General features: G+C 61.2%; 56 protein-coding genes, 2 tRNA genes and 1 other RNA gene (2 of these 59 only partly in view). 31 read left to right on the top strand and 28 right to left on the bottom strand.

Annotated elements, in window-relative coordinates; all coding sequences use genetic code 11:
* Positions 1-196: the 5' portion of a 50S ribosomal protein L28 gene (gene rpmB, locus GFJ39_RS00580; protein WP_146860249.1), read on the bottom strand. It extends 107 nt beyond the left edge of the window; only the first 196 of its 303 coding nucleotides appear in the window; the start codon lies at positions 194-196; its stop codon lies off the left edge, out of view.
* Positions 197-267: 71 nt separating this feature from the next.
* Positions 268-2,049 carry an ABCB family ABC transporter ATP-binding protein/permease gene (locus GFJ39_RS00575; RefSeq protein WP_228391720.1) on the bottom strand — a complete coding sequence of 594 codons (1,782 nt, stop codon included), beginning with the start codon at positions 2,047-2,049 and terminating at the stop codon, positions 268-270.
* A gap of 122 nt (positions 2,050-2,171) precedes the next feature.
* Here GFJ39_RS00575 and GFJ39_RS00570 point away from each other — a divergent pair, with 122 nt between their 5' ends.
* The 3 genes from GFJ39_RS00570 (at position 2,172) to GFJ39_RS00560 (ending at position 4,704) form a co-directional block, all read left to right on the top strand.
* A complete protein-coding gene (locus GFJ39_RS00570; RefSeq protein ID WP_325062755.1) occupies positions 2,172-3,014 on the top strand; it encodes an NUDIX hydrolase in 843 nt (280 codons plus the stop codon).
* On the top strand, positions 3,011-3,457 hold the full coding sequence (locus GFJ39_RS00565) for a DUF3574 domain-containing protein (RefSeq protein ID WP_153429095.1): 447 nt from the start codon (positions 3,011-3,013) through the stop codon (positions 3,455-3,457). Before GFJ39_RS00570 ends, GFJ39_RS00565 begins: the two co-directional genes overlap by 4 nt.
* Positions 3,458-3,579: 122 nt before the next feature.
* A complete protein-coding gene (locus GFJ39_RS00560; RefSeq protein WP_153429094.1) occupies positions 3,580-4,704 on the top strand; it encodes an AI-2E family transporter in 1,125 nt (374 codons plus the stop codon).
* Between the two features lie 22 nt (positions 4,705-4,726).
* Here the strand turns inward: GFJ39_RS00560 and GFJ39_RS00555 are convergent.
* The 7 genes from GFJ39_RS00555 to GFJ39_RS00525 form a co-directional block, all read right to left on the bottom strand.
* Positions 4,727-4,803 (bottom strand) — tRNA-Pro (locus GFJ39_RS00555).
* A gap of 60 nt (positions 4,804-4,863) precedes the next feature.
* A complete protein-coding gene (locus tag GFJ39_RS14160; protein ID WP_228391719.1) occupies positions 4,864-5,691 on the bottom strand; it encodes a MerR family transcriptional regulator in 828 nt (275 codons plus the stop codon).
* Positions 5,681-6,007 (bottom strand): integration host factor subunit alpha, encoded by a 327-nt coding sequence (locus tag GFJ39_RS00545; RefSeq protein ID WP_062456986.1) that lies wholly within the window; start codon positions 6,005-6,007, stop codon positions 5,681-5,683. The genes GFJ39_RS14160 and GFJ39_RS00545 overlap by 11 nt, the downstream gene beginning before the upstream one ends.
* A 74-nt stretch (positions 6,008-6,081) precedes the next feature.
* Positions 6,082-7,056, bottom strand: a complete 975-nt coding sequence (locus GFJ39_RS00540; protein ID WP_153429093.1) for a beta-ketoacyl-ACP synthase III — start codon at positions 7,054-7,056, stop codon at positions 6,082-6,084.
* A gap of 5 nt (positions 7,057-7,061) precedes the next feature.
* Positions 7,062-8,171 carry a phosphate acyltransferase PlsX gene (gene plsX / locus GFJ39_RS00535; RefSeq protein WP_153429092.1) on the bottom strand — a complete coding sequence of 370 codons (1,110 nt, stop codon included), beginning with the start codon at positions 8,169-8,171 and terminating at the stop codon, positions 7,062-7,064.
* Between the two features lie 73 nt (positions 8,172-8,244).
* Positions 8,245-8,457, bottom strand: coding sequence for a 50S ribosomal protein L32 (gene rpmF / locus GFJ39_RS00530; RefSeq protein ID WP_062510111.1), 213 nt, complete (start codon positions 8,455-8,457; stop codon positions 8,245-8,247).
* 153 nt (positions 8,458-8,610) lie between these two features.
* Entirely contained in the window at positions 8,611-9,192 is a 582-nt protein-coding gene (locus GFJ39_RS00525) for a DUF177 domain-containing protein (protein ID WP_153429091.1), read from the bottom strand.
* Positions 9,193-9,299: 107 nt separating this feature from the next.
* Between GFJ39_RS00525 and GFJ39_RS00520 the strand changes: the two genes are divergently transcribed.
* On the top strand, positions 9,300-9,872 hold the full coding sequence (locus tag GFJ39_RS00520; RefSeq protein WP_153429090.1) for an outer membrane protein assembly factor BamE: 573 nt from the start codon (positions 9,300-9,302) through the stop codon (positions 9,870-9,872).
* A 6-nt stretch (positions 9,873-9,878) separates the two neighbouring features.
* Here the strand turns inward: GFJ39_RS00520 and GFJ39_RS00515 are convergent, their stop codons facing one another.
* Genes GFJ39_RS00515 through def form a run of 4 tightly spaced genes read right to left on the bottom strand, consistent with a single transcriptional unit; the run spans position 9,879 to position 12,940 of the window.
* On the bottom strand, positions 9,879-11,270 hold the full coding sequence (locus tag GFJ39_RS00515; RefSeq protein ID WP_153429089.1) for an ATP-binding protein: 1,392 nt from the start codon (positions 11,268-11,270) through the stop codon (positions 9,879-9,881).
* Positions 11,248-11,946, bottom strand: a complete 699-nt coding sequence (locus tag GFJ39_RS00510; protein WP_153429088.1) for a response regulator — start codon at positions 11,944-11,946, stop codon at positions 11,248-11,250. Before GFJ39_RS00510 ends, GFJ39_RS00515 begins: the two co-directional genes overlap by 23 nt.
* Positions 11,943-12,431: a MarR family winged helix-turn-helix transcriptional regulator gene (locus GFJ39_RS00505; protein WP_325062754.1), complete on the bottom strand. Its 489-nt coding sequence runs from the start codon at positions 12,429-12,431 to the stop codon at positions 11,943-11,945. Before GFJ39_RS00505 ends, GFJ39_RS00510 begins: the two co-directional genes overlap by 4 nt.
* Positions 12,428-12,940, bottom strand: coding sequence for a peptide deformylase (def, locus tag GFJ39_RS00500; protein ID WP_153429087.1), 513 nt, complete (start codon positions 12,938-12,940; stop codon positions 12,428-12,430). Before def ends, GFJ39_RS00505 begins: the two co-directional genes overlap by 4 nt.
* 201 nt (positions 12,941-13,141) lie before the next feature.
* Here def and rpsU point away from each other — a divergent pair, with 201 nt between their 5' ends.
* Positions 13,142-13,345: a 30S ribosomal protein S21 gene (rpsU, locus tag GFJ39_RS00495; protein WP_011251722.1), complete on the top strand. Its 204-nt coding sequence runs from the start codon at positions 13,142-13,144 to the stop codon at positions 13,343-13,345.
* Between the two features lie 120 nt (positions 13,346-13,465).
* Here the strand turns inward: rpsU and GFJ39_RS00490 are convergent, their stop codons facing one another.
* The 6 genes from GFJ39_RS00490 to GFJ39_RS00465 are packed head-to-tail and all read right to left on the bottom strand — an operon-like array spanning position 13,466 to position 20,520.
* Positions 13,466-15,583 carry a prolyl oligopeptidase family serine peptidase gene (locus tag GFJ39_RS00490; RefSeq protein WP_153429086.1) on the bottom strand — a complete coding sequence of 706 codons (2,118 nt, stop codon included), beginning with the start codon at positions 15,581-15,583 and terminating at the stop codon, positions 13,466-13,468.
* Positions 15,584-15,635: 52 nt separating this feature from the next.
* The gene (gene motA / locus GFJ39_RS00485; protein WP_153429085.1) at positions 15,636-16,502 is read right to left on the bottom strand and encodes a flagellar motor stator protein MotA; all 867 of its coding nucleotides are present in this window, start codon (positions 16,500-16,502) and stop codon (positions 15,636-15,638) included.
* A 26-nt stretch (positions 16,503-16,528) separates the two neighbouring features.
* Positions 16,529-17,464 carry a flagellar motor protein MotB gene (locus GFJ39_RS00480; RefSeq protein WP_153429084.1) on the bottom strand — a complete coding sequence of 312 codons (936 nt, stop codon included), beginning with the start codon at positions 17,462-17,464 and terminating at the stop codon, positions 16,529-16,531.
* 50 nt (positions 17,465-17,514) lie between these two features.
* Positions 17,515-18,915 carry an ArnT family glycosyltransferase gene (locus GFJ39_RS00475; protein ID WP_228391718.1) on the bottom strand — a complete coding sequence of 467 codons (1,401 nt, stop codon included), beginning with the start codon at positions 18,913-18,915 and terminating at the stop codon, positions 17,515-17,517.
* Positions 18,916-18,919: 4 nt separating this feature from the next.
* Positions 18,920-20,026, bottom strand: coding sequence for a glycosyltransferase (locus GFJ39_RS00470; protein ID WP_153429083.1), 1,107 nt, complete (start codon positions 20,024-20,026; stop codon positions 18,920-18,922).
* An 11-nt stretch (positions 20,027-20,037) separates the two neighbouring features.
* Positions 20,038-20,520: an Lrp/AsnC family transcriptional regulator gene (locus tag GFJ39_RS00465; protein ID WP_153429082.1), complete on the bottom strand. Its 483-nt coding sequence runs from the start codon at positions 20,518-20,520 to the stop codon at positions 20,038-20,040.
* Positions 20,521-20,618: 98 nt separating this feature from the next.
* On the opposite strand from GFJ39_RS00465, the gene trxB reads away from it, so the two are divergent.
* Both trxB and GFJ39_RS00455 read left to right on the top strand, forming a co-directional pair.
* Positions 20,619-21,593 carry a thioredoxin-disulfide reductase gene (trxB, locus tag GFJ39_RS00460; protein ID WP_153429081.1) on the top strand — a complete coding sequence of 325 codons (975 nt, stop codon included), beginning with the start codon at positions 20,619-20,621 and terminating at the stop codon, positions 21,591-21,593.
* Positions 21,594-21,711: 118 nt separating this feature from the next.
* A complete protein-coding gene (locus GFJ39_RS00455) occupies positions 21,712-22,611 on the top strand; it encodes a LysR family transcriptional regulator (protein WP_153429185.1) in 900 nt (299 codons plus the stop codon).
* A gap of 453 nt (positions 22,612-23,064) precedes the next feature.
* Here the strand turns inward: GFJ39_RS00455 and GFJ39_RS00445 are convergent, their stop codons facing one another.
* From GFJ39_RS00445 to GFJ39_RS00435, 3 genes are all read right to left on the bottom strand, one after another.
* Positions 23,065-23,370, bottom strand: coding sequence for an integration host factor subunit beta (locus GFJ39_RS00445; RefSeq protein WP_011251731.1), 306 nt, complete (start codon positions 23,368-23,370; stop codon positions 23,065-23,067).
* 40 nt (positions 23,371-23,410) lie between these two features.
* On the bottom strand, positions 23,411-24,355 hold the full coding sequence (sppA, locus tag GFJ39_RS00440) for a signal peptide peptidase SppA (protein ID WP_407645847.1): 945 nt from the start codon (positions 24,353-24,355) through the stop codon (positions 23,411-23,413).
* 91 nt (positions 24,356-24,446) lie between these two features.
* Positions 24,447-24,914: a MucR family transcriptional regulator gene (locus GFJ39_RS00435; RefSeq protein ID WP_153429078.1), complete on the bottom strand. Its 468-nt coding sequence runs from the start codon at positions 24,912-24,914 to the stop codon at positions 24,447-24,449.
* 196 nt (positions 24,915-25,110) lie between these two features.
* On the opposite strand from GFJ39_RS00435, the gene GFJ39_RS00430 reads away from it, so the two are divergent.
* Together GFJ39_RS00430 and GFJ39_RS00425 are read left to right on the top strand one after the other, a co-directional pair.
* Positions 25,111-26,376: a UdgX family uracil-DNA binding protein gene (locus tag GFJ39_RS00430; protein WP_153429077.1), complete on the top strand. Its 1,266-nt coding sequence runs from the start codon at positions 25,111-25,113 to the stop codon at positions 26,374-26,376.
* A gap of 27 nt (positions 26,377-26,403) precedes the next feature.
* Positions 26,404-28,647, top strand: coding sequence for an FUSC family protein (locus GFJ39_RS00425; RefSeq protein ID WP_153429076.1), 2,244 nt, complete (start codon positions 26,404-26,406; stop codon positions 28,645-28,647).
* A gap of 255 nt (positions 28,648-28,902) precedes the next feature.
* Here the strand turns inward: GFJ39_RS00425 and GFJ39_RS00420 are convergent, their stop codons facing one another.
* Positions 28,903-29,580 (bottom strand): peroxiredoxin-like family protein, encoded by a 678-nt coding sequence (locus tag GFJ39_RS00420; RefSeq protein ID WP_153429075.1) that lies wholly within the window; start codon positions 29,578-29,580, stop codon positions 28,903-28,905.
* 456 nt (positions 29,581-30,036) lie between these two features.
* Between GFJ39_RS00420 and GFJ39_RS00415 the strand changes: the two genes are divergently transcribed.
* Positions 30,037-30,933: a LysR family transcriptional regulator gene (locus GFJ39_RS00415; RefSeq protein WP_153429074.1), complete on the top strand. Its 897-nt coding sequence runs from the start codon at positions 30,037-30,039 to the stop codon at positions 30,931-30,933.
* Between the two features lie 14 nt (positions 30,934-30,947).
* Here GFJ39_RS00415 and GFJ39_RS00410 read toward each other — a convergent pair whose 3' ends face one another.
* Positions 30,948-31,631 carry a YoaK family protein gene (locus tag GFJ39_RS00410; RefSeq protein ID WP_153429073.1) on the bottom strand — a complete coding sequence of 228 codons (684 nt, stop codon included), beginning with the start codon at positions 31,629-31,631 and terminating at the stop codon, positions 30,948-30,950.
* Positions 31,632-31,853: 222 nt separating this feature from the next.
* Between GFJ39_RS00410 and GFJ39_RS00405 the strand changes: the two genes are divergently transcribed.
* Positions 31,854-33,143: a chloride channel protein gene (locus tag GFJ39_RS00405; RefSeq protein WP_153429072.1), complete on the top strand. Its 1,290-nt coding sequence runs from the start codon at positions 31,854-31,856 to the stop codon at positions 33,141-33,143.
* A gap of 65 nt (positions 33,144-33,208) precedes the next feature.
* Here the strand turns inward: GFJ39_RS00405 and GFJ39_RS00400 are convergent.
* Positions 33,209-33,298 (bottom strand) — tRNA-Ser (locus GFJ39_RS00400).
* Between the two features lie 291 nt (positions 33,299-33,589).
* Between GFJ39_RS00400 and rplU the strand changes: the two genes are divergently transcribed.
* The 4 genes from rplU to proB all read left to right on the top strand — a co-directional run bounded on the left by rplU (position 33,590) and on the right by proB (position 36,448).
* The gene (gene rplU / locus GFJ39_RS00395; RefSeq protein WP_011251736.1) at positions 33,590-33,904 is read left to right on the top strand and encodes a 50S ribosomal protein L21; all 315 of its coding nucleotides are present in this window, start codon (positions 33,590-33,592) and stop codon (positions 33,902-33,904) included.
* Between the two features lie 33 nt (positions 33,905-33,937).
* Positions 33,938-34,204: a 50S ribosomal protein L27 gene (gene rpmA, locus GFJ39_RS00390; RefSeq protein ID WP_008851550.1), complete on the top strand. Its 267-nt coding sequence runs from the start codon at positions 33,938-33,940 to the stop codon at positions 34,202-34,204.
* Positions 34,205-34,304: 100 nt separating this feature from the next.
* The gene (gene obgE, locus GFJ39_RS00385) at positions 34,305-35,315 is read left to right on the top strand and encodes a GTPase ObgE (protein ID WP_153429071.1); all 1,011 of its coding nucleotides are present in this window, start codon (positions 34,305-34,307) and stop codon (positions 35,313-35,315) included.
* Positions 35,312-36,448, top strand: a complete 1,137-nt coding sequence (gene proB, locus GFJ39_RS00380; protein WP_153429070.1) for a glutamate 5-kinase — start codon at positions 35,312-35,314, stop codon at positions 36,446-36,448. The genes obgE and proB overlap by 4 nt, the downstream gene beginning before the upstream one ends.
* 24 nt (positions 36,449-36,472) lie before the next feature.
* Here proB and GFJ39_RS00375 read toward each other — a convergent pair whose 3' ends face one another.
* Complete coding sequence (locus tag GFJ39_RS00375) at positions 36,473-37,060, bottom strand: hypothetical protein (protein ID WP_153429069.1); 588 nt, start codon at positions 37,058-37,060, stop codon at positions 36,473-36,475.
* Between the two features lie 69 nt (positions 37,061-37,129).
* Positions 37,130-37,396, bottom strand: coding sequence for a DUF2312 domain-containing protein (locus tag GFJ39_RS00370; RefSeq protein ID WP_146863678.1), 267 nt, complete (start codon positions 37,394-37,396; stop codon positions 37,130-37,132).
* 281 nt (positions 37,397-37,677) lie between these two features.
* Here GFJ39_RS00370 and zwf point away from each other — a divergent pair, with 281 nt between their 5' ends.
* On the top strand, positions 37,678-39,147 hold the full coding sequence (zwf, locus tag GFJ39_RS00365; RefSeq protein ID WP_153429068.1) for a glucose-6-phosphate dehydrogenase: 1,470 nt from the start codon (positions 37,678-37,680) through the stop codon (positions 39,145-39,147).
* 6 nt (positions 39,148-39,153) lie between these two features.
* Positions 39,154-39,624: a hypothetical protein gene (locus GFJ39_RS00360; RefSeq protein ID WP_194285242.1), complete on the top strand. Its 471-nt coding sequence runs from the start codon at positions 39,154-39,156 to the stop codon at positions 39,622-39,624.
* Between the two features lie 6 nt (positions 39,625-39,630).
* On the opposite strand, the gene GFJ39_RS00355 is transcribed toward GFJ39_RS00360, so the two are convergent.
* Positions 39,631-40,644: an alpha/beta hydrolase gene (locus tag GFJ39_RS00355; RefSeq protein ID WP_153429067.1), complete on the bottom strand. Its 1,014-nt coding sequence runs from the start codon at positions 40,642-40,644 to the stop codon at positions 39,631-39,633.
* A 75-nt stretch (positions 40,645-40,719) separates the two neighbouring features.
* On the opposite strand from GFJ39_RS00355, the gene rnpB reads away from it, so the two are divergent.
* Positions 40,720-41,138: RNase P RNA component class A (gene rnpB, locus GFJ39_RS00350), an RNA gene on the top strand.
* Between the two features lie 290 nt (positions 41,139-41,428).
* Positions 41,429-41,923, top strand: coding sequence for a division/cell wall cluster transcriptional repressor MraZ (gene mraZ / locus GFJ39_RS00345; protein WP_011251745.1), 495 nt, complete (start codon positions 41,429-41,431; stop codon positions 41,921-41,923).
* Positions 41,920-42,891: a 16S rRNA (cytosine(1402)-N(4))-methyltransferase RsmH gene (rsmH, locus tag GFJ39_RS00340; RefSeq protein ID WP_153429066.1), complete on the top strand. Its 972-nt coding sequence runs from the start codon at positions 41,920-41,922 to the stop codon at positions 42,889-42,891. The genes mraZ and rsmH overlap by 4 nt, the downstream gene beginning before the upstream one ends.
* On the top strand, positions 42,888-43,679 hold the full coding sequence (ftsL, locus tag GFJ39_RS00335) for a cell division protein FtsL (protein ID WP_153429065.1): 792 nt from the start codon (positions 42,888-42,890) through the stop codon (positions 43,677-43,679). The genes rsmH and ftsL overlap by 4 nt, the downstream gene beginning before the upstream one ends.
* Before the next feature lie 81 nt (positions 43,680-43,760).
* On the top strand, positions 43,761-45,743 hold the full coding sequence (locus tag GFJ39_RS00330) for a peptidoglycan D,D-transpeptidase FtsI family protein (protein ID WP_153429064.1): 1,983 nt from the start codon (positions 43,761-43,763) through the stop codon (positions 45,741-45,743).
* Positions 45,744-45,751: 8 nt separating this feature from the next.
* Positions 45,752-47,212, top strand: a complete 1,461-nt coding sequence (locus tag GFJ39_RS00325; protein ID WP_153429063.1) for a UDP-N-acetylmuramoyl-L-alanyl-D-glutamate--2,6-diaminopimelate ligase — start codon at positions 45,752-45,754, stop codon at positions 47,210-47,212.
* Positions 47,209-48,582 (top strand): UDP-N-acetylmuramoyl-tripeptide--D-alanyl-D-alanine ligase, encoded by a 1,374-nt coding sequence (locus GFJ39_RS00320; protein ID WP_153429062.1) that lies wholly within the window; start codon positions 47,209-47,211, stop codon positions 48,580-48,582. The genes GFJ39_RS00325 and GFJ39_RS00320 overlap by 4 nt, the downstream gene beginning before the upstream one ends.
* Complete coding sequence (gene mraY / locus GFJ39_RS00315) at positions 48,582-49,673, top strand: phospho-N-acetylmuramoyl-pentapeptide-transferase (protein ID WP_153429061.1); 1,092 nt, start codon at positions 48,582-48,584, stop codon at positions 49,671-49,673. The genes GFJ39_RS00320 and mraY overlap by 1 nt, the downstream gene beginning before the upstream one ends.
* Complete coding sequence (gene murD / locus GFJ39_RS00310; protein ID WP_153429060.1) at positions 49,670-51,016, top strand: UDP-N-acetylmuramoyl-L-alanine--D-glutamate ligase; 1,347 nt, start codon at positions 49,670-49,672, stop codon at positions 51,014-51,016. The genes mraY and murD overlap by 4 nt, the downstream gene beginning before the upstream one ends.
* A 4-nt stretch (positions 51,017-51,020) precedes the next feature.
* The gene (locus GFJ39_RS00305; RefSeq protein ID WP_062456885.1) at positions 51,021-52,214 is read left to right on the top strand and encodes an FtsW/RodA/SpoVE family cell cycle protein; all 1,194 of its coding nucleotides are present in this window, start codon (positions 51,021-51,023) and stop codon (positions 52,212-52,214) included.
* A complete protein-coding gene (gene murG / locus GFJ39_RS00300) occupies positions 52,211-53,308 on the top strand; it encodes an undecaprenyldiphospho-muramoylpentapeptide beta-N-acetylglucosaminyltransferase (protein ID WP_062456882.1) in 1,098 nt (365 codons plus the stop codon). The genes GFJ39_RS00305 and murG overlap by 4 nt, the downstream gene beginning before the upstream one ends.
* A 39-nt stretch (positions 53,309-53,347) precedes the next feature.
* Positions 53,348-54,781, top strand: a complete 1,434-nt coding sequence (gene murC, locus GFJ39_RS00295; protein ID WP_153429059.1) for a UDP-N-acetylmuramate--L-alanine ligase — start codon at positions 53,348-53,350, stop codon at positions 54,779-54,781.
* Positions 54,778-55,698 carry a UDP-N-acetylmuramate dehydrogenase gene (gene murB, locus GFJ39_RS00290; protein ID WP_153429058.1) on the top strand — a complete coding sequence of 307 codons (921 nt, stop codon included), beginning with the start codon at positions 54,778-54,780 and terminating at the stop codon, positions 55,696-55,698. Before murC ends, murB begins: the two co-directional genes overlap by 4 nt.
* Positions 55,695-55,698, top strand: the 5' portion of a protein-coding gene (locus GFJ39_RS00285) for a D-alanine--D-alanine ligase (protein ID WP_153429057.1). 908 nt of this gene lie beyond the right edge of the window; 4 of the gene's 912 nt are visible here — the first part of the coding sequence; the start codon lies at positions 55,695-55,697; its stop codon lies beyond the right edge, outside the window. The genes murB and GFJ39_RS00285 overlap by 4 nt, the downstream gene beginning before the upstream one ends.

Raw genomic sequence — 55,698 nt, 5'->3', positions numbered from 1 at the left:
CCAGCCCACCGTTGTGCTCGACCGTGCGGATACCCTTGGTGGACAGGCGCATGCGCACCGAAGCACCGAGAATATCGGAGATCAGCGTGGTCTCCTGCAGGTTCGGGAGAAAACGACGGCGGGACTTGTTATTGGCGTGGCTGACGTTGTTGCCCGTCAGCACGCCCTTGCCCGTGATCTGGCAACGGCGAGACATGGTGGTACTTTCCTCGATGCTGGATGACGCAGGACAGCGAGGTCCGGCGTGTTCCGTAAATAAGGCGCGGCTTATGACGTATGCTTGGGGGCTTCGTCAACCCCCGAGAGCTGCCCAGCGATGTTTTCACCTGCCTGTGCGGCCCACATTGCGGCATAATGACCACCCGCGGACAGCAGTTCCGTATGGCTTCCCTGCTCCACCACGCGCCCCGCGTCAAGCACCACGATAAGATCGGCGTCCTGAACGGTGGATAGACGATGCGCGACAATGACCGTCGTGCGCGCCTGCGACAGGACGGCCAGTTCCTTCTGGATGGCGACTTCGGTGCGGGTATCGAGCGCGCTCGTGGCTTCGTCCAGCAGAAGGATGCGGGGGTCCTTGAGGATGACGCGCGCAATGGCCACGCGCTGCTTCTCCCCGCCCGAAAGCTTGAGCCCACGCTCACCGACAACAGTGTCATACCCATCGGGAAGTTCACGGATGAAGGTATCGATCTGCGCGCTCCGGGCCGCCTTCTCGATCTCGTCACGAGACGCTGACAGATCTCCATAGGCAATATTTTCGCCGATGCTGGAATTGAAGAGCACCGTATCCTGCGGAACCGTACCGATGATGTTCTGGATGTCGGTCGGAGCAATATCGCGCAGGTCATGACCGTCAATGCAGACCGAACCTTCAGTCGGATCATAAGCCCGGGTCAGCAGACGCCCCAGGGTGGATTTGCCTGATCCGGTATGCCCCACAATGGCCAGAGACGTACCTGCGGGAATATTGATGGAAACATCATGCAGGATCTGCCTCGCAGGGCTGTAGCCAAAGGAAACATGCCGGAACGCGACGGACGCCGGCCCCGCTTCCGACAGTTTTCCCGGCAGACGGACCGGCTGGATGGCATGGGTGATCTCGGAGCGGACGGCAAGCAGTTCGAGATAGTTCTCCAGATCAACGCGCGCATTGCGCCAGCCTGCACTGACATAATTCAGAGCACCCACGGACGAATACAGCCCGCTCAGATAACTGCCGATCAACACGAACTGCGCAACCGCCAGCCGGTGCGCCACGATATCATGAGCCGCCATGGCCAGCAGGGTCGTCGTCGTGACCGCAATCAGGATACTGCGGCTGATCTGGGAGAGACTGACATAACGCTGAAGACTGATTTCAGCCCGCCGGAGATCCTTCCGGGCCGCATCGTAACGGGCGATTTCATGCGGTTCATTGGCGAAGCTGCGGACCGTCTCGAAATTCAGGATGCTGTCCACCAACTGGTGCTGGGCCTCGTTACTCGCACGGTTGCGGGCCCGTCTCGCCGTCATTCTCAGACGGGTAAAGACATAAGAGACAGAAGAATACAGCCCGAGCGCCAGCAGAAGCAGCCCGACGTAACGCCAGTCGAAGATCTTCAGAATGACGGCCAGCGTCATGATGAGTTCGATAACGTTAGGCAACACGTTGAACAGCGCCAGGGACAGCAGCGTCCCGACCGCATCCGCCCCTCGATCAAGCGTGCGCGTCAGGGACCCTGTCTGACGGTCCAGATGGAAACGCACGCTCAGATCATGCAGGTGGCGCAGACCAAGGACAGCCACACGGCGCTGAAGATCCGTTTCGACAGGCTTGACCAGAAGCTCCCGCAGCGGGGTCGCCAGTCCCGAAATGATCCGGATGACCGCATACTGGGCGATCAGCCAGACCGGAACAGCCAGCAGGCTCCCGGGACGCGACAGACTGCTGACCATGCGGCTGAAGAGCCAGGGCGTGGCGACGGCCGTGCCACTTTCCACCAGAAGAATGATGAGTGCAAAACCGATACGTGTCGCGTCGGGCCAGAGTTTTTCGGGCCGGATCATGGGCCACAGCATCCGCAGGGAGAGCGCTTCAGATGTCGAATCGGTTTTCTTGAGCATCGGCAGACTATGGGAAGTGCAGGCGATGCTTTGCAAATGCCTGTCTGCATGCGACATATCGGTCTGTGTCTGACAAATCCTTCCCCCCTGCTCTCGAACCCTTTCTCCGGCATATTGCAGCCTGCAACGGTGCAGTCCTGCCAGGTGGCCGCCTTCCGTTTTTCTGCGGAGCAGAACAGATCGGCTGGGTCAGCCCCCCAACCGCACAGACGCTTCAATCACTTGGCCTTCAGAAGGACCAGGGTTTCGGAGTAAACGTCGGCACGGAGCTTCTGCCGCTCTCCCGGACCCTGTGCGACATGGGGCTCTACGCGTCCCATGAGGAAGCCTTCGATGTCCGTAATGACAGCGGCGTCGTTCTGGGACAGGTGGATCGCGGCGCCATACCGGTGCTGGGGCTGGCAGCCGAAGGCGTGCATCTGAACGGACTGGTCGAACGTGAGGACGGACTTTGCCTTTGGGTAGCCCGTCGCAGCATGAGCAAGCGTCTGGATCCGGGAAAGCTGGACCATCTGGTCGCAGGCGGCATGAGCGCAGGTCTCGATCCACAGACAACGGTCATCAAGGAAGCGCAGGAAGAAGCGGGCATCCCGGCGGAACTGGCGGCAACCGCCCGCGCCGTCAGCCGGATCGAATACGCACTTGAACGCCCCGAAGGGCTGCGACGCGACGTGCTGCACTGCTACGACCTGCTCCTTCCGCAGGATTTCACGCCCATAGCGGAGGATGGCGAGGTGGAGAGCTTTCACCTTCTGCCAATTCAGGAAGTCGTCGCGCTGGTCCGGGACACCGATGCGTTCAAGTTCAACGTCAATCTTGTCCTGATCGACCTGTTCATTCGCCGCGGCCTGTTCGCCCCTGCTGAAGCCGCGATCCTCCGAAACGCCCTGACGGGTCGGACTGCATGAAGAAAACGCTGCTTCTGCTGCCCCTGACAGCCCCGCTGCTCGGCGGATGCATCGTGCCCGTCAGCGTCACACCCAATCTGTGCCGCGAAATCCAGACCCGCGACGGTCTGCAGATCAGACTGATGTTTGGCCTGAGCCGCCCCGATGGCAGCATCATCGATGGCGATGACTGGCAGAATTTCGTGGACAGCGAAATCACGCCACGCTTTCCCGCAGGTTTCACCGTGATTGACGCGCAGGGACAGTGGTATGATGCAGCAGGCCACCGGATCACCCGCGAAGCATCGCGAATCGTCTGGATCGTGGCCCCGTCTTCGGATCGCAACCTGCAGCCTTATCTGAAAGCCATTCGTCAGGCGTATCAGAAACGTTTCAGTCAGCAGGCCGTCGGACTGGCCATCCAGTCCGGCTGCTCTTCATTCGAAAACGTGCCCGTGGAATAGTTCCATGATGCGGAACAGTGTTACTCAGGTTCCTGCATCTTTCTTCATCCGGACTTCTCTCGTCGGAGCAGGTCTCTCTGCACAGGACGACAGTTCAGACATATTTTCATTCCGGAATTCTCATGACCGATTTTTCTCCGCCCCCTTCTCCCGACACCATCACGGTCGAGGCCTCCGCCTCAACCGGAACGATCCAGCGGCGTGCACGGGGCTTTCTGGCGCTCTTCTTCGTGGCGATCGGCCTTTACACACTCAAGGGCTTCCTGCCCGCGCTGCTGTGGGGCTGCGTGTTCGCCATTTCGATCTGGCCCCTCTACCGCAGGGCCGAGCTGCGCTTGGGCCGCAGCGACTGGCTGCCGATGGTCTTTACACTGGCGGTGGCTCTGATCTTCCTGGTGCCGGTCTCGCTGGTGGGGGTGAAGGTCGCGGATGAAGCGCGGAGTGCGCTGGAATGGATTGATGACGTGCGGAACAACGGCATCCCGATGCCGGAATGGGTCCCGCACCTGCCGTTCCTGTCTGCCCAGGCCACAAACTGGTGGCAGAACCACATGACGAGCCCGCAGCGCCTGTCCCATCTGCTTCATTCGGTGGATGTGGGACATGGCATGCAGATGACCAAACAGGTCGGATCGCAGCTTGCACGCCGCGGCACGCTGTTCGCCTTCTCGCTCCTGACGCTGTTCTTCCTGCTCAAGGATGGAGACAGCGTGATCCGCAAATGCCTGCTCGGATCGCAGCGCCTGTTCGGCGAACAGGGTGAAAGCCTGGCCAAGCAGATGATCTCGTCCGTGCACGGCACGCTGGCAGGGCTTGTTCTGGTGGGTCTGGGCGAAGGGGCGATCATGGGCATCGTCTACATGGCAACGGGCGCGCCCCAGCCCCTGCTATTTGCGATGGTGACGGCCGTGGCGGCAATGATCCCGTTCCTGGCCTGGCCGACCGTCGGACTGGTGGCCCTGCTTCTGCTGGCAAAGAGCAGCATGATCGGTGCGATCGTCGTCTCGGCCATCGGCTCGGTCGTGATCTTCATCGCAGACCACTTCATCCGCCCCGCCCTGATTGGCGGCAGCACGAAAATGCCGTTCCTGTGGGTTCTGCTTGGAATTCTGGGAGGGGCCGAGACCTGGGGTCTGCTGGGCCTGTTCCTTGGACCGGCCATCATGGCCGCGCTGCATCTGCTGTGGACACTCTGGACGGAAGTCAATCCGCGCAAAGGCGTCTATGCAGAAGACAAAGGATCTTAAGAAAGGGAAATTACCGCAGGACTGGTCGGGCAGGCGGGATTCGAACCCACGACCCCCAGTCCCCCAGACTGGTGCGCTACCAGGCTGCGCTACTGCCCGTCGTCCTGCGGTGGCGGTGGTTTAGCAGTGTCCCGCCGTCACCGCAATGGGGCATTGTGACTAGACGGGCAGAAGATTTCGCAAATTGCGAAGCTCTTCGAGAATTTCGCGCAGTTCCGAACGCAGCAGGCTGTTTTCAGCCTCGGTCTTTTCCAGCGTATTGAAAAGAAGTTCGTTTTCGTCACGCAGGGTCACGAGCAGAGCAGAATCGGGCGCTTCGGCTTCGGCTTCGGCTTCGGCTTCGGCTTCGGCTTCGGCTTCGGCTTCGGCTTCGGGGCTCTCATTTTCCGCCGTGCTGTCAACCGTTTCCGTCACGATGACCTCATGGGCCGCGGCAGGAACTTCCGGAAAAACAATGTCGTCAACGCTAGCTTCTGTCGGCGTCACCGGAGTGTCTTCATTCTCGACAGGCTCGGCCACCGGCGTTGCGTTCACAACAGGCGCAGGACTTTCTTCAGTCGCCTCAACCGTGGCGACCGGAACATGAACCGCTTCCTCAGATGCTGCCGAAACCTCCTGCACCGTTGCAGGCACAGCCTCCGGAACAGCCTTCTGGGCCGCACGCGCCTTCTCGGCACGGCGCTCTCTCAGAACCCGCAGAACCCCCTGCCCCTTATAGCCCTGCACATAAAGCAGATCCGAAATCAGCCGTAGCGTCTCGATATGTTCGGGACTGTAATAGCGACGACCACTTTCCCCGCGAAAAGGTTTTACGCCCGGATAAATGGTTTCCCAGGACCGCAGACGGTGCTGGGGAATGTGCAGTTCTTCGGCGACTTCGCTGATGGTGCGGTACGCCTCGGGCGCCTTCCTGACCTTTTCCGGAGCGGAAGCAAGGTCATCGTTCGGCGAAACCACGACGGCCTGGGATATGGAATTATCTGTCATGGGAGGAAGCCTCGGCCGCAGCGCCATTGTCGGAACCGTTCATACGGTCCCTCAGCAGTTGGGAAGGTCTGAACACCAGCACGGCCCGCGGCAGGATGGGAACTTCCACACCTGTTTTGGGATTGCGGCCGATACGCTCGCCCTTCTGGCGGACAGAGAATGTTCCGAAGCCGCTCAGTTTCACGGACTCGCCTGCTTCAAGGCGGTCTGAAATCACACCCAGCAGGCTTTCAAGAATCATGGAGGAGTCATGCCGGGAAAGACCGACACGACTATAGAGATGCTCGACAAGATTCGCGCGCGTGACTGTGCTCATGTCACTTGCGTATCATGACGTTCAGAACAGTCAAAGGAATCAATCATTAACCTGCCCTTTGTCAGGGCACAGGTTCACATCCTGATAAGGGCGGACCCCCAGGTCAGACCACCACCCAGCGCTTCCATCAGCACCAGATCGCCCTTCCTGACCCGTCCATCGCGCACGGCTTCGTTCAGAGCCAGCGGAATCGATGCCGCGGACGTATTGGCATGACGGTCCACGGTCACCACGACCCGGTCCGCCGAAAGCGCCAGCTTCTTGGCCATCCCGTCAATGATGCGCAGATTCGCCTGATGGGGGACCATCCACTGGATGTCCTGTCCGGTCAGACCATTGGCCTCGAGAGCCTCATCCACGGCCTGCGAAAGCTTGACGACGGCATGACGGAAAACCTCTCGCCCCTGCATCCGCAGATGCTGCGATGTGGACGGGCAGCCCACCGCACCATCCACATACAGGAGATCGCCTGTCCGGCCATCCGAGTGCAGATGCGTGGACAGAACGCCCTCGCCTTCCCCGGCGCCCGTTTCCAGTAGAACCGCACCCGCACCATCGCCAAACAGGACGCAGGTGGAGCGGTCTGTCCAGTCGAGCAGGCGCGAGAAGACCTCGCTGCCGATCACCAGCACTTTTCTGGCCTGACCGGACCGCATCAGGGCCGTTGCCGTCGCAAGGGCATAGACAAAACCCGAACAGGCCGCGCTGATGTCAAAACCAAACCCCGCAGTCATGCCAAGATGCGCCTGCACCTGCACAGCCACGGCCGGAAAGACCTGGTCCGGCGTCGCCGTGGCGACCAGAACGGCATCGACCTGCGACGCATCCACGCCAGCATATTCCAGCGCCTGACGCGCAGCCTCGGCCGCCATGCTGGACGTCGTCTCGTCACCGGAGGCGATATGCCTCTGGCCGATGCCGGTCCGGGTCCTGATCCATTCGTCCGAAGTCTCGATACCGAATTTCCGGGCAAGATCGTCGTTGGTTACGACGTCACGCGGAAGATAGCCCCCGACACCCGTCAAGCGGACACGAATGGGATCGGACATGTTTTTCAGCTCACAGGTTCAGGGGCGGCCTTGGCAGCGGCGGGAGCGACAGGCTCGGGAGCCCCCATTCCCAGCTGCTCCAGGCGGGCGCGGATCTTGTCGTTCAGATGGTGCGTGACGGCATCCATGGCAACATCGACGGCCGCGGCAAAACTCTCGCCGTCCGCACCGCCATGCGACTTCACGACAATACCGTTCAGGCCGACAAACAGCGCGCCGTTATAGCGACGCGGATCGATCCATTCCCGCATCCGCTCCAGGCCCGGCTTGACAAGAAGATACCCCAGGCGGGTCAGAAGATTGGTCTCGAAAACGCGCCGAAGGAGGCCGAAAGCGAGCTTGAGCGCGCCTTCACCGGTCTTCAGGGCGATATTGCCGGTAAAGCCATCCGTCACGACGACATCGGTCGTACCAGCCGTGATGTCGTGCCCTTCGACAAAGCCATGGAACTGGGGCGCCAGAGGACTGGCCCGGAGACGCTCGGAAGCCTGCCGCAAACGGTCATCCCCCTTCAGCTCTTCCGAACCGACATTGAGAAGACCGATCGTGGGAGACGGAAGACCGAGCGCTGCCTGCGCGAAAGCCTCTCCCATGACCGCGAATTCAACCAGATTGCGGGCGTCGCAGGCGATGTTGGCTCCGAGATCCAGCATCACGACATCCCCGCGCGCCGAAGGCTGCACGGCTACCATGGCGGGACGGGAAATCCCCGGCAGGGCTTTCACGATTATTTTCGCAAGCGCCAGCATGGCGCCGCTATTGCCCGCGGAGACGACACCCCGCGCTTCTCCGGCCGCCACGGCCTCCATGGCCATGCGCATCGATGACCTGCGGACGCGAAGGGCCGTCGTGGGCTTCATATCCATGGGGATACTGGCTTCGGCGTGGCGGATGTCGCACAGACGGGCTGCTTTAGGGTGACTGAGCAGCGCGACCTTGAGAAGGGCTTCGTCTCCAATGAGGAGAATACGTGCCTTCGGGTGCCGGTCGGCGGCCAGATCGAGGCCTGCGAGGACGATATCCGGGGCCCTGTCACCACCCATTGCATCGACGGCGAGGGCATAAGGCCCGGAGGCCGCGATGTCACGTTCGGACGTGACAGGCGCTTTGGTCATTGAGACAGTTTCCCGGACAGCATCACAGATGCGGGCCGTGCTCTGTGAAAAGCGATGGACCCGCAGGTAGGGATCAGGCGCGGACGGCGGTCTTCAGCCCCTTGCCGCTGTTTCCAGCAGCGACCACTTCACGGCCGTCATAATGACCGCAGTGGCTGCAAACGTGATGCGGACGCTTCATCTCGCCACAGTTCGAGCACTCTGCATGAGCCTCGACACCCAGGGCGTGGTGGCTGCGACGCATGCCACGACGGGACGGCGTAGTCTTTCTTTTAGGGACGGCCATGGCTTTTATGCCTCTTTCTGCTTCAGTGTCGGCACCCCTGCTCCGCTCCCCGCGGCATCCGGTGCCCTGTTGTTCGTCGTCTCGTCATTACGTCGAGTTCAGGCGGGCGGCTCTAGCAGAGCCTGGGGCAACCCGCAAGTCAGACGTGGGATTTTATTCTTTCCTGTCCCCGTTTTTCAGCACGGAAAGCGCCGAAAACGGATTGGGACGGCGCGGACCATCCGGCCCCTCGCCAGACGGATGTATCCCTTCTTCCCCTTCCACAGGCGCCACGTCAACTGCATTTTCCAGCCCGGCACCGGGTTTGCGCGGATACGGGTCCAGCATCAGGGCCAGCTGTTCAGCCGCCGCCTCACCGATATCAACGGCCTTTCCATCATGCGGAACCTCGTCCGGTCCATCCAGATCAATGGAATCGATGTCGAATTCGTCTTCCGGCATGTCGGCCGCAGGAATGAACTTCAGGAAGAATGTCTCGGCCAGTACGTCCTCGAAAAGCTCGGACGTAATGACGCAGATCTGCGTAACCTTCGCCGAAAGATGCCCTTCCGCCAGAACGCTCCGGTTCTCCGAAGGCGTCAGGCGGAACCGGCAGACCAGGGTTTCGATCTCGGGGATTCCGAGCCGCGCGGCGAGAGCCTTGCGTTCGGCGGCCGAGGCCTCGATCGTTTCGTCCAGTCCCGATCCCAGCCGATTGAAGGGGATGCGTCGGGAAAATTCGGGTGAATGGGACATTCAGGCACTCCATCCCCCGGAAGATGGGGGAAATCGTTGACATGCAGGCGCCGTTCGGGCACGCGCTCATTTGAGCGGTTCTCTTGCACAGGATAGTTTCCGGATCCATGAATAACGCATCTTCCCCGACGCCCCAAAGCAGAACACGCCTCCTTCGCCGTTTCGCACAGGCCGGAGTGGCATGTGTCCCGCTGCTGCTCGGCGGATGCTCGTTCTTTGCCCCGATTCCCGAGCCGCGTGGCTCCCTGATCGAAAAGACCGACTACGCGCAGCTCGTTCCCGGAACGAGCACACGCACGGATGTCCTGGACCTGCTGGGCTCGCCGACCGCCCATGCGACCTTCGACGACAACACATGGATCTATGTATCCATGATCACGTCCCCGACACCTCTGACTTTCCCGAGCGTGAAGAAGCAGCAGGTCGTGGTCCTGAACTTCGATAACGGCGGCGTCCTGCGCAAGATGGACACGCTGAACAAGAAAAACGCGATATATGTCGGCATGGTGAGCGCAAAGACCCCGACGCCGGGCACCAGTTCATCCATCCTGCAGGAACTGCTGGGCAATGTCGGCCGTTACAACCCGATGAGCGGCATGAGCAGCCAGTTCGGTGGCAGCACCGGCCCGATGGGCGGACAGGGCACCGGCAATGGCGGCGCTGGTAATTCGCTGCCCTGAGCCTGACTATTTCGGGAGGCTGAGCACCACGCCCAGACCTCCCAGCGGGCTCTCCACCAGACGGATCGATCCGCCATGGGCATGAATGATGTCCCGCACGATCGTCAGCCCCAGCCCGCTGTTCCCATCCTGACTGGCCGTCGTGCCATTAAGCTCCGAAATTGCCGCCCGGCGACTGGCCGACAGACCCGGACCGTTGTCCTCAACCGTAATTTCAACGTTCCGCTCTCCCTCACGCAGGGAAAAGCGCATCGCCCCCCCGTGACGGCGGGCATTTTCCGCAAGATTTGTCAGCACACGCCGCAGGGCATCGGGGCGCACCGTAGCTTCCACGCCCTCACGCCCTTCCACGCCCAGAACCTGCCCCCCGGCCCTCACCGTAGCCGCCGCGACATCATCCAGCATGCCCCTGAGATCGGTCAGGACAGGCTCTTCCGCGCCTTCCCCCCGGGCAAATGACAGATAGCTGCCGATCAGGCGCTCCATGTCCTCAATATCCGCAACCATATCCGCAAGATCCGGCTTCAGGGTCTCGGCGCGGATCGGACCAAAGGTCGGGATCATGGCGACGGTCAGACGCAACCGGGTCAGAGGCGTCCGCAGATCGTGCGACACCCCGGCGAGAACCGCCGTCCTCTGCGCCACGAAACGATTGACGCGCGCCTGCATGCGGTTGAAGGCAATGGCAGCCTGACGGACTTCCCGCGCGCCCTGCGGACGGATCGGTCCCTGGTCCCGCCCCATGCCAAACAATTCGGCAGCACGCCCCAGCCTGCGGATGGCCCGCACCTGATTGCGCATGAACAGACCGGCGATCAGGAACAGTACGATAGAGCTGCTGACGGCCCAGACGACAAACAGCCAGATCGGCCCGATATTCAGGCGCTTCACCGGCACCATGACCACCATCACACCCTGCGGAAGCTGGATGGATGCCCGAACGGTCTGCGGAGACTCCGACCAGTCCACATCATAGGGCCGCCCAAGATTCTGCCGGATGGAACGCGCGAAGTCGTCATCCATCGGGCCGAGGACGTGATTGGTGCCATGCCGGGAGAGTCTTTCGCCGGGCCGGAATGAAAATCCGAGCTGGGTCCGGGACGAGGCATCCTGAAGAATGAGCGTCCGCCCGACCTCGGAAGAGGTATGCTCGATCATGGCGATCACGAGCGAGACCTCACCCGTCACACCATCCGACAGGCGCCGGGAAACCACGTTCAGATAGGTGCCATAAAACAGGCCCAGCGCGATGGCCTGCGTGACCAGCAGCGGAATAAGGACGATCAGCATGGATCGCCCCATCAGGGAACGCGGCAGGATACGCCTCAGCGGGCGGTCCAGCTTCTGCCAGGCATCATCCCGCTCTCCCACAGGCTCAGCGTCCCGGCTTGAGAACATAGCCCTTTCCCCGGACGGTATGAAGGAAACGTGGCTCCTTGGGATCGACCTCGATCCGGCGGCGCAGGCGCGTGACCTGAACATCGACGGCCCGCTCGCCGATCTCGTCCATTTCAAGAGCACGGGCGATGGCTTCACGCGAGAGCACCGTTCCGGGCTGACGGGTCAGCACCCCCAGAAGAGCGGACTCACCGCCCGTCAGATGGACCGCTCCCTGCGGCCCGCTGAGCAGGCCACGTTTGACGTCAAATTCCAGCTCCCCCAGGCGCAGGACATCCGGCACCTCATCCACAGCCGGCAAAGACGGAACCATCCTGCGCAGATGCGCCCGCAGACGGAGCAGAAGCTCCCGCGGCTCGAAGGGTTTGCCCAGATAGTCATCCGCCCCCGCTTCCAGACCGCCGATCCGGTCCGCCGGTTCACCACGCGCCGTAAGAAGCAGGATCGGCAGCGACAGGCCATCCCGGCGCAGACTGTTCGTCAGGGACAGGCCATCTTCGCCCGGCATCGTCACATCGAGGACGAGAGCATCCGGCTGAATACGTTCCAGGACTTCCCGTGCCGTCTGCGCGTCGAGCGCCGTACTGACACGATAGCCATTTTCCGACAGGTAACGCTGAAGCAGCCGCAGCAGACGCGGGTCATCATCGACCACCAGAATATGTTCATCGCTCATCGTGCACGACTTTCCGCCGGAGCCTGAAGGGGCGCCAGAACACGCCGGAACCCTTCGACAGCCGTCATGCCGGCTTCGCGATACGCCCGGGTCATGACTTCTCGGATCATGAGAAAGAGTTCGCGCTCCAGCGCTTCTCCGCTCGCCGTCAGTCGCAGCGGCCGTTTGCGGCGATCATGACGGTCTTCTTCCTGAATAAGCAGTTTGCGCTCCCGCAGATCTCCCAGAGCACGCCCCAGAGACTGCTTGGTAATGCCCAGACTGTTCAGCAGAACCCCGGGCGTGATTCCCGGATGGGCGGCGGTCAGAAACAGGATGCGATGATGCGCAGGCCCCAGCCCCTTCTCACGCAAAAGCACCTCACAATCGGCATTCAGGGTCCGCCAGGCCAGCATCATGGCTTCGTAGGACTGACGGATACGGTCTTCGCGCAGATAGAGATGCGCCGTGGCGGATGACGGAACGTCCATGAGACGGGAACTCACCGGAGAATTTCTTCCACATATCCGAATCGCTCGAAATCGGTAATGCGCTGCGGATAGAGAATACCGTTCAGATGGTCGTTCTCGTGTTGCAGGACATTGGCATGAAAACCGGTTGCCTCGCCTTCGAGCACCTCACCATTCTCATCCAGGCCTGAATACCGGACCTTCGCATGGCGCGGCACATCGGCCCGCAGCCCCGGAATCGACAGGCAGCCTTCGCTGCAAATCATCATCTCGTCACCGACAGGCGTGATTTCCGGGTTGATGAGAACGCGGGGCAGCAATACCTCTTCGGGATTCGCCACGCGGTTCGTGGGAACGTGATAGACGAAAATCCGCTTGGAATGATGAACCTGTGGCGCCGCCAGTCCGGCCCCGCGTGCATCAGCCATCGTCTCCAGCATATCCGCGATGAGTGACTGGATTTCCGGGGATTTCGGCTCGGAAACAGCCTGTGCCACCTGATGCAGGACGGGGTTGCCCATACGGGCAATCTTGAGCAGGGCCATGAAAACGTCTGTCCTTCAAAGGGGATTGGCATCCGGGCACCCCAGAGTGCGCTTCCAGAGTGCGCGTTGGGAATAATCCATTCAAGCGTTCCTGAATGAATTGCGTTCCCCGCGAAAGATGTGTTAAGGGCACCATCCTTAGTTGGAATGCCATATCACGGGTGGCGCTGAAGAGCGGGCCCATAAGGAGTTGACGGCACCGTGCAGGTTCTCGTTCGTGACAACAATGTTGACCAGGCGCTTAAGGCGCTCAAGAAGAAGATGCAGCGCGAAGGCGTGTTTCGTGAGATGAAGCTGCGTCGCCACTTCGAAAAGCCCTCCGAGAAGCGCGCCCGCGAAGCAGCCGAAGCTGTTCGTCGCGCCCGCAAGATGGAGCGTAAGCGTCTGGAGCGTGAAGGCTTCTGAGCCTTCCCGTTTTCCGAACGAAAAGAAAGCTGCGTCCTTCGGGACAGCGGCTTTTTTTGTACCTGAAATCCGCCCCTCTCCCCTGCCCGTCACATTGAACGGACAGGGGAGAGGCGTGATTTATTGCGCGTCCATCAGCTTGTGGCTGAGATAGATCGCTTCAAGAGCCCGCTCATGCGCGATCTCAGCAGCATTGACCGTACCGGCATGGCCACCTTCCACATCTTCATAATACAGAAAAGGCAGCTTCAGGCTTTCCAGCCGGGCCGCAAACCGGCGAGCGTGGATCGGACCAACCCGGTCATCCCGCGTTGACGTGAAGATGAACGGCTCAGGATAGGACACACCGGCTTTCAGGTTCTGCAGGGGCGACATCTTTTCCCAGAAAGCGCGCGGCCCCGGCTCGGAGACGCTGCCATATTCCGCAGCCCAGGATGCACCAGCCGCCATCTGCTCGTAATTCATCATGTCCAGCAGCGGAACACCAATGATTACCGCACTCCAAAGGTCGGGATGCTGGGTGAACTCCACACCCGCCAGAAGACCACCATTGGACCGCCCCCTCAGTCCCAGATGCTTCGGGGACGTGATATGCCTGGCGATCAGATCGCGGGCCACCGCAGCAAAGTCGTCATAAGCTTTCTGCCGCCCTTCCCGTCGGGCAACATCATGCCAGGCCGGGCCGAATTCTCCGCCACCACGGATATTGGCCATGACGTAAACGCCACCACGGTCAAACCACGTGATCCCCAGATCCGGATGATAGACGGGCAGATATGAAAGCCCGAACCCGCCATAAGCCGTCATCAGGGTCGGACGGGCACCATCCTTCCGCCAGTCTCGGGCATGAACGATGAAATAGGGAATGACCGTGCCATCCGTGCTGGTCGCCGACATCTGCTCCACGACCAGACCGGACGTGTCGAACAGGTCCGGCTGACGATACAAAGGCTGGGCGGTCTGTGACGTCGTATTCAGACTCCACAACTGCGGCGGCTGAATGAATCCTTCAAGCTGAAGATAAGCCTGCGCAAGCTTCGGATCTGACAAGACGATTGCCGCCGCCATGTTTTTGGGAAGCGCAATGGAACGCACGGTCCATGCCCCGCTCGCCTCATGGCGGAAAAGCTTCAGGACAGGCTGGACGTTGTCATACACCACAACCACCAGACCATCCCTGGTCACCGCCACAGCGTCCCCCATACCATCCCCGATGGTCTGACGGGACGTCGGCGACAGGATCAGCCGGGGTTCAGACGGCTTTGCCGGATCCAGGGCAACAATGCTGTCCGCCCGGAATGTCCGTCCGGGCAGGACCCAGTCCTGAAGCAGATGCAGGACCAGTTGACCATCCAGATAGGAAAGGCTGTCGTATTTCTCCGGAAGCGGCAGCCGGCTCAGTTGATGCGTGACAGGATTGAAAAGGCTGACTTCCGTGTGAAAGAAATCCCGATGACGGCTGATAAGGAAAAGCCTCCGCCCCTTCTCATCACGCAGCCTCTCCGGCGAGACATCCATGTCCGTGGGCTGCCCACGATAGATTTCGACCGCCTGAGCCAGTGACTGACCACGCCGCAGCAGGCGGACCGAATAGGGATATCCTGACCGGGTCAGCCCCGCATCGCCCGTTCCCCAGTCCCGCGAAACCAGAAGCGTATCGGCATCCACCCAGGTGACAGTCTGTTTTCCGGACGGCAGAGCGAATCCGTCTTTTACGAAACTGTCCGTCTGCGTGTCGTATTCCCGGACCACATGCGCATCTTCCCCCGCCTGGGATAGCGACATGAGACAGAAGCGATCCTGCGGCGCAAGACACTCAAGACCCTCCATGACCCAGTTGGCATGTTCGGTGCGGGCCAGAGCATCGAGATCGAAGCGCGTTTTCCATTCCGGATGACCGGAATTAAAGGATGCTACCGAAGTGCTACGCCAGATCCCGCGGACATGCACATCGTCCTGCCAAAAGTTCCAGATTTCCCCGCCCTGCTGCGTGGGAACGGCAAGACGGACCGGAGACTGCTGGGCCGTCAGGATTTTCTGATACAGGGGTTTGTAGCGGGGATCAGATGTGAGGACCGCCTCTGTATGGGCATTCTGTGCCCTCACCCAGTCCAGCGCCTTCGCGCCATCTGTCTGGCTCAGTTCGGCGGGAGTTGGGAGAGAGGGCGAACCCGCATAGGCTGCCAGAGGCAGGATGGAGAGAGACAGGCACAGTGCTCTCGCAAGAACAGGAAACATGGAAAGCCTTTACGATACCGACAATATCGACATCGTAAAGACATCCGGCCGATCAGGCCACAGCCGCTGCGCTGACGGCTTCCTCGACTTCCTGAAAGCTCGGCATCAGGTCTGAAGGGATGCTTTTGCGCCCGATCTCAACGCTGACCTGCGGCGCATTGCCCTGAAGATGTGCAACGATGACGGAGCGAACGAGATCGAGATAGGACGACTCTTCCTCAACCACGCCCCCCAGCCGGCTCGCGATCGGAGCCACAATTCCATAGGCCAGAAGAATACCCAGGAATGTTCCCACCAGCGCACCCGCAATCATTTCACCAAGCACGATCGGCGGCTTGCTGATGGACGCCATGGTCTTGATGACGCCCAGAACTGCCGCGACAATGCCCAGAGCAGGTAGCGCATCGGAAACGGACTGAAGCGCATGGGGAAGATGCATTTCCTCGCGCATGTTCTTCTTGAGTTCGTTCCCCATCACTTCATCCATCTGGTACGGATCAGTGGCATTCATGCCCGCCATGCGCAGATAGTCGCAGATGAACGAACAGACATGGGGATTGTCCCGGATTTTCGGAAAGGCACCGAAAACCGTACTGCCCTGCGGATCCTCGATATGGGATTCCAGCGCCATGAACCCTTTGGAAGATGCCAGCTTCGCGATGTGGAACAGCAGGCTCAGAAGATCGACGTAATCCGCCCGGCCGTACTGGGAGCCTTTCATGGCCTTCTTGACCCCGGCGGGAAGATGTTTGACGGCGCCAAGGGAGTTGGCCATCAGGAAGGTTCCAACCGCGGCTCCCAGAATGGTCAGAAGCTCGAACGGCATTGACGAGACGAGCGGGCCGATAGCACCGCCGGACGCGACAAATGATCCGAAAACACAGCCCAGAACAACGACCAGACCGATAATGATGAACATCCGAAAATTTCCTGACTGACTTGAATTTATTGAGAAATATCGGGCGACAGCACCAGGACGATGCGACGGTTCCGGGGATTGAGAGGCTGGGTGGGATCAAAAAGATTGCGATCGGCATATCCGCTGACCGATTTCAGCCGCCGGTCCGGAAAGCCGCTCTGGACAACGAGATCCCGCACGGCCACCGCACGCGCGCTCGACAGGCTCCAGTTGCTCATCTGCCCGGGGCGATAGGGTGCGGCATCGGTGTATCCGGCGATGGAGAGCTTGCCGTGAAGCTTCTCAAGATACGGCACAATCGCCTTGATCAGCTGGACGGCATGAGGATTGGGCGAGGACTGCCCCATGGCAAACATCGGCTGATGATCGGAATCCGCGATCTGGACATGCAGCCCGTCATCACCGACCGTGACCGAAACCTGGGAACGGACATCCGCCAGTTCGGGCGTATTGCTGATAAGTGCCTGGATCTTCTGGGCCGCGGCAGCCCTGGCCTCCTGCTCGGCCTTTGGGGCGGAAGGCGTAACGGGGGGCTCGCCGGGCTGGATCTGGCTGTCATGCAGAACGACGATCTGCGCCGTATGCATGCCCGGCGGGGTTTGCTTCTTCCCCTGCTGGGAGCCTGCTGTTCCCTGGGGCGGCTTGCCGTACTGGTCTTTTCCCGGCTTAACGGCAACCGGCTTCATCTCCGCAGACACCGGCTCCGGGGCCGCGGGCAGGACATTCTCCACCGGTGGCGGCATATCCTTCCAGACCGCCATCGGATTGAAGAAATTGGCGATACCCTTGCGCTGCTCTTCCGTCGTGGCATTGATGAGCCACATGACCAGAAAGAATGCCATCATGGCCGTTACGAAATCGGCATAGGCAATTTTCCATGCCCCGCCGTGATGACCGCCTTCAACCACATCAAAACGCTTGATGATGATCTTTCGAGCTTCTTTGCCGTTCTGGTTGGACATCCCGCCTCCTGAGTGTCTCCAGTATGGCGGGCAAGGTCTTAAGGAGAGGTTTAAGAACGCTCGGGAAGCTGCACACCGGTCGTGAAACCTGGCGGGCTTACGGTATAGCAGCGGATGGATTGAGCACGGACTTCCCGACACAGTGTCACGGATTTTGCGGGAACCGCGCCGTGCCGCTGCTCCTCGACCATGACGGCTTTTGCGCTCACTGCTGCGCGCAGGCGGAAAAGGTGCCAGCGTGGATCCGTCCCGATTACGGGCAGGATATTCTGCGTGAATGCCAGTCTTGAGGCGAGAGCGTAATCCTCGGCGGCGAGCGCGGTTGCGCCTTGGGCTTTGGCCTTCAGGGCGAGCTGTCGGGAAAATGTTTCCCAGCCGCCGGTCAGGCGCAGCACCGGATCCCGATGCGGAACAAGGCGCAGCGGCGAAAAAACGGCCTGAATGCAGACAATGAGCGTCAGGGCCAGCCCGCTGATGACGGGCCAGCGGATGCGCCAGCCTGTTTCAAGAGCAGCCAGGGCAAAGACCGGATAGATCACGGCCGGCCAGTTTGGCTGGACCCGGTCCCCGAAGGCATGCGTGACAAACACGGCCATCGGCACAAGAGCCAGCCAGGCCAGAAGGCGGTTGCGTTTGAGACAGACCCAGAACCCGACCGCGAACAGAACGAAAATGAGCGGCGTGGCGAGGCCGATCTGCCCTCCGATCAGCTCGCCCATGAACTGGACGGCGCGGGCCGGATGCCAGTCTCCTGCCCTGCCTCCCTGTCTGAGGAAGCTGGCCCAGTGGTGATGCGCATTCCACAGGATGACGGGCGACATCGCCACGAACAGGGCCGGAATGGCCAGCCAGGGACCAGGCTGACGACGCAGGCGTCCTGTCGTGAGGACAGCGCTACCCAGTCCGGCACCGATCAGGACGGCGGTGTATTTTGAATCGAAAGCCAGCCCCAGAAGAACAGCCGAACCGATCCACCACGGAAGAGCGGCGCGCGGTTTCAGCCCCGGATCGACAGCACGGCTGAGCGTGTAGAGAAACAGCGTGATGAAGAACAGCAGGGGGGTGTCTGGCGTCATGGTGGCGGCGCCCAGACCCAGCATGAGCGTGGCATTGAGCAGCAGCGCAGCCTTAAGGCCGGAGGTCGGCCATGAGCAGGACGGCAGCAGACGACGGGCCGCGTGATAAAGCGCCCAGCTCCCGGGCAGAACGGAGAGTGGCCCCAGCAGACGGACACCCAGCGGCGTCTCTCCCACGATCCATGTCCCGACACGGATCCAGAGGGCAACCATGAAGGGATGATCCAGATAGCCCGGCTGAAGATTGCGGGACCAGACCCAGTAATAGGCCTCGTCGGGCGTCAGCGGGACATTGGCCGCCAGATGCAGCCGGATGACGGTCAGGACGGCAAGAAGTGCCCAGAACAGCCGGATTTTGCGCGGCGTATCACTCAAGATATCAGCGCCAGACGAGCGTGGAGGAGACCGCGTAGTTCCAGACAACACCGACGACGGCTCCGGCAGCGGAGGAACGGTCCCAGTGGCCATGGCCGGCGCTGTTCAGCATCATGCGGGCAATACCGATATTGGCGATCGCACCCAGCGAGCAGACGGCAATGAAAATGACCAGCCCCCGCCAAAGCTTCACCCCTTTCAGACGACGGTCATGATAGGTGAAGCGGTTGTTGAGCATGAAGTTCGTCAGGATGGCGACGGCGGTTCCGGCCAGTTGGGCCCAGGAAAAACCCAGACCGCAGGCGCCTGCCAGATTCAGGACGGCCACATTGACGGCCACGCCAATCAGCCCGACCACCGCAAAGGCCATGAAACGCGTGGGCAGCCAGCCGCGGGTCAGCTTGTCGAGCAGCATGGTCGCAAACTGGATCAGGACCACGAGATCGAGCTTGCTCTCGCCGGCCAGTCGCGGACGGAAGACGAAGGGCACCTCGATGATGCGCACGGTCCGGGGTGCCGACATCACCAGATCGAGCAGGATCTTGAAGCCGGTTCCGGACAGTCGGGGCAGCAATGTGTGAAAGAGATCGCGGCGCATGGCAAAAAAGCCGCTCATCGGATCACTGAGCGGGTGCGGCATGATGGCCTGCGCGGCCCGGATGCCCGCATCCGAGAGCATGTGCCGCCAGTGGCCTGCCAGTCCGGCGCTGTCTCCGCCTTCGACATGCCGACTCGCCACGACGATATCCGCGCCGGACTGGAGTTCGGCCAGCATGGTGCGCAGGACGGATTCATCGTGCTGCAGATCACCGTCCATGACCGCGACCCAGGGGGCACTTGATGAGAGAATTCCCTCGATTACGGCGGATGACAGGCCACGACGCCCCACTCGGCACAGCACCCGGACCCGCGGGTCCAGACGTGCAATGCGGGAGACCTCGGCCGCCGTGCCGTCCAAAGAACTGTCATCGACGAAGATGACTTCCCATTTCCGGCCTTCGAGGGCGCTGTCCAGTGCGGCGACCATGGGCGCCACATTGGCGACCTCGTTGTAACACGGGACGATGACGCTCAGTTCGGCCGGAAGAGGCAGCAGCCGCGAGGCGGTCATGGGGTCAGCCGTCAGATCGGCACGCCGGCGAGATCACGGCTTGTATGGATGGTCTGGAGGGTCTGGACGCGGACGACATGCGGGCTGTCGGTCAGCAGGCGCGTCAGGGCGTTCTGGTGAGCGGCGTCGCGGGCGACAAGGCGCACGAGGAAATCGCCGCCGCCACGGATCATGTGACATTCCCGCGTTTCGGGCCAGGCGCCGACCTGCGCCTCAAAGGCTTCCAGCACGCTGCCTTTCTGGCTCTCGAGGCCGATCAGGGCGTAGAAATTCAAGGACCAGCCAAGCAGGGCCGCATCCACTTCCGCGTGATAGCCCTTGATGATCCCCAGTTCTTCGAGCCGCCGGACACGTCGCAGGCAAGGCGGCGCGGAAATGCCGGTCCGACGGGCAAGTTCCACGTTGGTCATGCGTCCATCGGCCTGGAGTTCGGCAATGATCTGCCGGTCGATGGCGTCCAGTTCAATCGGTGCGGAGTGCGGAGGTACGTTCATTTCACTCTGACGTATATGGCAGGTGACATGATCCGCAAAGATGGCAGATGCGTCGGAAGTCTTTATATGGGGGACCAGATACCCATTGAGGACCCATCATGCCTGAAATCCATCATACGGATCTGCTGGTCGTTGGCGCCGGCCCCGCTGGCTACACTGCTGCGATCTACGCGGCCCGCGCGAGCCTCAAGCCGATTCTCGTCACCGGGATGCAGCCCGGCGGTCAGCTCACCATCACGACGGATGTTGAAAACTATCCCGGCTTTGCGACTCCTGTGCAGGGTCCCTGGCTGATGGAGCAGATGCGCGCGCAGGCAGAGCACGTCGGGACGCAGCTGGTTTATGACCTGATCGTACGGGCCGATCTGAAGAATGGGCCGGGGCCGGACGGATATTTCCGGCTGGTCGGAGACTCGGGAGACGAGTTCCGGGCACGCACGGTTGTGATCGCCACCGGGGCCCAGGCCAAATGGCTCGGTCTCGAATCGGAGAAGCGTCTTCAGCGCGGCGGCGTTTCAGCCTGTGCGACCTGTGACGGTTTCTTCTATCGCGGCAAGACGGTCGCCGTGATCGGCGGCGGCAATACGGCGGTCGAGGAAGGGCTGTACCTGACGCATCACGCGGACAAGGTGCATCTGATCCATCGCCGCGACAGCCTGCGGGCCGAGCGCATCCTGCAGGAGCGCCTGTTCTCCAATCCGAAGATCGAAGTTCACTGGAACCAGGCCGTCGAGGAAATCCTGGGCTCGGGTGAGCCGGAAGTCGTCTGCGGCGTGGCCCTGAAGGACACGCAGACGGGCGCTCTTTCAAAGCTGGATGTGGACGGTGTGTTCGTGGCCATTGGTCATACACCCAATGCCGGGCCGTTCCGGCATGAAGTAGCCTGTGACAGCGACGGATATATCCTGACGGAAAGCAGCGGAACCGAGACATCTGTCAAAGGCGTGTTCGCAGCCGGTGACATTCAGGACCGGATTTTCCGGCAGGCCGTGACGGCAGCCGGAACGGGCTGCATGGCGGCGCTGGAGGCGGAACGATATCTTTCTGGCATACCTGCCATGACAAAAACTTGACCCTTGCCTGCGGTTCAGACAGTTTCGTCCATTCAACGACATATCTTGACGGATAACGCCGGGACGTATGGGCAAGAAGGACGAAGACCGTCGCATCGGCGAACGGGGAGAAAACCAGATGGACTGGGACAAGCTGCGGATTTTTCATGCCGTGGCGGAAGCTGGGTCCTTCACCCATGCCGGCGACCGGCTGGGACTGAGTCAGTCGGCAGTATCGCGCCAGATTTCTGCGCTTGAAGATGTCCTGCGCGTGCCGCTGTTCCATCGGCATGCGCGTGGACTGATCCTGACGGAACAGGGTGATGTCCTGAACCGTACAGTGCGGGAAGTCTTCTCGAAACTGGCCCTCACCCAGGCTTTCCTGAGCGAAAGCAAGGAACGGGCGGCCGGCAAGATCAAGATCACCACCACGACCGGCTTTGGTCTGTCCTGGCTTTCTCCGCGTCTGAACCGGTTTTTGGAACTGCATCCCGATATCGAAGTCACGCTCCTGCTTGAGGATGCGGATCTGGATCTGGGAATGCGGGAGGCCGATGTTGCGATCAGGCTCCATCCGCCGACACAGCCGGATCTGGTCCAGCGTCATCTCGCGAACTTTCCCATGCCGATCTATGCCAGCGCCGAGTATCTTGAGCGCAACGGCACTCCGTATTCGCTGGAGGACCTTGCCAGCCACCAGATCATAAGCTTTGCGGGCTGGCATCTGCCGCTTCCCAACGTGAACTGGCTGCTGGACCTGCTACGGCAGGAAGGCGTTGCCCGTCAGGGAAGCCGACGACTGGCGATCAACAATATTTCCGCAGTTGCAAATGCCATTGCGGCCGGAACGGGGATCGGCTCCCTGCCCCTTTATGCCGCTACGGGCTATCCGGAACTTGTCAGGATACTGCCGAACCAGCAGGTCCCACTGGTGGAGGCCTATTTCGTCTATCCGGAAGAACTGCGGACGTCCAAGCGGATCGCCGTGTTCCGGGATTTCCTTCTTTCAGAAATCAGTAACCTCAAGGGACACGAGTAGGGCAAAGCCGGGAAAAGAACCGTCCTCTATCCCCGGCGTCCATGTGCTCCCGGACAGGCATGCAGCCGGTGGCGGGAGCGGAAGACGGCTTCCCCGATCGGGGCAAACCCGCTTCCCCGCCCGAGATGCCGGGCGCTGTTGGGCATCTGTTCCAGCACAATGACGCCAGATGCCATCCGGTAACAGATTGTCACCTGCGCCGAACGGGATCTGGCTGTGTGATGCGGCGATGTCCTGGCCGGAGATTTCAATACTCCGTGAGCCAGAGCGGCTGAAGGGGTCAGAAGAGATCCTCCCGTCAGGCACAGGCTGACAGCCCAGACAGACACAACCAGAAAATGCGGGACAGGTTTCATGGTCTTACAATACAGCGGAACCGGCCCTTCGAACCAGCCCCGGGCTTTAAGCATGGCGTTCCTTGAACACGCCTGATGCAGCACGGACACAGCCCGTTCAGTCACCGTTTTTGCGGGTAGAGAGGCGCTGGTTGACGCGTTCCCTGAGTTCCTTGCCCACCTTGAAGAAAGGGACGCTTTTTTCCTCCACCGGCACGACATCGCCGGTCCGGGGATTGCGCCCCGTCCTGGCCGCCCGTTCCCGGGGAAGAAATGCTCCAAAGCCCCGCAGTTCGACCCGGTCTCCCCGCGCAAGCGCGGCACCGATCTCGTCAAAGACCGCATGGACAATACGTTCGATATCGCGGGTAAGAAGATGCGGGTATGCGGCCGCCAGTTCGGCGATAAGTTCGGATCGGGTCATGACAGCAGTTCCACCTGACTCCGCCTTCTGAAACGAGCCATCAGAGTTGCAAAATCGCAACGGCGCCGTCAAGGCCTTCGCGATCGATCACGCTTGAGAAAGCTCCCCCCAGCAGGCCCTTCAGAAGCGCCTTTTTGCCGGGCCATTGATACCAGTATCGCGAGTGCTCGGGGATCAGCGGCACCACGGGATAAGATGTATTGCCGATCTTAAGCTGTTTCCGGAGCCAGAGCCGGGCCGCATCTTCATCGCCAAGTTCGTCCACCAGGCCCAGGGCAATCGCCTGACGGCCCGTATAGGCCCGGCCATCCGCCAGGGAGCGGACTTTTTCCTCGGTCAGATGGCGCCCTTCGGCGACCATCGAGACAAACTGGCCGAACAGGTCATTCACCAGCCCTTGCAGCATCTGGCGGCCTTCAGGCGTGAGGGCACTGGTGGGATCGGTCTGATCCTTCATGGCGCCGGACGTGATGGCATCCATGCCAATGCCCAGACGCCCCAGCCCTGCCGAAACATCGGGACGCTGGAAAAGAACGCCGATCGAACCGGTCAGCGTAGAGGGCAATGCCACGATATGTTGCGCGGGCACAGACAGCATATAGGCGGCGGACGCCCCCATATCCCCCATTGACACAGCGACGGGCTTGACAGCGGCAAAGCGCTTGACGGCCTCGTGCAGGCGTTCTCCTCCCGTGACACCGCCGCCCGGACTGTCCACCACAAGCAGAAGCCCCGTCACATCCGAAGCCTCCCGGGCCTTTGTCAGAGCCTTTACGGTCTGGGAGACGTCGTTCCGGACGATTCCGGTAATGGCCAACCGGACGATATGGGGCCGGTGAATGGAATTCGCACTCACCGCACCACCATGACCTGACACCGAAATAATCACGGCGCCGAAAAATGCAACAAGAGCCCCGACACGCCAGACCAGCAGTTGCCGGTACTTTAGCTGCGCCGCCAGAAAAGCATTCAGTTCAGCGTTGATGGGACCGCTCCTGTCTCTGTCGTCTCAAGAGGACCGGGGCGGCGATACCGCTCCCACCTGAAAGCCTCCCACCACCCTGTCCTGACGGTCCTCAGTCTTCCTTTTTGGTCCGGCGTCCGCGGGCACTCTCTTTCTTGCCTTCACCGGTTGCGGCACTGATCTTGCGTCCAAGGCCAATCTCGCGCGCCAGCGCAGAGCGACGCTGGGCATAGTTGGGAGCCACCAGAGGGTAGTCCGAGGGAAGACCCCACCGTTCCCGATACTGTTCCGGTGTCATATCATAAGCGCTCTGAAGGTGACGTTTGAGCATTTTCAGTTTTTTGCCGTCTTCAAGACAGATGATGTAGTCAGGAAAAACGGAGCGTTTGATGGGGACCGCCGGCTGCGGACGCTCGGACTGGGGCTCTTCCTCGGGAACTCCGGCCATGGCAAGGGCGTCATATACCTGGCGGATCAGGGCGGGCAGTGCTTCTGCTTCAAGTGTTCCACGGGATGCCTGGGCAGCAACGATTTTGGCAGTAAGTTCCAGGAGACCTGTACTGGAAGTGTCTTCGGACATGATAATTCACCCCTCTGCTCTAATGTTTTTTCAGTTCCATAACGCCTGTAAAGGGTCAGGTAAATGCGGCATAGAAATATTTGGCACGCGCCTTTGCCGACTCATGATTATCATCATATCAAAATAACCCGCAAACAAAAAGCAGGCGCCTTTCCCGGAGTATTCAGTCTTGCAGATTACAACTGGGGGTAATGACATGAACCGCGAAACTGTTGTGCTCTCAACGACAAGCGATTTTTCCGGCTGGCGCGCCTGGGCGCGGAAACTGCTTCACGAGAGAGTAGCAGCCGATTCTATACGGTGGATCGTAAAGAATCCCGCGGATCTTTACGCCCCTTCTGCCACACGTGTTCTTCCCGCAGCTCCTTCGACGACCAGCGTTCCCCGGTCTCTCGCGGCTCTCTTCCCTGCCGTGTTCGTATCCGAGGCACCCGAGCGGTTCCGGTTACTTTATATTACACTTCAGACCCTGCGTGATAACCTGCCTGTTCCGGATGAACTTGCAGAACGACTCACCGGACTCGCAACCGAGAGCCGAAAGCGTGTGCTTGACCTGCGTTGCCAGATGCCGGACGCACGTAACCCTGACTGGCAGGTGGTCCGCACCTTCCATGCATCTGCCCTCATCGACAGTCAGGCGGCCGCGCTTGCAGACCTGCGCCCCGCGCCCTGGGTCATAACGGCGCCCGAGCGGACACTGTGCTGGAATGGTCAGGAATATCTTTTCGGTCCGGGGCTTGAAGGCGATATTTCCAACTCTTCCGAAGTCATCGCAGCTGCCCGCAATATTGCAACCGCCGGTGCCGGCAATGTCTGGTGGCATGGAATTGCTCCGGTCCGGCTGCATCCTGATGCCACCGATATCGCCTCCTCTTCTTCTCTGCCCGGCCTTCGCGGAAAGGCGATCGACTGCCGGATGTGCGACCTCTGCGGGCCCGCAACACGAACCGTTTCCGGAGAAGGCAATCCGGCGGCCAGGATCATCTTTGTTGGCGAACAGCCGGGGGATCAGGAAGACCTTCAGGGACGGCCATTCGTGGGACCGGCGGGGCAACTGTTCGACCGGGCCCTGAAAGAAGCAGGAGGAAACCGGGCGCAGGCATGGATCACCAATGCCGTTAAACATTTCAAGTTTGTGCCGAAGGGAAACCGTCGTATCCACCAGAAACCGGACGCGGCAGAAATAACCGCCTGTTCTCCATGGCTGGCAACAGAACGCAAGATTCTGGCCCCGAAAGTGACTGTGATGCTGGGCGTTACAGGTGCGAGCGCTGTTCTCGGGCGTCAGGTGACAGTGTCGCGTGAACGTTCAAGACATATTCCACTCGCGGACGGAAGTATCGGACTGGTAACCGTACACCCGTCTTATCTGCTGCGTCTCCCCGATGAGGAGTCGAAGACACGCGAATATACAAAATTTGTAACCGATCTCAGAATGGCAATTTCCGCTCTCGCCGGATAATGCTGTTAGGGTTAAGAAACGCACGCAATGAGTGGCAGCACCATATCCTCGGGACAACCGACTCCGGATAACACGACCACACGGCCTGCACCTTTGCGGCCGCGCGCGCGTCCCTTTTTCTCGTGGCTGTATGCACCCAGCCCCTCCTCCGTCACGTTTGCCCTGCGCAACACCATTGCGGCCTGTCTGGCGGTTGGGATCGCGTTCTGGATGGAACTGGACGATCCAGCCTGGGCTGCCATGACCGTCTGGGCCGTTGCGCAGACCAGCCGGGGCGAAAGCCAGTCCAAGGCAAAATGGCGTATCGTCGGCACCGTCAGTGGGGCCATAGCAGCCATCACCATCATGGCAGCCGCTCCACAGGCCCCATGGATGTTCTTCCCCATGATCGCCCTGTGGATCGGCCTGTGCAGTGGATTTGCGACATTCGTCAGTAACTTTCGCTCCTATGCCCTTGTTCTTGCAGGATATACCTGTTCGATCATCTGCATGGGCGCCGCATCCAATCCCGACAATGTCTTCATGGTCGCAATGTCGCGCGGCACATACATCGTGCTCGGCGTGCTGTGCGAAGCCTTCATGGGGCTCATTTTCGCGACGAGCCAGGAAAGACATGCCAGGGCACAGCTTCGGCAGAAGCTTGAATCCGCCCTGGTCCTCGTCACCACCACATTATGCAGCCTTCTGGGCGAGGAACGCGGCGCACTGAATGCCGCACGGCGGCAGTTCGGGACGATTCTGACGATCAATGACCAGATCGAGTTCGCGGAAGTCGAAATGGGGCCTCATGGCCATGAAGGCGATCACGCGCGAGCGGCCCTCGCAGCGGTTTCCGCCCTTCTGTCCCGCGGTTTCGGCATGGCCATGCGCCTTCAGGTGCTCAACCACAACCATCCGGCGTTCACGAAAACCGCTGACGAAATCCTTGCCTTCCTCAAGCAGTTCCCGCAGCGCCTGCCGAACCAGAATGCCGTGCCTGCCCTGCTTGCGGATCTTCAGCACTTTCGCGACATCTGCCGTCTCTACGCCGCGCCTCATCGTGAGAGCGACATCCGCTCGGACCTTGAACCCATTCCCGGCCTCGAACCTTTTGACCAGACCGACGAAGGTCAGGAAATGCAGGAAGACAGGCTGGATGAACGCATCCTGTTCGTCTCCCTGGGCGAACTTCTGGGAGATCTGGAGCAGGCCATCAAGGAATACGAGGCCAGTACGCATCGCATCAAAGGCGATCATTTCCATTTCCAGCTTGAAACCCATCGCGACACCCGTGAAGCGGTGCATAACGGCCTGCGCGGTGCCTGTGCTGTTCTGATCACGGCCTATATCTATGAAGTCACCGCCTGGCCGAACGGGCTTGGCTTTATCGCCATTACGACGCTGGTCTGTGGACTGTTCGCGACCAAGGAAAACCCGGTTCTTGGCACAACCGAGTTTCTCAAGGGAGCCGTCGCGGCCTACATCGTGGCCTGGATCCTGGTTTTCGTACTCATGCCGAAAGTCACGACGTTCGAGACGCTGACGCTCTTTCTGGGGCCGGCAATGTTTCTCGGCGGCCTGGCAAAAGGGAATCCCGCCACGGCTGGTGGCTCAGCGGCTTATGGTCTTTTGCTTCCAGCCATGCTGGGGCTCGAGAACCATCACGTCATGAATGAAATTGCCTTTTACAACGGGAATATGGCAACCGTTCTGGCGGTGGCCGTCAGTGTCATCGTCTTCCGGAGCGTGCTGCCATTCAGCAGCGATGCCGAGCGTTTTCGTCTGCGGCGGATCATGCTGGGAGAATTGCAGCATCTGGCCCATCCGGGATATACACCGCGCATCAGCGTCTGGATCGGCCGTAACACGGACCGCTTTGCCCGTCTGATCCGCCATGCCGGCCCGACCCCCGCCCCGCTGATCGAAGCCTGTATCCTCGGGACGCTGGCCACCCTGACACTGGGCCTGAACGTCATCCGGCTGCGCACACTGCTCGACCGTGAATATCTGCCCGAAAGCGCCCGCCGCCCGATCCTTCTGGTTCTGCACTACGTGGAACAGTCCACGAAGCGGCATGACAAGGCGGCCCGTATCGCGGAGGCGGCGGTCAGGCGCCTACGTGTTCTCGATGCCCAGGAAACGGATCTGGTGACGCGCCTCGAGTTGACGCGCGCCATCACCTATCTCGTCGTGATCGCTTATACGATGCGGACGAACGAGGATTTCCTCGATGCCAGCAAGCCATTCCGCGGCGAGAAAAACAGCCGCCTGCTCAATTCCGGCCAAGGCTGAAGCGATATCCTTGGGAATAACGATTCCGAATGTCTCAGCCAGATAGAAAAGGATGGCCATGGAATCGAACAGAATTGCGGGACTGCTGCCCCGTGGACCATCCGTATCCATGAGAGCAGAAACCTTGCCATTGGAATCGCTTCGAAAGCCATGCCTGTTTCAGCCCGCAACACCGCAATTTTTGCCTGGTGGCGACCGGGATGCCCCTGAACCAGGAGCCGACAGGGCCATATCCGGACACCAGAAGGCTAATAATTAGTCTGCCGAAGCGTATGTTGCTTTCCGAAGTGCCGGCAGCATGTCTTCCGGCTCCGGACGTCGGGTATAGTCCGGATTAACCTCGGCATAGAGGATCACGCCGTCCTGGCCGATGACGAAACGGCCAGGCATTGGCAGTGTCCAGCTGTCATCGCCATTAAAAGACGGAAGATCGTTTTTCAGGTTGGTATAGAGATCCACGAGATAGTCCGGCAGGACGAACCGCAGACCGAATGCTGCTGCAACGTCATTATGCGGATCTGACAGGATCGGGAAATCGAGATGATTCTGACGGACCGACTTGCGGCTGTTCACGGCCGTCTGCGGTGAGATGGCAATCAGGTTTGCGCCGAGTTCGCGGAAAGACGGAAGCGCAGCCTCAAGAGCCTGAAGCTCCATGTTGCAGTAAGGGCACCACACACCACGATAGAAGCTGATGACCAGCGGGCCTTTTGCCAGAAGCTCGGCAGAGACCACCGGATTGCCCTCCGGATCGTTCAAAATGAAAGCCGGAGCTTTGTCGCCAGCTTTAAGCACCTTTTCCGCTGCACCCGCGGCGACCAGTTCAGCCGTTGCACGGTGCATAACCTGAATCACTGAATCAGGAACATTGTAAGGCGGCTTGCCCGCTTCGAAGTCAGCTTTGAAAGCGTCGAGTTTTGCCTGAAGAGACATGGTTATTTCCTTTAAAAAATAGTGCGACGCCTGATGTTAGGGTCGTTGGTGTTTTCGGAGGTGATGGTCTGAAGGACTATTGGTCATTCCAGATCGGAATATCCGTCAGTCTGGGATTCTGGCTCACAAAACCCCGTTCATCCGTGTGCCGCGCCACCGTAGAAGAGCTATGCAATCGCATGAAGAACGCGCCAGGCTGTGTCGCAGACATTCCGACAGTTCAGAAATGACACGCCCTGCAAGAAGGGAGGCAACATGCGGCAGACTGCCTGTCAGATAAAAAGTCAGAAAACTGTCTGTAACGAGCGGCCCAGACGCGGCGCGCATGAATGAACCGAACATTTCCGGTCTCCTTCACAACCCGGCCTGTCCGGGGTGATGCACAAGAGATGCTCCTTTCATACTCGACAGGACAGTGCTCCTGAGGCGATAAGGATCATTCCCCGGAGGAATATCATGGACCGTTATCAGGCAATGGCCACATTCATCCGCGTGGTCGATACCGGCTCATTCTCGGCCGCCGCGCGGCAGCTTGGCGTGGGGCAGCCGGCGGTGTCCAAGACCATCGCGCAGCTTGAGGCACGCCTTCAGGTCAGTCTGCTCATTCGTTCCACGCATGGCCTGACGCCGACCGAGGCCGGACAGAGCTTTTACGAGCGGGCACGAAACGCCATTCAGGAGGCCGATGAAGCGGAGCTTGCCGCAAAGGGAGCTGGTGCAGGTCTGTCAGGCCGCTTGCGGATTTCAGCGGCAACAACATTTGCAAGACTGCACATCATTCCAGAGCTCCCCCGGTTTCTGGCGGATCATCCTCAGTTGACGGTCGAGATCATTCTTGATGACCGGATGATCGATCTTGTGGCGGAAGGCATCGATATTTCCCTGCGGATGGGCACGCTCGCCGATTCCACGGCCGTCGCCCGAAAGATCGCAACAGGACGACGCTCTGTCCTCGCCACGCCTGCCTATCTCAAGCGGACTGGAACGCCGCGTTCTCCGGCAGATCTGGCGAACCATGAAGCGATCATTTACAGCCAGCTGCCAAGCTCATGGTCTTTTCTGCGAGAGGGTGCCGCGGTGTCGGTCTCTGTCAGCGGACGACTTAAGGTCAACGCCGCGGAAGGGCTCAGGGCCGCCGTTCTGGCAAATATGGGACTGACCATCGCGTCCGACTGGATGTTCGCGCCAGAGATTGAAAATGGAGCCGTCGTTCGTGTTCTTGATGCATGGTCCCTGCCGTCGATCGATCTGTGGGCCGTCTTTCCCGCGGGCCGGATGATGACCGCCAAGGCCCGTCAGTTCGCGGATTTTGTGGAAAGCATCATGAAGACAGCAGACAGGCTCCACATATAAGCGAACGGCTCCTCTCAGTCCTCGTAACGCCCGTCACGCTCTGTTTTCCAGACATCCCAGTAGAGAAGACCCAGAAATGGCAGGGGCCAGAGAAACGGGAAACTGCCATGCACAGCCAACCCGAGCGCTGCCATGACTGCCCCGACGAAAAAAGACAGGAAGGAGAGCCCCGGCAGAAGAATACTGCCTGAAAGCGGAGTCGTTATTCGGGAGGGTGCCAGTTTTGCAGCCATCCAGGTCGCAACACCCGATGCTGCCTTCAGAAGATTGGTTGTAATGACAATTGTCGGCATCGGTGTGCCGGAAAATTTCGCAATGGTTTCTCCCTGTACAGCCAGTAGAGCCGGAAGAATCAGGAACTCGCCCCAGTATCGGTACGGAGATGAATGGGCCGCCTGTGCCAGCACCATCAGGATTGTCATGAACATAATGCCATAAGCCGGAAGCCAGAGAAGGCGCGCCAGGCTGGTCAGGACCGCACTGGCAAAGAAAATGGCCAGCGCACCAACGAGCAGAAAACCATGAGGCCAGTTTCCCTGCACGAATGACGCGCCCATATGCGTGGTGTTTCCAGTCATCGCCCCCGCGAAGACGCCCCCGAGATCCACGAAGCTCAGAGCATCCACATACCCTGCCACAAGGCCGAGAATGAAGACTCGGCGGCCAGAGACTACAAGCGGCATAAGAGAAAACGACATCAACAGTTCCGATATTTGACCCGGTCCAGGAAAATCTGGCACGACACTCTTATTCCAGTTTCCCAGTCGTCGTCATGATGGCTGATGAAGTTGCTTGTACTGCTATGGACGTTCTCTGTGTCTGATGCGCCTTCTGCTCCTGTGAAACCATCTCCTCATCACAAGGACAGAATCCACCACCTCAGACGAACAGCGCGAGCCAGAACGACACGCTGGCGCAGGATGAGCCTTTACTGGATCGGTGCCGTCCTCGTTGGTCTGACAGCCGTTTTCTTCGCCAGGCTTGGCGATCAGTGCGCGGAGGTGCGGACGCGCTTCGTGACGTGGCATCCCTGGGCCATGCTTGTTCTCGCACCCGCAGGCTTCGCCTTCATTACCTGGATGACGCGAACACTTTTCAAGGGATCGCAGGGATCAGGAATTCCCCAGACAATCGCCACCCTCCACATGGGAAACTACGACGTTGTTGACCGTATTCTCACGTTGCGGATTGCTGCCGGGAAAATCATTCTGACCTGCCTTGGCCTCGTCTGCGGAGCGTCCATCGGACGCGAAGGCCCAAGCGTGCAGATCGGGGCATCCATCATGCATGGCTTTTCCCGGCTGCTCGGACAGTCCAATATCGCGTCCAAACGCAGCATGATTCTGGCGGGGGGTGCCGCTGGAATGGCCGCGGCGTTCAACACGCCTCTGGCTGGGATTGTCTTTGCCATTGAGGAACTTTCTCACTCTTTTGAGCAGAAAGCCTCGGGGCGCACTTTAACGATCGTTGTGATCTCAGGCGTCACCGCTATCACTCTTATGGGGAATTATACCTATTTTGGTCATGCCGACGTCAACATCCCGGTTGGGACGGCGTGGATCGCCGTTCTCGTTTGTGGCATTGTCGGTGGTCTGGCCGGGGGGAGCTTTGCCGCACTGGTCATCAGGATCTCCAAAGGCTTACCAGGATCTGTCGGCCAACTGGTCAAACAGCGCCCGGTCATGTTCTCAGCACTGTGCGGGCTGCTGACCGCCGTGATCGGCCTGATCTCCAAAGGCAATACTTACGGAACGGGTTATGTGCAGGCGCAGGCAATTTTTGCAGGGACTGACCACTACCCCGCCTCGTTCTTTATCCTGAAATATCTCTCAATGCTGGTCTCGTACTGTTCGGGGATTCCTGGGGGAATGTTCGCACCTTCTCTTGCAATCGGCGCGGGTATCGGAGGATGGATCGAGCAGTTCCTGCCGCACACGCCCCCCGGTGCAGTCGTACTGCTGGGGACAGTCGCCTATTTCTGTGGTGTTGCTCAATCGCCGTTGACAGCAACGATTATCGTCATGGAAATCTGCGATAATCAGCAGGTGACACTTGCACTTCTGGCAACAGCCTTTCTGGCGTTTGGTGTCTCCCGGATTGTATGCCCTCAACCCCTTTATACCGCTTTGGCTGACAGATTTCTGGAAACGATGGACAAACCTGCCAGGCTGCCAAAGCCCCTGCCCGCAAAACCGGAAGCTGCCCCTTGAGGGCAATCTACCCACCCGAACTTGCGGAATGCGTAGAGGAAAAACAGCTCAGGAATGGCAGTTTTTGGCGGAGAGGGTGGGATTCGAACCCACGGTACCCGCGAAGGCACAACGGTTTTCGAGACCGCCCCAATCGACCACTCTGGCACCTCTCCGTACGGCTCTGCTTTTGCGCTGAACCTGATCGACGGAGGGGCTTATGACGGGGTTTTTCGGACATTGCAAGAGGGCCCGAGGCTGTTCCTGAGAGAAAGATGCACCAGGGAGGGTTTTTTCGCCGTTTCTGATTGACTGGAAGCCTTCATATCTGTATCGACCGCGGCTGTTCCGTGTTCCAATTCTTATTGGGGCGGCATGGAACCAACGACAAAAAGCGACTGGGTCGCGCCAGATCGGGTAAACCCGGCAGAAGCGGCCACGAGATCGGAACAGAGAGAGTTTCCAGAATGTACGCAGTCATCCGCACCGGCGGCAAGCAGTATCGCGTTGCTCCCGAAAGCATCCTCAAGGTCGAGAAGCTCGAAGCTGAAGCCGGCAGCACCATCACCTTCACCGACGTCCTGATGGTTGGTGGCGAAGGCACCCTGACCGTTGGCGCACCGCTGGTCGCTGGCGCAACCGTGACGGCAACCGTGGTTGCTCAGGATCGTTTGCCGAAGGTGATCATCTTCAAGAAGCGTCGCCGTCAGAACAGCCGCCGCAAGAACGGCCACCGTCAGCCGGTGACCGTCCTGCGCATCAACGCGATCAACGCGGCCTGATCGGCCCGACACTCCAGGTAAGGATAAACAGCCATGGCACAAAAAAAGGCAGGCGGTTCGAGCCGTAACGGACGCGACAGCGCAGGTCGTCGTCTGGGCGTCAAGAAGTTCGGTGGCGAAAGCGTCATCGCAGGCAACATCATCGTCCGCCAGCGCGGCACGAAGATGAAGGCTGGCGCCAATGTCGGTATCGGCCGCGACCACACGCTGTTCGCTCTGGTGGACGGTCATGTGAAGTTCCAGCGCCGCGCAGAAGGCCGCGTCCACGTTTCCGTGGCGCTGCCGGAAGCTGCTGAATAAGCAGCCCGCGTTTTCCAGCGCGAGCGGAAGGGGCCGGTCCTGTTCGGGACCGGCCTTTTTGCGTATAAAACGCCCCTCACCTTTTCTTGCGGACAATACGATGAAGTTTCTCGACCAGGCCAAGATCTATGTACGTTCCGGTGACGGCGGGGACGGCGTGATCGCATTCCGGCGCGAGAAATACATCGAGTTCGGCGGTCCGGACGGCGGTGATGGCGGCCGCGGTGGCGACATTATCTTCCGTGCGGTTCCCGGCCTGAACACGCTGATCGATTTCCGCTACACGCAGCATTTCAAGGCCCGCAAGGGCGGCAATGGCGCAGGCTCCAACCGGACAGGTGCCGCGGCTGCGAATGTCACCATCAATGTACCGGTCGGCACACAGATCTTTGACGAAGACCGCGAGACCCTGCTGGCCGATCTTGATGCCGAGGGCAAGGAAGTCCTGCTGTGCCGTGGCGGCGATGGCGGGCTTGGCAATACCCATTTCAAGAGCAGCACCAACCGTGCGCCACGCCGGGCCGACAAGGGCTGGCCGGGCGAAGAGCGCTGGGTATGGCTGCGCCTGAAGCTGATCGCCGATATCGGCCTCGTGGGTCTACCCAATGCGGGCAAATCCACCCTGCTCTCCGTCGCCTCCCGGGCGCGTCCCAAGATTGCCGATTATCCGTTCACGACCCTGCATCCGCAGCTCGGCGTGGTGCGGCTGAACAATACGGAAGAGTTCGTGATCGCCGATATTCCCGGACTGATCGAAGGGGCGAGCGAAGGCGCCGGGCTTGGGGACCGCTTCCTCGGGCATGTGGAGCGCTGCGCGACACTGCTGCATCTGATCGACGGTACGGAAAGCCAGGTCGTCAAACACTGGCGCCTGATCCGCAAGGAACTGGAAGCCTATGATCCCGAGCTTGCGGCCAAGCCGGAAATCATCGTCCTGAACAAGTGCGATTCCCTCACCCCCACCCAGCGTTCCGCCAAGAAGCGGGCTCTGGCAAAAGCTTCTGGCGCGGAAGTGATGCTACTGTCCGGCGCAACGCAGGAGGGTCTGCCCGAACTGCTCCGCCTGCTTCAGGATCGCGTGACCGCTGCGAAAAGGGACCGTCAGGGATGACCGCTCCGGCTTCTGCTCCTCGTCTGGCGCAGGCCCGCCGGATCGTCATCAAGATCGGAAGTGCACTTCTGGTCGATTCCGCGAAGGCAAGCCTCCGTCTTGAATGGCTACAGAGCGTCTGCGCGGATATCGCCGACCTGCGTTCCCGGGGAGCGGAAGTCATCGTCGTGTCCTCGGGCGCGATTTCCCTAGCGCGGCATCGCCTCGGCCTGACATCCCGCCGTCTGCGGCTAGATGAAAAGCAGGCCATGGCCAGTGTCGGCCAGATCGGACTGGCACAGGGCTGGAGCGCGGCCCTCGCCGGCCATGATCTGGTCGCGGCCCAGCTTCTGCTGACCCCGGACGATACAGAAAACCGTGAGCGCCACCTCAACGCGCGCGCCACGCTCCAGACCCTGCTCGATCTGGGCTGCGTGCCCGTCATCAACGAAAACGACGCCATCGCGACCGGCGAGATCCGCTTCGGCGACAATGACCGCCTGGGCGCGCGTGTGGCCCAGATGACCGGGGCCGACTGTCTGCTCCTGCTGTCTGACATCGACGGGCTTTATACGGCGGACCCACGACAGAACCCATCCGCGCGGCATATTCCCGTTGTCGAACAGATGACGGACGAGATCATGGCGATGGGAGGTGAGCCGCCACCGGGTTATTCGTCTGGCGGAATGCGCACGAAACTCCTTGCGGCCAGGATTGCGACCCGCGCGGGTGCGAACATGGTGATCGCGGCCGGACAGGGGCATCATCCGCTCCGCAGACTTCAGAATGGCGGTCTGTGCACATGGTTCATGGCACAGACCGATGCCGGATCCGCCCGCAAGCGCTGGATCGGTGGAAGCCTTCAGCCCAGGGGGGCACTGACGATCGATGCCGGCGCCCGTCGCGCTCTTGAGGAAGGCGCATCCCTCCTGCCAGCAGGCGTGACCGGCCTTGAGGGCAGTTTTGGGCGTGGCGATCTCGTGCTCATCCGTGACGCTGACGGCAGCATTATCGGGCGCGGTCTGATCGCTTACGATTCCGAAGAGAGCCAGAAGCTGATCGGCCACCGTTCCGGCGAGATGGAACAGCTTCTGGGATATCGCGGACGTGATGCCCTGATCCATCGGGATGATCTGGCGCTCGATCTTCCCTGACCAATCGGTCCTGCGCGCCGCTGGCTAGTCTCTGGGCGGCCAGCGGAGCTTGGGCTCCGAGCGGGGCCGGTAGGCGTCTTCCCCGGCGACCGGTCTGTTGCCCTGCGTCCTGTCCATGCTGCGACCAAGAGGCTGGCGCCCCGTCGTCGAGACATCCTTTTCCCATGGGGCCCTGGCCCAGGCACGCTCGGAGACGTCGGACATCTCCTCCCGCAGAACGGATTGGGAGGACTGCCGGCGACGCGGCAGGGTTTCAGGATCCCCTCCTCCCGGACCATCCTCATAGGATGGCAGATCGGAACGCAGGCTTCGCGCCGGCATGAGATAATCCTCATCCGGCAGGGTTGGGGCTGAATGAACCGCACGCGGTTCAACAGCCTCAGCAGTCTGTCCGGCAGGCAGACTGTCAGGCCGTGTCGAAACGGCCAGCCGCATGTTGAGCGCCCGCAGTTCCGCCCGCAGTTCCGCGATCTGGAACTCCAGGTCCTGCAACCTCGGCTTGGTGCCGAAGACGGCGAAGGGCATGCAGAGCAGCGCCAGCGCAAAAAGGGCGGCCACCACGGCCAGACACCCGAAGGCCCAGCCCGGCAGCCATGAAAAATCAGACATCATAAGGAGGCCCGGTCCAGTCTGAAGGTGGCGCGTTCGGGTATCCGGAGACCGGAATTACATGCCCCGCAATTACATACCAAGGGCGCGGCGATAGATATCGAGCAGAGTCTCCTGCTCCTCGATCTCGGCCGGCTCCTGCTTGCGCAGACGGATGATCTGCTTGATGACTTTCACGTCAAATCCGGCGGACTTGGCTTCGGAAAAAATATCCTTGATGTCGCCGGCCAGAGCCTTGCGCTCCTCTTCCAGACGCTCGACGCGCTCAATGATGGAGCGCAGACGATCCGCAGCGATCCCGCCGGTGGCAGCGCCTTCGCTTCTGCTTTCTGCATCCATGTCCGGTTTCCTTCCTGAGGCGTAAGTCTTGGCTGTATCTTCCGGCGCTGCACGAACACAGCATCCGCCGCGCGGCTTATCGTGATGAGGGTCGGACGGTCAACGGAATTATGTGCACGTTTCATGAACGCGTGAAGATGGGGAAGCTTTTCTCCCGAGGTCGTGCAGGACCCATCCCTTGACAGGAAGGGTGCTGACAGGGAACTAGACGATGCCTGAAAAGGCCTGAACCCTAACCCTTTTTTCCCGGTCTGCGGGTTCGAGAGGTCAGAGAGTCTTCCATGGAACATTTCCAGCAGGTCGAGCCTTTCGACTATATCATCTTCGGCGCCACTGGCGATCTCACGATGCGCAAGCTGCTGCCCGCGCTCTACAACCGTTTTCGGATGGGCCAGATTCCAGATGATGCGTGCATCATCGGAGCCGCCCGCACGGAGCTGGATCGAGAAGCCTACGCCGCGCGGGCCCGAGACGCCCTTGAACGGTTCCTTCCTTCAGACATCCTGAGCCCCGGACTGGTCGAGCGCTTCCTCGCCCGTCTCGATTACGTGACGCTGGACAGCAGCCGCGAGGGGCCGCAGTGGGACGTCCTGAAGTCCCTGTTGGCCAAGGCCCAGCCCGACCGGGTGCGCGTCTACTATTTCGCGACGGCCCCGCAGCTTTACGGCGGCATCTGCGAGAACCTGAACCGCTACGGGCTGATCACGCCCACCTCGCGAGTCGTTCTCGAAAAGCCGATCGGCACGAACATGGCCACCGCAACCGCCATCAATGACGGAGTCGGCCAGTATTTTCCGGAAAAGCAGATCTACCGGATCGATCATTATCTCGGGAAAGAAACGGTCCAGAACGTCCTCGCTCTGCGTTTTGCAAACCCGCTCATAAACGCCGCCTGGTCCGGCGAGCATATCGAGAGCGTGCAGATCACGGCGGTCGAGACCGTGGGCGTCGAAGGTCGCGCGGCCTATTACGACACCTCCGGCGCGCTTCGCGACATGATCCAGAACCACCTGCTCCAGGTGCTGTGTCTGGTTGCGATGGAAGCCCCCGATTCCCTCGAGGCCGATGCCGTCCGCAACGCCAAGCTGGCCGTCCTGAACGCCCTGCGCCCCATCACGGATGCCACAGCCGCCACCGAGACGGTGCGCGCGCAGTACACGGCAGGCGTGGTTGATGGCAAGAACGTCCGGGGCTATCTTGAAGAGCTCGGCAAGCCCAGCGCGACAGAAACCTATGCCGCGATCCGCGCCTGGGTAGACACGCCGCGCTGGAAGAACGTGCCGTTCTACATCCGCACGGCCAAGCGTTCCGGCAGGAAAGTCAGCGAAATCGTCGTGACATTCCGCCCGGCCGCGACCACCATGTTTGGCGCCACCCCGGCCAGCAACAGGCTGGTTTTGCGTATCCAGCCCAATGAAGGCGTGGACCTGCGCCTGAATGTCAAGAACCCCGCCCTGGATGTGTTCAACCTGCACCCGGCAGATCTTGATGCCTCCATCCGGATGGAAGGCGGTCTGCCCTTCCCGGATTCTTATGAGCGGCTGCTTCTCGATGCCGTACGGGGTGATCCGGTCCTGTTCATCCGCCGCGACGAAGTCGAGGCCGCATGGCGCTGGGCCGAGCCGATCCTCGATGCCTGGAAACACGGCAAGGTGCCCATGCAAAGCTACAGTGCAGGCTCCTATGGGCCGGAACAAGCGACCCAACTGCTCGCCGAACATGGCGACGCCTGGCATGAAGCGTCGGAGTAACCACATTTGAGTGACGATAAAAGCGCAACACCCCGCCTGGGCCGTATTCCGGGCCGGGGCACGCGCCGGCAGCCCCGCAGCTTAAAACAGCTCCTCCTGCGGCGGCTTCTGGTGGTCATCCCGGCCTTTCTGCTGATGTTCATAGCGGTCCGGACCGGGGTGCTGGACATGTCCTACGACAAGATCACGTTCAGCAAGCTGAGCTGGTTCGACAATACGGCCCTGGTGGAACATCTCCGTCTGGCCGTGGTGAAAGACAACCTGACGGACCTGCCGCGTAACTGCCTTGTTTTCGTAGTCAGCGGCGATGCTTCGGACAACACACCGACGATGGATGTCCTGGGACGGCACGGCAATGGCTGCCCCGGGACGACAGCTTCGGCAGAAAAACTGTTCAGCCTGAAGATCAACCGCTCGGAGCGGACCGTACAGACAGATGCGGGAACGCCCGGCGCGTTCCACAACCTGCCTCTGTAAGGCATCTCAGGAAGGCGGAGCCTGTTGACAGTCTCCGCCTTTTTCCCGCGCAAAGACCTCGCGCAGGAACATCCCCCCTTCCCGCAACGCCTGACGCCCGTCCCGGAACAGCGCATAGCCGTTCAGGAAACCATGAATCATGCGTGGAAAGTTCTTCAGCCGAACCGGAACGCCTGCCTCGTCAAGACAGCGGGCATAGAGTTCGCCTTCTCCCCTGAGCGGATCAAAACCCGCGGTCACGATCATGGCCGGCGGAAGATCCTGGAACCGCTCCGCCAGAAGAGGCGAAAACGCCGGATCGAAAAGCTGCTCGGGACTGCGCAGCGTCTGGCCGCAATACCAGTACAGAAGTTCCGCGCTCAGCATGTAGCCCTCGGCATAGGCCTGACGTGAAGGCGGAACGAACGGACCGCTCAGAGCCGGGTAATAAAGAAGCTGCGCGCTCAGCGGACGGAGGCCCTTTTCCCGCATCCACTGCGTGAGCGCCGCGGACATGTTGCCCCCTGCACTGTCTCCCGCAACCGCGACTGGCACATCCGCTCCAACGGTCCGCAAAATCCAGTCCAACGCGGCTTTGGCATCCTCCAGCCCTGCCGGAAAGCGGTGCTCGGGCGCGAGACGGTAATCCAGCGAAACCACCATCGCGCCGGATGCGGCGGCAAGGCGGCAGCAGATCCCGTGATGGGAGACCAGATCGCAATGAACGAATCCGCCACCATGCAGAAAGAGAACGACACCCCGGACCTTTCCGCGCGGCCGGTAAAGGCGCGCGGTGCGGAAGCCATCGGCTCCGGGTACACGGATATCACGCCATCGGCGGATCCGCAGCGAAGACAGGGCGACAGGAAAACTCGGGCGCCCCGTGACACGCCGGATCTGCTTCAGGATCGGCGCGGCGGGTGGCGCGGCGGGAATGGGCGGGATCTCGTCCAGCGCGATCATGCGCGGCGTAACGCCACGTCTGCGGCTCTGCCGGGCCAGCCAGGACAGGAAGATCCGTAATGTCAGGGTCGGGCGCATTTCACCATTATGCCGGGATCATGCCCAAAAGTCTGCCCTTGACCCCGCAGGCGTCCCGGAGCAGTGTCTGCGCCGCCAGACGGCTGGACGATCGCTGTGTGTGCGATGAGGATCGCATACAGGGAGGAAAGTCCGGGCTCCATGGGAAGACGGTACCGGCTAATTGCCGGCGGGGGCGACCCCAGGGACAGTGCCACAGAAAACAGACCGCCCGCCGGACTGTGCCCCACGCGTTCATTCGCCGGGGAACATGTTGCGGGTAAGGGCGAAACGGTGCGGCAAGAGCGCACCGCATCTCCGGCAACGGCGATGGTCATGGTAAACCCTACCGGGAGCAAGACCGAATAGGAACGGCAGGTTTCCGCAAGGAAACCGGGGGTTTCTCGCCCCGTCGTTCGGGTTGGTTGCGTGAGGCCTGCAGCAATGCAGGTCCCAGAGGAATGATCGTCCCGCCTTCGGACGGACAGAACCCGGCTTACAGGCCGTCTGGCACCTGTTGGAAAAATCCGTTCTTCCCAGTAATTGTTCCCCTCGCCAAAGAAGAACAAAAACAGAACAAATAACGGCAGGTATAAATCAGCGTATGCGATTATCCCTGATAATTCCTAATAAAAAGCAAAAAATCCCGTCACATTTCTGACTTTGAAAATATCGCGGTTTTCTGCGGTTTTCTGACGAAATCCGTTTGACGTCCCATGAAATCCCATGATATCCCAGTCAAGACCAAGTCAAATAACCAGCAACCGCATGACCGGTTCTGACGCAGGAAGGAGGCACATCATCCATGAGCATGTTCCTCGGCACGCATCAGAACCGTTTCGATGCCAAGGGACGTGTCTCCATTCCCGCATCTTTCCGCGCCGCCCTGAAGTCACAGGCCCAGCCGGGAGATCCACTGGTCATCCTGCGTCCGTCCCATCTCCATCCCTGCATCGAAGGCTGGACGGTCGGCGCTTTCGCGTCCCTTGCGACACCGCTCGACGAATACGATCCCTTTTCGGAAGATCATGAAGATCTGGCCGCCAGCCTCTATGCGGACGCCTATCCGCTGGACAGCGACAAGGAAGGCCGCATCATTCTTCCCGAAAACCTGCGCACCCACGCAGCCCTGACCGACGAAGTCTCCTTCATGGGGCTTGGCCGCACATTCCAGATCTGGAACCCCGAAGCTGCGGCGGAACGGCGTCAGGCCGCCCGCAGCCGTGCCAGAACTCTCGCAACCAGCCGCCGCCCCGCCAGCGCGCCTGCCGCCGGCAACACAGCGGGAGCAGCGGAATGAACGCGATCACCCTGGTCCATTCCGGCCATGTTCCGGTCATGCTGCACGAGGTTCTCGAAGCACTCTCCCCGCGCGCTGGCGGACGGTATCTGGACGGCACGTTCGGGGGGGGCGGCTATGCCCGCGCCATCCTGAATGCGGCCGACTGCACGCTCGATGCGATCGACCGCGACCCTGCCGCCATCGAGCGCGGAAACGCCATGGCCGTTCAGGCCAACGGACGGTTGCGGATGCACCAGGGCACGTTCGGCGACATGGAAGCCCTGGTCGGAGCGGAAGGTCCGTTCGACGGCATCGTGCTGGATCTGGGCGTCTCGTCCTTCCAGATCGATCAGGCCGAGCGTGGTTTCTCGTTCCGCAATGACGGCCCGCTGGACATGCGGATGGGCTCGGATGGCCCCTCGGCGGCTGATCTGGTCAATACGTGCAGGGAAGCCGAACTCGCGGACATCCTTTACCGCTATGGCGAGGAAAAGCTCTCCCGCCGCATTGCGCGCGCCATCGTGGCCGCCCGCGCCGAAGCCCCGATCACAACGACCGGCCAGCTCGCGCATATCATCCGCTGCTGCGTCCCCCGCGACCGCGCCAATATCGATCCGGCCACCCGCAGCTTCCAGGGGCTGCGGATTGCCGTGAACGACGAGTTGGGCGAACTGGAGCGGGCGCTGGAAGCGGCGCCGCGCCTTCTGGCTCCCGGCGGCGTTTTCGTGGTCGTAACATTCCATTCCCTGGAAGATCGCCTGGCGAAACGTGCCATGGCCGTCCTTGCAGGGCGGACGGGAAACCCTTCCCGTTACGAACCGGCGCCGCTCCGTCAGGACGCACCGGCCTTTTCCCTTCTCTATTCCCGTCCCCTCTCCGCCACGGATGAGGAATCCCGGGAAAATCCCCGCGCCCGCAGCGCCCGCCTGCGTGCACTGGTTCGCAACCCCGCCCCCAAGATGCCCGTCTCAGGAATGCCCTCATGATCCGGCCCTTCACTGTCGCCTGCGCTGTCCTCGCCGCAGGATCCGGCCTGTTTCTCTATACCAAGAAGCATGAGACCACGGTTCTGGACCAGAAGATCACGAAGATCGTGCAGGAGACGCAGCGCGTGCGCGGCCAGACCGCAATGCTCCGTACGGAATGGGCCCTGCTGAACCAGCCGGACCGCCTGAAAACCCTGTCAGCCCGCTTTGTTCCCGCCCTGCACCCGATGGAGCCGGACCAGTTCATCCGTATGGCCTCACTCGAAGCGCGCCTTCCCGCGCCGGGTTCGAAGGCTCAACCGGCCGATCCGCGTGAGGGACTGCATGAGGTTGTCATCCGTGCGGCCGAAGCCGCTCACCTGCCCCTACCCGCTCCGCAGGCTGTCGTGCATGCTCCCGCCCCCGCCCAGCCGAGTCCGGCTCCGCGTCCGGTGGCTGTCGCCATGGCATCGCATCCCGCCGCAACACCGAAGGCGGCCGCCATCCCGGCGCATGTCTCCCATGCCCACAATGCGGACATGCAGATCGCGTCCGCCGCGCCGCGCACGGTCTCAGGACTGGTTCACGCCCATGCCGACAGCGCACCCGGTGTTCGCCTGGTCAACTATCGTGAGAGCCATCCTGCTCCACTGATGGTTGCCGCATGGCACCCCCAGACCGTGCATGTCCACCACAGCGCAGCGTCGACCCGTCTGGCCGAAGCCCCACTCCGCACGCATCACACACAACTTTCCGCTCTGGGAAATACGAATGACGCATTGCCCGCGCCGGTGCCGTTGGCTAACTGAAAGCCTTCTCATCGTTAACCGCTCGTTCAGCATTTTCGGATAGCTTAGGGCGAGCCCTTCAACAGGACGCACCCCCGCACGATGCCCCAGGACGTGCCACCTTCTTCCGGTTCACAGCGCCCCGAGCGTCCGGATGTGCCGTCAGGGCGTTTCCGGCGTGGCGGCACGCCGCGGGGGTTCCGCAGGCTGAATCTTGACCAGATGCATGGGCGCCTGCTCGGTGTCGGGATGGGATTTCTCGCGATTTATGGAGCCGTGGCGCTCAAGGCGACCGTCGCCACCGTCCTCATGCCGATGGAGCCGGAAAAGCGCCAGATCGCGCCTCAGGTTCCGGAAATCCCCAAGAGCGATCCACGCGGAGAAATGTCGGGCGATTTCGTCCTGCCCACCGTCAAGCGCGCCACCATTACCGATCGCATGGGTCAGGCTCTGGCGCTCTCGCTGCCTGTCGCGCAGGTCTATGCCAACCCGATGGAACTGATCGACCCCGCGGATGCCGCCGACAAGTTGCGGAAAGTGCTGCCACAGCTCGGCCGGGACGAGACGATCCGCCGCCTGTCGCTGAAAAAGCAGTTCGTCTATCTGGCGCGTGACATTTCGCCCGTTCAGGAAATCGCCATCAACAATCTGGGCATTCCGGGCATTTATTTCGAAGCAGGCGAACGTCGCCATTATCCCTTGGGTCGCACGGCCGCGCAGATCATGGGCAGCGTCGATATCGACGATCACGGCATTGCAGGCGTGGAGCGGTATTTCGACAAGCGCCTGAACTCCGATCGCACACCGCTGCGCCTGTCCTTGGACGTGCGCGTGCAGACCGTCGCGCATGACGAACTTCAGGCCGCAAAGGACGAGTTCTCGGCGATCGGCGCCAGTGCCATCGTCATGGACGTCCGTACCGGCGAGATCCTGGCCATGGTCAGCCTGCCCGATTACGACGCCAACGATTTCGGCCACGCGCCCAACGACGCCCGCTTCAACCGGGCCGTTACCGGCATGTATGAACCGGGTTCGACCTTCAAGCTCCAGACGGCGGCCATGGGCCTGCAACTCGGCATCATCCACCCGTGGGACCGCTTTTCGACCATTCCCATCAGAGTCGGCCGCTTCACGATCCGCGACATGAAGACCGACCATTTCGCCCCCTGGCTCTCCCTGCCCGGCGTTCTGGCCTATTCGTCCAACCCGGCTGCGGCGCATATCGCGCTTGATGTCGGCGCGGCGCGTCAGCAGGACTGGCTGCGGAACATGGGCTTTTTCAATCGTGTCCCGGTCGAGCTGCCCGAAGCCGGGCGGCCGCTTGTTCCCGCATCACGCAACTGGGGCCTTTCCACGGTCATGACAGTCGGGTTCGGGCACGGTGTCGCCGAACCGCCACTGGCCATCGTGCGAGGCACGGCGGCAACCGTGAATGGCGGTATCCTGCTCAAGCCAACCCTCGTGGCACGCGATACCGAAGACGACAGCAAACCGACGCCCGACGCCGATGCGGCACAGGTCCGGCCCGTGGCCTATCGGCCGGGTGCGAACGGTGACGAGATCGGAGCCGAAACGCCCGTGGGCACGCGCGTCCTTTCCGAACAGACCTCGGCCCTCCTGCGCAAACTGCTGCGCCTCGACGTCACGATGGGGAGCGGCAAGTCCGCCGAAGTGCCGGGCTATTATGTCGGCGGCAAGACCGGCACGGCGGAAAAGATCGGCGCGCATGGCGGATACCTGAAGCACGTCAACGTCTCGGCCTTTACCAGCGTGTTCCCGATGAACAACCCCCGTTACGCCGTCTATGTGATGCTCGACAGTCCGCAGGGCACGGCGGCAACCCATGGCTGGACGACAGCCGCCTGGAACGCCGCACCGACCGTCAAGAAAATCATCTCGCGTGTCGGCCCGATCCTGAACCAGTTCCCCGATCTGGCGAACAAGGATGCGATCGACGCCTCGCTGGCCATTCCGATGAACCCGCCCGTGCCTCCCGGATACCGCCCCCTGGGCCCCGGCAACGATCCAGGGGAGCCGCGCAATCAGTCCCGCACCAAAACCCCGACCTCCCGAACACAGCACTGAACCGTTTCATGCTCCTCTCACAGCTCTTCGCCCTTTGCGACACGTCGCAGTCCCTGACAGACGATCCCGACATTCTGGCCGTGACCCCCGACAGCCGCCAGGCCGGCCCGGGGACGCTGTTCTTTGCCCTGCGCGGAGCGAAACAGGACGGAAGCGCCTTCATCCCGCAGGCCGTATCGCAGGGAGCCGCAGCCGTAATCGTGGATCAGGAAACCGCGGGCCCGGATAGCGCAGTTCCCGTGATCGTACGGCCCGATGCAAAGCATCTGCTTGCCTGCATGGCGTCCGCGCTTGCCGGTCCGCAACCGTCCTGCATCGCGGCGATCACCGGGACGAACGGTAAAAGCAGCACGGCCGATTTCCTCCGCCAGCTCTGGACCCTTCAGGGAAACCGGGCGGCAAGCCTTGGAACGCTGGGTCTCATTTCCGATACGGATGTCCCGGCTCCACCAAGCCTGACGACGCCGGACCCCGTATCGCTGTCCCGGACCCTCGCCGCGCTGGCCCGTAACGGCGTGGAGCATGTCGCCCTCGAAGCCTCGTCGCACGGACTTGAGCAGCATCGGCTGGACGGCGTCACACTGACGGCAGCCGGCTTCTCCAATCTGACGCGCGACCATCTGGATTATCATCTGACGCTGGAAGCCTATCGCGCGGCAAAACTGCGCCTGTTTGACGAGGTGCTTCCCACAGGGGGTATCGCAGCGGTCAATGCGGACATGGACGGCGAGACATTTGCGGCTCTTCAGAACATTGCAGCCCGTCGGAGCCTCAAACTCCGCAACGTGGGGCGCAATGGCACCACGCTGCGACTGATCGAAGCCCGTCCCACGCCGTCAGGGCAGATCCTGCGCCTCGCCCTGCATGGCGAGGAACTGCCCGAAATCTCCCTTTCGCTGCCCGGACGCTTCCAGGCCGAGAACGTGATGCTGGCGGCTGCCATGTGCTGGAAAGACGACGCCGATGCCCGGCAGGTTGTGGCCCTTCTGTCGCGCCTGACGGGTGTACACGGCCGATGCGAGCGGGCTGTTGCGCTCTCCAACGGTGCTGCCGCCTATGTCGATTATGCCCACACCCCCGATGCGCTCGACTGCGTCCTGTCCAGCCTGCGTCCGCATACGGCAGGGCGTCTGGTCGTGGTCTTCGGCGCGGGTGGCGATCGCGACCGCGGCAAGCGCCCGCTCATGGGAGCAGTTGCCGCGCGAATGGCGGATCTGGCGATCGTAACGGACGACAATCCCCGCACGGAAGAGCCCGCTTCCATCCGTTCGGAAATCCTGGCGGCCTGCCCGGATGCACTGGAAATCGCAGACCGCCGCAGCGCCATCGCAGCGGGACTTGAGGCCCTGAAGCCCGGCGATATCCTTGTCGTGGCCGGCAAGGGACATGAGCAGGGTCAGATCGTTGGCACGGACATCCTGCCCTTCGATGACCGTCTCGTTATTCGTGAACTGGCAGGTGCGGCATGAGCGTTCTGTGGAACAGTGCGGACCTTCGCGCCGCGACAGGCGGAACACTGAATGCCGATGTTCAGGTCACCGGCATCTCGATCGACACCCGGACACTGACGCCGGGGGACCTGTTCATCGCGCTGCGGGGCGAGACGAGCGACGGCCATGCCCATGTGCAGCAGGCTCTGGACAAGGGTGCCGCCTGCGCACTTGTGCATGACACGGCTGGTCTGGACGATCCGCGCCTTCTGATCGTTCCTGACACCATGACCGCCCTTGTGGATCTGGGGCGTTATGCGCGCATGCGTTTTCGCGGAAAAGTCGTTGCCATCACCGGAAGCGTCGGCAAGACGACGACCAAGGACATGCTGAAAGTCGCGCTGTCCGCCATCGGCCCGACGCACGCCGCCGTCGCCTCCTACAACAACCACTGGGGCGTGCCCCTGACGCTGGCCCGACTGCCGCAGGACGCAAGGTTCTGCATCAGCGAAATCGGCATGAACCATGTCGGGGAAATTGCTCCCCTTGCTGCTCAGGTCCGGCCCGATGTAGCCATCATCACCACGATCGGCACGGCGCATCTCGGCCATATGGGCAGCATCGAGGCAATTGCGCAGGAAAAATCCGACCTGTTCAGCGCGCTTGCGGACGAGGGGATCGCCATTGTCCCCGACGACGCAGCCGGTCAGGAGCATTTCCGGGGAGCCCTGCCCGAAGGACGTGTCCTTTGGCGTTCGGGCTTCTCCAAGACGGCACAGCTCCGGATCGAAAATCTGCACTGCTCGGCAGAAGGCAGCCATTTTTCGCTACATCTGCCTTGCGGCATCCAGAATGTGACACTAACGGCGCCGGGAGAGCATCTGGCACGCAATGCGGCTCTGGCTCTCGGCGCGGTTGCAGCTCTTGGCGAAGACGTCGCCGTTGCGACCACCGCACTGCAAAACTTTGTGCCAGGTGCCGGACGTGGACAGATCCGCACGATCCTGAACGACGTGCGCCTTCTGGACGAAAGCTATAATGCGTCCACGCCCAGCGTCCGCGCGGCACTGGCAACCCTCGCGCTGATTCCGGCCCAGCGGCACATCGCGGCTCTGGGGGACATCCGCGAACTTGGCACCTTCGCCGATGCCGAACACCGTTCGCTCGCAGACGCCGTTCAGAACGCCAAAGCCATCGCCTTCTGCTGCGGCCCCCATATGCGCGCGCTTTATGACGCGCTTCCCTCCGAGCTTCAGGGCGGATACGCCGCTGATGCCGCATCTCTGGCCCCTCTTCTGCTCAAAGCCCTTCGCCCCGGTGATCTCCTGCTCGTGAAAGGCAGCTTCGGCAGCCGGATGCGTGACGTGATCTCAATCCTCGACAACGCTTCCAGCCCGGTCTCTGCCTGATGCTTTTCAATCTCATCGCCGCCCATGACACGTCCCATGGCGGATTCTTCAACCTGTTTCATTACCTGACGTTCCGTTCAGGCTGCGCCTGCCTGACGGCGCTGGTCATCTCGCTGGCACTGGGCAATCCCTTCATCGCACAGCTCAAACGCATCCAGCGCGAAGGCCAGCCGATCCGATCCGTGGGTCCTGAACGACACATTCTGGAAAAAGCCGGCACGCCGACGATGGGCGGAATGCTGATTCTGATTGCGCTTTTCTCGGCAACACTGCTCTGGGCGGATCTCACAAACGGCTTCGTCTGGGCCGTCATGCTAACGACGGCAGCTTTCGGAGCAGTTGGCTTTGCAGACGACTACCTGAAGCTCTCCAAGCGCAACACGACCGGCGTCTCCAAGCGCACCCGGCTTGGCTGCGAGTTTCTGGCGTCGCTGATCGCCGGGATATGGCTCCAGTCCCTGACGCCGCCGGAACTGCGCAACATGGTCGCCTTTCCGTTCATCAAGGATGTGCTTCTTCCGCTGGGCTATGCCTTCCCGATCTTTGCAATGATCACCATCACCGGCTTCGGCAACGCCGTGAACTTCACGGACGGGTTGGACGGTCTGGCCATCGTCCCGGTCGTAATCGCCGCATTGGTCTTCGCCCTGATCTCCTATCTGGTCGGCAATCACGTCTTCGCCGACTATCTCCAACTCCACCCGGTTCCCGGCACGGGCGAACTCGCAGTTTTCTGTGCGGCCCTGATTGGCGCGGGCCTCGGGTTCCTGTGGTTCAACGCCCCGCCGGCCGCCGTTTTCATGGGCGATACCGGGTCCCTGTCCCTCGGTGGGGCTCTCGGAGCCGTGGCTGTTGCCACAAAGCATGAACTCGTCCTGTGCATCGTGGGCGGCGTTTTCGTTGCTGAAACCCTGTCGGTCGTGATCCAGATTTTCTGGTTCAAGCGGACGGGACGACGCGTGTTCCTGATGGCGCCGTTGCACCACCATTTTGAGAAAAAGGGCTGGCAGGAGCCAAAAATCGTGATCCGGTTCTGGATCGTCTCCATCGTGCTGGGCCTGTGCGGTCTGGCGACGCTGAAACTACGATGAGCGGCTTTCCGTCCAACCTCCTCGCAGGCGAGCGCTATGCCGTCTGCGGTCTGGGGCGCAATGGTACGGCTGTCGTGCAGGCGCTGCTCGGGATGGGCGCAGAGGTTCAGGCCTGGGATGATCGCAATGCCGATCTTCCCGCTCAGCCGAACCTGACAGTCGCCCCCCTGACCGACCTGTCCGGCATGACGGCTCTCATCCTGTCCCCCGGCATTCCCCATCTGCTTTCCAAGGCCCATCCCGTCGCGGACCTCGCCCGGGCACAGGAGATCCAAATCCTGTCCGATGCCGAGATTCTGTATCGCGCCGTCCGAAAGTCCGGATCAAAGGCCGCATTCGTCGCAGTCACGGGAACGAACGGGAAGTCGACGACGACGGCGCTGATCGCCCATCTTTTTACGACGGCCGGGCGTTCCTGCACGGCGGGTGGCAATCTGGGCACGGCATCGCTGGCATTACCGCTCCTGCCCGATGACGGCGTCTACGTCATCGAAATGTCGTCCTACATGCTCGAACGGCTGGATCGCTTCCACGCGAACGGCGCCTGCCTGCTGAACCTGACCCCCGACCATCTGGACCGGCATGGCGACATGGCAGGCTATGCCGCCGCCAAGGCCCATGTCTTTGACAATATGGGCCCGGACGATCTGGCCGTGATCGGCACGGATGATGACTGGTGCCGCTCCATCGCCTCACAGGTCGCATCGCGCAGCGTACAGGTCGTTGAACTGGACGCAGACGCCCTGCCTCCTTACGACGGCCCGGCCCTTCCCGGACGGCATAATGCCCAGAATGTCGGCGCGGCCCTGGCCATCGCGCGCCATCTCGGCCTTGATGAGGCGGCAATCCGCACCGGTTTGAAATCCTTCCCCGGCCTGGAACATCGCCTGCAGAAAGTGGCGGAATGCGATGGCGTCTCTTTCATCAACGACAGCAAGGCCACGAACGCCGAAGCCGTCTCAAAGGCTCTCGCCGCCTATGACAAAGTCATATGGATTGCGGGCGGCGTTGCAAAAGCGGGTGGCATCGAAAGCCTCGTGCCCTTTTTCGGTCACATCGCGCAGGCTTTTCTGATCGGACAGAACGCGGATGTTCTGGCCGCAACGCTGGAAACGCATGGCGTACCCTTCCAGCAGTGCGGAACGCTGGAAAAGGCTGTTCCGGCCGCTTTTCAGGCCGCTCTCGAGAAGAACATTCCCGTCGTCCTGCTGTCACCGGCCTGTGCAAGTTTCGATCAATTTCGCAGTTTCGAGGATCGAGGTTCACACTTCCTTCAGATTTGCGATAATATCGTAAAATCAGGCCATTCGGGCACCAACCCCACGCAGAAACAGGAGGATTGACACCATGTCGGGACTGTCCCGTGTCGATACTTCTGCGATGGCCCGCTGGTGGCGGAACCTGGACCGTGTGACGCTGGCCTGCGTCGGCCTGCTGATTGGCCTGGGCTATGTCCTGATGCTGGCGGCCAGTCCTGCGGTAGCCTCGCGTATCGGCGCCTCGCGCAACATGTTCATTCTCAAGCAGGTAATCTTCCTGGCACTGGCTGGAGCGATCGTGCTTGGAACGTCCTACCTGTCCCGGCAGGCCATCAAGAAACTCGCGATTATCGGCGGCATCATAGCGCTCGGTGCCACGGCCATGACGCTGGTGCACGGCATGGAAATCAAGGGCGCGCGACGCTGGATTGCGCTGCCGATGATGTCGGTCCAGCCCTCGGAGTTCCTCAAGCCCTGCTTTGCGGTCGTGACCGGCTGGCTGCTCTCGGCGCGCCGTTCCGTCGTGATGTGGGGCAATATCGCCTTCCCCGGCATGCTGATTGCCTTCCTGTGCTTCGGGGTCATTCTGGTCCTGCTGAAATCCCAGCCCGATATCGGAATGCTGTCCGTCATCACGATGGTCTTCATGACCCAGCTTTTCGTGGATGGTCTCAAACTCTACTGGGTTGGCCTGTGCGTTGCGGGCATGGCGGGTGCCTTTGCGGTCGCCTATATCGTCTTTCCGCACGTGCAGTCCCGCGTGCAGCGCTTCCTGCATCCTGATGTCGGTGACCACTACCAGATTGACACCGCATTGCGGGCGTTCGGAAATGGCGGCCTGCTGGGCCGCGGGCCTGGCGAAGGCCGCGTGAAGGATCTGCTGCCCGACGCCCATGCCGACTTCGTCTTTGCGGTCGCGGGTGAAGAATACGGTCTGATCCTGTGCATCGGGATCATCCTGCTGTTCGGGATCATCGTACTGCGCACCCTGCTCAAGCTGATGCACGAGGATGACCCGTTCGTTATCGTGTCCGCTGCAGGTCTGGTGACAGGCTTCGGCCTTCAGGCCTTCGTCAACATGGGTTCGACATTGCATCTGATCCCGACAAAGGGCATGACCCTGCCCTTCATTTCCTATGGTGGCAGTTCGGCAATGTCGGTGGCCCTGACCATGGGTATGGTTCTGGCGCTGACACGTCATCATGTCGGCCAGAGCCGGATTGGTCAGAGAACCTCTGCGCCTTACGGTCAGGGACCACTGTTTGAGAGGAACGCGCCGTGAGCCGCCCCATCGTTATCGCCGCCGGTGGCACAGGCGGACATTTCTTCCCGGCCGAAGCCGTCGCAACCGTACTCGCGGAACGGGGTCACGACCTTGTCCTGATGACAGACGCCCGGCACGGACGACGCGAAACCGGCCTGTTCAAGGACCGTCCGCAATACGTGCTGGACGGCGCAGGCGTGGCGGGTAAAGGCATTGGCGGAAAAGTCCGTGGCGTACTAGCCCTGCTGCGCGGCATGATGAGCGCGCGCCGTATCCTCACCTCGCTGGATGCCGCGGCGGTTGTGGGTTTCGGCGGCTATCCGTCCATCCCGCCCCTGACCGCGTCACGCCTTCTGCCTTCCGCAAAGCGTCCGCAGATGGTCATTCATGAAGGCAATGCCGTGCTCGGACAGGCCAATGCCTTCCTGTCCCGCTTTTCTCCGCTGATCGCCACGTCCTACGCGAAGGTCGCCCGTCTTCCTGAAAATGCCCGGACAACCCTGACCGGCATGCCCGTCCGTGAAGGCATCGAGGCTCTGTTTGGTCATGTCTATGCCCCGCCCGAAGACAGGATCAATCTTCTGGTCTGGGGTGGCTCCCTGGGCGCACGCGTGTTCTCCGAAATCGTGCCACAGGCGCTGGCTGCTCTTCCCGAAGACTTCCGCAAACGCCTGAAAGTCACGCAGCAGATCAAGGCCGATGATCTGGAGCGCGTCCGCGCCATTTACGAAAATGCGGGGATCGAAGTCGAGGCTGCTCCCTTCTTCACGGATGTTCCGGCCTGTCTGAAAAACGCCCATCTCGTGATCGGGCGCGCAGGCGGTTCTTCGGTTGCGGAACTGGCCATGGCCGGTCTGCCGTCCATTCTGGTGCCGCTGCCCATCGCCGCGTCCGATGAACAGGGTGCGAATGGTCAGGCGCTCGTCGATGCCGGTGCGGCCTGGATGATCCGACAGCCCGATTTCACGCCCCCAGCTCTGACGGCTCTGCTGACAGACCTGTTTTCCCATCCTCAAAAGCTCGAAAACGCAGCAAAAGCCGCTCATCTGTGTGCGCGCCCTCATGCTGCCGCAAAAGTCGCTGATCTGATTGAATCCGCCCTGCGGTCCTGATCCCTGTTTTTATCGTTCCTGCCCAAGAGTACCTGCCCCATGCGCGCCCTGCCCCTGAACATCGGAACCATTCACTTCGTCGGTATCGGCGGCATCGGCATGTCCGGCATCGCCGAGGTCCTGCACATGCTGGGCTACAAGGTGCAGGGTTCCGATATTGCCGAAGGTGCCAATGTGCAGCGCCTGCGCCAGGCCGGGATTGTCGTGCATATCGGCCATGACGCCGCCAATCTGGGCGACGCCCAGGTTGTCGTGACCTCCACTGCCGTGAAAAAGGACAATCCGGAAGTCGTGGCCGCGCGTGCCAAGCTCATCCCGGTCGTGCGACGTGCGGAAATGCTGGCCGAACTGATGCGCCTGCGCTGGTCCGTCGCCATCGGCGGCACGCATGGCAAGACAACCACGACCAGCCTCGTGGCCTGCGTGCTTGAGCATGCCCGTCTGGACCCGACCGTCATCAATGGCGGCATTATCGAAGCTTACGGCACCAACACGCGCATGGGTTCGGGCGACTGGATGGTCGTCGAGGCCGATGAAAGCGACGGGTCCTTCCTGCGCCTGCCCGCCGTCATCGCGGTCGTGACGAACATGGATCCGGAGCATCTGGATCACTGGGGCACGGAAGAGGCCATGCAGGCCGGCTACGACCAGTTCGTCTCGAACATTCCGTTCTACGGTTTCGCGGTCCTGTGCGTGGATCACCCGCAGGTGCAGCAGATGATCCCGCGCCTGTCCGATCATCGCGTCATCACCTACGGTTTCAGCCCGCAGGCCGATATCCGCGCCGAGAAGGTCGTCATGGACAAACGCGGCGCGACATTCGAAGTCGTGGTCACCAATCGCCAGCGCAACCGCTCGCGCCGCGCCGGTCCGTTCCGCCTGCCGATGCTCGGACACCACAACGTCCTGAACTCGCTCGCGGCCATCGCCGTGGCGCTTGAAATGGAAATCAGTGATTCCGTGATCGCGTCCGCCCTGACGACCTTCAAGGGCGTCAAGCGCCGCTTCACCCGCACGGGCGAGTATGATGGCATTTCCATCATCGACGATTACGGCCATCACCCGGTTGAAATCGCCGCCGTGCTCAAGGCCGCCCGTCAGGCTGGTGCCCGCAACGTCATCGCCGTCATGCAGCCGCACCGCTATTCGCGCCTGAAGGTCCTGTTCAACGAGTTCTGCACCTGCATGAACGATGCCGACACGGTCATCGTGGCTGACGTCTATGCCGCAGGCGAAACGCCGATCGAAGGCGCGGGCCGTGATGCGCTCGTCGAAGGCCTGCGCGACCGCGGCCACCGTTCCGTCGTACCACTCCCCGATCCGGCCCATCTGGCGGAAATGATCAACGCCATCGCCAAGCCGGGCGATTACGTCGTCTGCCTTGGCGCCGGCACCATCACTCAGTGGGCGCAGGCCCTCCCCGCCCAGCTCGAAGCCCTGAACCGCCAGCCCGCAACCGAAGGCGCGGCATGACGGGCAGCAGCAATTTTCCCGTCACGGGCCTGCGCGGCAGACTGACCCCGAACGCCCCGCTCGGCCCCCGCGCATGGTTCCGGGTCGGTGGCCCGGCGGACTGGCTGTTCGTCCCCGAAGACCAGGATGATCTCGCCCTTTTCCTGCGCGAAAAGCCGGCCACCATGCCGGTTACGGTTCTGGGCGCGTGCTCGAACGTTATCATCCGCGACGGCGGCATTGCTGGCACGGTCATCCGTCTGGCACGCGGCTTTGCGGACATCACTGTTCAGGGCAACAGCCTGATCGTCGGCGCGGCCGCCCTCGACATCACCGTGGCCGAACATGCCGCCGCTGCCGCTCTGGCAGGACTGGAGTTCCTGGCCGGCATTCCCGGATCGATCGGGGGCGCCGTCCGCATGAATGCGGGTGCCTACGGGTCAGACCTCAACGCCGTTCTCGAATGGGCGGACATCCTGACGGCTGAAGGCGATCTGCGACGTCTGTCCCATGACGACCTCGGTTTTGCCTATCGTCATTCGGAGCTTCCCGAAGGCAGCGTGGTCATCCGCGCCAGCCTGCGCGGCACACCGGACAACGCAGATGCCATCCGCAGCCGCATCGCGGATATCCGGGCCTCGCGCGAGGCCTCACAGCCCGTACGGGCGCGAACCGGCGGCTCCACCTTCCGCAACCCCGAAGGCCACAAGGCCTGGCAGCTCATCGACGAAGCCGGATGCCGTGGTCTTCAGATCGGCGATGCGCAGGTCAGCGAAAAGCACTGCAATTTCCTGCTCAATCTGGGACAGGCCCGCAGCGCGGATCTGGAAACGCTGGGCGAAGCCGTCCGCGAAAAAGTGCTGGCACAGAGCGGCGTGGACCTGCATTGGGAAATCAAACGCATCGGGCGCAGATCCGAAGGAGAACAGACGGTATGA

The organism is Gluconobacter aidae (genome assembly GCF_009547075.1).
In the GTDB taxonomy this organism is placed as follows: domain Bacteria; phylum Pseudomonadota; class Alphaproteobacteria; order Acetobacterales; family Acetobacteraceae; genus Gluconobacter; species Gluconobacter aidae.
The sequence above is the reverse complement of the archived record's forward strand: the minus strand, read 5'-3'. Positions and strand labels throughout refer to the sequence as shown.

What these genes read in the sequence shown, in the direction of transcription:
- GFJ39_RS00575 (WP_228391720.1), bottom strand. Translation starts at nt 2,049, where the DNA reads ATGATCCGGCCCGAAAAACTCTGGCCCGACGCGACACGTATCGGTTTT.
- GFJ39_RS00565 (WP_153429095.1), top strand. Translation starts at nt 3,011, where the DNA reads ATGAAGAAAACGCTGCTTCTGCTGCCCCTGACAGCCCCGCTGCTCGGC.
- GFJ39_RS00560 (WP_153429094.1), top strand. Translation starts at nt 3,580, where the DNA reads ATGACCGATTTTTCTCCGCCCCCTTCTCCCGACACCATCACGGTCGAG.
- GFJ39_RS14160 (WP_228391719.1), bottom strand. Translation starts at nt 5,691, where the DNA reads ATGACAGATAATTCCATATCCCAGGCCGTCGTGGTTTCGCCGAACGAT.
- GFJ39_RS00545 (WP_062456986.1), bottom strand. Translation starts at nt 6,007, where the DNA reads ATGAGCACAGTCACGCGCGCGAATCTTGTCGAGCATCTCTATAGTCGT.
- GFJ39_RS00540 (WP_153429093.1), bottom strand. Translation starts at nt 7,056, where the DNA reads ATGTCCGATCCCATTCGTGTCCGCTTGACGGGTGTCGGGGGCTATCTT.
- plsX (WP_153429092.1), bottom strand. Translation starts at nt 8,171, where the DNA reads ATGACCAAAGCGCCTGTCACGTCCGAACGTGACATCGCGGCCTCCGGG.
- rpmF (WP_062510111.1), bottom strand. Translation starts at nt 8,457, where the DNA reads ATGGCCGTCCCTAAAAGAAAGACTACGCCGTCCCGTCGTGGCATGCGT.
- GFJ39_RS00525 (WP_153429091.1), bottom strand. Translation starts at nt 9,192, where the DNA reads ATGTCCCATTCACCCGAATTTTCCCGACGCATCCCCTTCAATCGGCTG.
- GFJ39_RS00520 (WP_153429090.1), top strand. Translation starts at nt 9,300, where the DNA reads ATGAATAACGCATCTTCCCCGACGCCCCAAAGCAGAACACGCCTCCTT.
- GFJ39_RS00515 (WP_153429089.1), bottom strand. Translation starts at nt 11,270, where the DNA reads ATGTTCTCAAGCCGGGACGCTGAGCCTGTGGGAGAGCGGGATGATGCC.
- GFJ39_RS00510 (WP_153429088.1), bottom strand. Translation starts at nt 11,946, where the DNA reads ATGAGCGATGAACATATTCTGGTGGTCGATGATGACCCGCGTCTGCTG.
- def (WP_153429087.1), bottom strand. Translation starts at nt 12,940, where the DNA reads ATGGCCCTGCTCAAGATTGCCCGTATGGGCAACCCCGTCCTGCATCAG.
- GFJ39_RS00490 (WP_153429086.1), bottom strand. Translation starts at nt 15,583, where the DNA reads ATGTTTCCTGTTCTTGCGAGAGCACTGTGCCTGTCTCTCTCCATCCTG.
- motA (WP_153429085.1), bottom strand. Translation starts at nt 16,502, where the DNA reads ATGTTCATCATTATCGGTCTGGTCGTTGTTCTGGGCTGTGTTTTCGGA.
- GFJ39_RS00480 (WP_153429084.1), bottom strand. Translation starts at nt 17,464, where the DNA reads ATGTCCAACCAGAACGGCAAAGAAGCTCGAAAGATCATCATCAAGCGT.
- GFJ39_RS00470 (WP_153429083.1), bottom strand. Translation starts at nt 20,026, where the DNA reads ATGACCGCCTCGCGGCTGCTGCCTCTTCCGGCCGAACTGAGCGTCATC.
- GFJ39_RS00465 (WP_153429082.1), bottom strand. Translation starts at nt 20,520, where the DNA reads ATGAACGTACCTCCGCACTCCGCACCGATTGAACTGGACGCCATCGAC.
- trxB (WP_153429081.1), top strand. Translation starts at nt 20,619, where the DNA reads ATGCCTGAAATCCATCATACGGATCTGCTGGTCGTTGGCGCCGGCCCC.
- GFJ39_RS00455 (WP_153429185.1), top strand. Translation starts at nt 21,712, where the DNA reads ATGGACTGGGACAAGCTGCGGATTTTTCATGCCGTGGCGGAAGCTGGG.
- GFJ39_RS00445 (WP_011251731.1), bottom strand. Translation starts at nt 23,370, where the DNA reads ATGACCCGATCCGAACTTATCGCCGAACTGGCGGCCGCATACCCGCAT.
- GFJ39_RS00435 (WP_153429078.1), bottom strand. Translation starts at nt 24,914, where the DNA reads ATGTCCGAAGACACTTCCAGTACAGGTCTCCTGGAACTTACTGCCAAA.
- GFJ39_RS00430 (WP_153429077.1), top strand. Translation starts at nt 25,111, where the DNA reads ATGAACCGCGAAACTGTTGTGCTCTCAACGACAAGCGATTTTTCCGGC.
- GFJ39_RS00425 (WP_153429076.1), top strand. Translation starts at nt 26,404, where the DNA reads ATGAGTGGCAGCACCATATCCTCGGGACAACCGACTCCGGATAACACG.
- GFJ39_RS00420 (WP_153429075.1), bottom strand. Translation starts at nt 29,580, where the DNA reads ATGTCTCTTCAGGCAAAACTCGACGCTTTCAAAGCTGACTTCGAAGCG.
- GFJ39_RS00415 (WP_153429074.1), top strand. Translation starts at nt 30,037, where the DNA reads ATGGACCGTTATCAGGCAATGGCCACATTCATCCGCGTGGTCGATACC.
- GFJ39_RS00410 (WP_153429073.1), bottom strand. Translation starts at nt 31,631, where the DNA reads ATGTCGTTTTCTCTTATGCCGCTTGTAGTCTCTGGCCGCCGAGTCTTC.
- GFJ39_RS00405 (WP_153429072.1), top strand. Translation starts at nt 31,854, where the DNA reads ATGAGCCTTTACTGGATCGGTGCCGTCCTCGTTGGTCTGACAGCCGTT.
- rplU (WP_011251736.1), top strand. Translation starts at nt 33,590, where the DNA reads ATGTACGCAGTCATCCGCACCGGCGGCAAGCAGTATCGCGTTGCTCCC.
- rpmA (WP_008851550.1), top strand. Translation starts at nt 33,938, where the DNA reads ATGGCACAAAAAAAGGCAGGCGGTTCGAGCCGTAACGGACGCGACAGC.
- obgE (WP_153429071.1), top strand. Translation starts at nt 34,305, where the DNA reads ATGAAGTTTCTCGACCAGGCCAAGATCTATGTACGTTCCGGTGACGGC.
- proB (WP_153429070.1), top strand. Translation starts at nt 35,312, where the DNA reads ATGACCGCTCCGGCTTCTGCTCCTCGTCTGGCGCAGGCCCGCCGGATC.
- GFJ39_RS00375 (WP_153429069.1), bottom strand. Translation starts at nt 37,060, where the DNA reads ATGATGTCTGATTTTTCATGGCTGCCGGGCTGGGCCTTCGGGTGTCTG.
- GFJ39_RS00370 (WP_146863678.1), bottom strand. Translation starts at nt 37,396, where the DNA reads ATGGATGCAGAAAGCAGAAGCGAAGGCGCTGCCACCGGCGGGATCGCT.
- zwf (WP_153429068.1), top strand. Translation starts at nt 37,678, where the DNA reads ATGGAACATTTCCAGCAGGTCGAGCCTTTCGACTATATCATCTTCGGC.
- GFJ39_RS00355 (WP_153429067.1), bottom strand. Translation starts at nt 40,644, where the DNA reads ATGCGCCCGACCCTGACATTACGGATCTTCCTGTCCTGGCTGGCCCGG.
- mraZ (WP_011251745.1), top strand. Translation starts at nt 41,429, where the DNA reads ATGAGCATGTTCCTCGGCACGCATCAGAACCGTTTCGATGCCAAGGGA.
- rsmH (WP_153429066.1), top strand. Translation starts at nt 41,920, where the DNA reads ATGAACGCGATCACCCTGGTCCATTCCGGCCATGTTCCGGTCATGCTG.
- ftsL (WP_153429065.1), top strand. Translation starts at nt 42,888, where the DNA reads ATGATCCGGCCCTTCACTGTCGCCTGCGCTGTCCTCGCCGCAGGATCC.
- GFJ39_RS00330 (WP_153429064.1), top strand. Translation starts at nt 43,761, where the DNA reads ATGCCCCAGGACGTGCCACCTTCTTCCGGTTCACAGCGCCCCGAGCGT.
- GFJ39_RS00325 (WP_153429063.1), top strand. Translation starts at nt 45,752, where the DNA reads ATGCTCCTCTCACAGCTCTTCGCCCTTTGCGACACGTCGCAGTCCCTG.
- GFJ39_RS00320 (WP_153429062.1), top strand. Translation starts at nt 47,209, where the DNA reads ATGAGCGTTCTGTGGAACAGTGCGGACCTTCGCGCCGCGACAGGCGGA.
- mraY (WP_153429061.1), top strand. Translation starts at nt 48,582, where the DNA reads ATGCTTTTCAATCTCATCGCCGCCCATGACACGTCCCATGGCGGATTC.
- murD (WP_153429060.1), top strand. Translation starts at nt 49,670, where the DNA reads ATGAGCGGCTTTCCGTCCAACCTCCTCGCAGGCGAGCGCTATGCCGTC.
- GFJ39_RS00305 (WP_062456885.1), top strand. Translation starts at nt 51,021, where the DNA reads ATGTCGGGACTGTCCCGTGTCGATACTTCTGCGATGGCCCGCTGGTGG.
- murC (WP_153429059.1), top strand. Translation starts at nt 53,348, where the DNA reads ATGCGCGCCCTGCCCCTGAACATCGGAACCATTCACTTCGTCGGTATC.
- murB (WP_153429058.1), top strand. Translation starts at nt 54,778, where the DNA reads ATGACGGGCAGCAGCAATTTTCCCGTCACGGGCCTGCGCGGCAGACTG.